The organism is Alkalilimnicola ehrlichii MLHE-1 (assembly GCF_000014785.1).
Taxonomy (GTDB): domain Bacteria; phylum Pseudomonadota; class Gammaproteobacteria; order Nitrococcales; family Halorhodospiraceae; genus Alkalilimnicola; species Alkalilimnicola ehrlichii.
Genome location: NC_008340.1, coordinates 3124709 through 3182379, shown reverse-complemented (window position 1 = coordinate 3182379; position 57671 = coordinate 3124709). Strand labels below are relative to the sequence as shown.

Annotated in this window: 47 protein-coding genes (1 of these 47 cut by a window edge); 17 read left to right on the top strand and 30 right to left on the bottom strand. The window is 67.9% G+C overall.

Going from position 1 to position 57671, the window contains the following annotated elements; genetic code table 11:
• Positions 1–564: the 3' portion of a hypothetical protein gene (locus tag MLG_RS14155; protein ID WP_011630532.1), read on the top strand. Its footprint begins 522 nt before the window's first position; the window shows 564 of its 1086 coding nt (coding positions 523–1086); its start codon lies beyond the left edge, outside the window; it ends in the stop codon at positions 562–564.
• A 2-nt stretch (positions 565–566) separates the two neighbouring features.
• Here the strand turns inward: MLG_RS14155 and MLG_RS14970 are convergent, their stop codons facing one another.
• The 9 genes from MLG_RS14970 to MLG_RS14110 form a co-directional block, all read right to left on the bottom strand.
• Positions 567–1739, bottom strand: a complete 1173-nt coding sequence (locus tag MLG_RS14970) for a glycosyltransferase (RefSeq protein ID WP_011630531.1) — start codon at positions 1737–1739, stop codon at positions 567–569.
• Positions 1740–1747: 8 nt separating this feature from the next.
• Positions 1748–2770 carry a glycosyltransferase family 9 protein gene (locus MLG_RS14145; RefSeq protein WP_232209265.1) on the bottom strand — a complete coding sequence of 341 codons (1023 nt, stop codon included), beginning with the start codon at positions 2768–2770 and terminating at the stop codon, positions 1748–1750.
• Positions 2771–2793: 23 nt separating this feature from the next.
• Complete coding sequence (locus MLG_RS15295) at positions 2794–3594, bottom strand: lipopolysaccharide kinase InaA family protein (protein WP_011630529.1); 801 nt, start codon at positions 3592–3594, stop codon at positions 2794–2796.
• A complete protein-coding gene (locus tag MLG_RS14135; protein ID WP_011630528.1) occupies positions 3591–4436 on the bottom strand; it encodes a lipopolysaccharide kinase InaA family protein in 846 nt (281 codons plus the stop codon). Before MLG_RS14135 ends, MLG_RS15295 begins: the two co-directional genes overlap by 4 nt.
• Positions 4433–5293 carry a lipopolysaccharide core heptose(I) kinase RfaP gene (gene rfaP, locus MLG_RS14130; protein ID WP_011630527.1) on the bottom strand — a complete coding sequence of 287 codons (861 nt, stop codon included), beginning with the start codon at positions 5291–5293 and terminating at the stop codon, positions 4433–4435. The genes MLG_RS14135 and rfaP overlap by 4 nt, the downstream gene beginning before the upstream one ends.
• Before the next feature lie 4 nt (positions 5294–5297).
• Positions 5298–6431 carry a glycosyltransferase family 4 protein gene (locus tag MLG_RS14125; protein ID WP_011630526.1) on the bottom strand — a complete coding sequence of 378 codons (1134 nt, stop codon included), beginning with the start codon at positions 6429–6431 and terminating at the stop codon, positions 5298–5300.
• Entirely contained in the window at positions 6431–7477 is a 1047-nt protein-coding gene (waaF, locus tag MLG_RS14120) for a lipopolysaccharide heptosyltransferase II (protein WP_041718720.1), read from the bottom strand. The genes MLG_RS14125 and waaF overlap by 1 nt, the downstream gene beginning before the upstream one ends.
• Positions 7478–7543: 66 nt before the next feature.
• Positions 7544–7804 (bottom strand): zinc-finger domain-containing protein, encoded by a 261-nt coding sequence (locus MLG_RS14115; protein WP_011630524.1) that lies wholly within the window; start codon positions 7802–7804, stop codon positions 7544–7546.
• A gap of 142 nt (positions 7805–7946) precedes the next feature.
• Positions 7947–9485 (bottom strand): malonate--CoA ligase, encoded by a 1539-nt coding sequence (locus tag MLG_RS14110; protein WP_011630523.1) that lies wholly within the window; start codon positions 9483–9485, stop codon positions 7947–7949.
• Positions 9486–9657: 172 nt separating this feature from the next.
• Between MLG_RS14110 and MLG_RS14105 the strand changes: the two genes are divergently transcribed.
• From MLG_RS14105 to MLG_RS14080, 6 genes are all read left to right on the top strand, one after another.
• Positions 9658–10317, top strand: a complete 660-nt coding sequence (locus MLG_RS14105) for a GntR family transcriptional regulator (protein ID WP_011630522.1) — start codon at positions 9658–9660, stop codon at positions 10315–10317.
• Between the two features lie 302 nt (positions 10318–10619).
• Positions 10620–11561, top strand: a complete 942-nt coding sequence (locus MLG_RS14100) for a TRAP transporter substrate-binding protein (RefSeq protein ID WP_198003234.1) — start codon at positions 10620–10622, stop codon at positions 11559–11561.
• Between the two features lie 110 nt (positions 11562–11671).
• Positions 11672–12292 (top strand): TRAP transporter small permease subunit, encoded by a 621-nt coding sequence (locus MLG_RS14095; RefSeq protein WP_011630520.1) that lies wholly within the window; start codon positions 11672–11674, stop codon positions 12290–12292.
• Positions 12285–13604 (top strand): TRAP transporter large permease, encoded by a 1320-nt coding sequence (locus tag MLG_RS14090; protein ID WP_011630519.1) that lies wholly within the window; start codon positions 12285–12287, stop codon positions 13602–13604. The genes MLG_RS14095 and MLG_RS14090 overlap by 8 nt, the downstream gene beginning before the upstream one ends.
• Entirely contained in the window at positions 13601–15028 is a 1428-nt protein-coding gene (locus tag MLG_RS14085) for a malonyl-CoA decarboxylase domain-containing protein (protein WP_011630518.1), read from the top strand. Before MLG_RS14090 ends, MLG_RS14085 begins: the two co-directional genes overlap by 4 nt.
• Before the next feature lie 146 nt (positions 15029–15174).
• A complete protein-coding gene (locus MLG_RS14080) occupies positions 15175–17553 on the top strand; it encodes a mechanosensitive ion channel domain-containing protein (protein WP_041718090.1) in 2379 nt (792 codons plus the stop codon).
• A 26-nt stretch (positions 17554–17579) separates the two neighbouring features.
• Here MLG_RS14080 and MLG_RS14075 read toward each other — a convergent pair whose 3' ends face one another.
• The 3 genes from MLG_RS14075 to MLG_RS14065 all read right to left on the bottom strand — a co-directional run bounded on the left by MLG_RS14075 (position 17580) and on the right by MLG_RS14065 (position 19964).
• The gene (locus MLG_RS14075; RefSeq protein ID WP_011630516.1) at positions 17580–18323 is read right to left on the bottom strand and encodes an LPS biosynthesis protein; all 744 of its coding nucleotides are present in this window, start codon (positions 18321–18323) and stop codon (positions 17580–17582) included.
• A gap of 6 nt (positions 18324–18329) precedes the next feature.
• A complete protein-coding gene (xth, locus tag MLG_RS14070; protein ID WP_011630515.1) occupies positions 18330–19106 on the bottom strand; it encodes an exodeoxyribonuclease III in 777 nt (258 codons plus the stop codon).
• 72 nt (positions 19107–19178) lie between these two features.
• The gene (locus MLG_RS14065; RefSeq protein ID WP_011630514.1) at positions 19179–19964 is read right to left on the bottom strand and encodes an alpha/beta fold hydrolase; all 786 of its coding nucleotides are present in this window, start codon (positions 19962–19964) and stop codon (positions 19179–19181) included.
• A gap of 72 nt (positions 19965–20036) precedes the next feature.
• Between MLG_RS14065 and MLG_RS14060 the strand changes: the two genes are divergently transcribed.
• Entirely contained in the window at positions 20037–21197 is a 1161-nt protein-coding gene (locus MLG_RS14060) for an alkaline phosphatase family protein (protein ID WP_011630513.1), read from the top strand.
• A gap of 33 nt (positions 21198–21230) precedes the next feature.
• Here MLG_RS14060 and MLG_RS14055 read toward each other — a convergent pair whose 3' ends face one another.
• The 3 genes from MLG_RS14055 to ruvB form a co-directional block, all read right to left on the bottom strand.
• On the bottom strand, positions 21231–26066 hold the full coding sequence (locus tag MLG_RS14055; protein ID WP_041718088.1) for an NAD-glutamate dehydrogenase: 4836 nt from the start codon (positions 26064–26066) through the stop codon (positions 21231–21233).
• 102 nt (positions 26067–26168) lie between these two features.
• The gene (locus MLG_RS14050) at positions 26169–26795 is read right to left on the bottom strand and encodes a class II aldolase/adducin family protein (protein ID WP_011630511.1); all 627 of its coding nucleotides are present in this window, start codon (positions 26793–26795) and stop codon (positions 26169–26171) included.
• Positions 26792–27847 (bottom strand): Holliday junction branch migration DNA helicase RuvB, encoded by a 1056-nt coding sequence (ruvB, locus tag MLG_RS14045; protein WP_011630510.1) that lies wholly within the window; start codon positions 27845–27847, stop codon positions 26792–26794. Before ruvB ends, MLG_RS14050 begins: the two co-directional genes overlap by 4 nt.
• Positions 27848–28170: 323 nt before the next feature.
• On the opposite strand from ruvB, the gene MLG_RS14040 reads away from it, so the two are divergent.
• On the top strand, positions 28171–28467 hold the full coding sequence (locus tag MLG_RS14040; protein WP_011630509.1) for a hypothetical protein: 297 nt from the start codon (positions 28171–28173) through the stop codon (positions 28465–28467).
• On the opposite strand, the gene dinB is transcribed toward MLG_RS14040, so the two are convergent.
• Positions 28459–29550 carry a DNA polymerase IV gene (gene dinB / locus MLG_RS14035; RefSeq protein WP_269490047.1) on the bottom strand — a complete coding sequence of 364 codons (1092 nt, stop codon included), beginning with the start codon at positions 29548–29550 and terminating at the stop codon, positions 28459–28461. The two genes, MLG_RS14040 and dinB, sit on opposite strands and share 9 nt — an antisense overlap.
• 122 nt (positions 29551–29672) lie before the next feature.
• Between dinB and argS the strand changes: the two genes are divergently transcribed.
• Together argS and MLG_RS14025 are read left to right on the top strand one after the other, a co-directional pair.
• On the top strand, positions 29673–31433 hold the full coding sequence (gene argS / locus MLG_RS14030) for an arginine--tRNA ligase (RefSeq protein WP_041718087.1): 1761 nt from the start codon (positions 29673–29675) through the stop codon (positions 31431–31433).
• Positions 31434–31435: 2 nt separating this feature from the next.
• Positions 31436–32104: an SPOR domain-containing protein gene (locus tag MLG_RS14025; protein WP_011630506.1), complete on the top strand. Its 669-nt coding sequence runs from the start codon at positions 31436–31438 to the stop codon at positions 32102–32104.
• Between the two features lie 7 nt (positions 32105–32111).
• On the opposite strand, the gene MLG_RS14020 is transcribed toward MLG_RS14025, so the two are convergent.
• Positions 32112–32666, bottom strand: coding sequence for an HNH endonuclease (locus MLG_RS14020; protein ID WP_049753694.1), 555 nt, complete (start codon positions 32664–32666; stop codon positions 32112–32114).
• Between the two features lie 485 nt (positions 32667–33151).
• Between MLG_RS14020 and MLG_RS14015 the strand changes: the two genes are divergently transcribed.
• The 4 genes from MLG_RS14015 to MLG_RS14000 all read left to right on the top strand — a co-directional run bounded on the left by MLG_RS14015 (position 33152) and on the right by MLG_RS14000 (position 36811).
• Positions 33152–34285, top strand: coding sequence for a Re/Si-specific NAD(P)(+) transhydrogenase subunit alpha (locus MLG_RS14015; protein WP_011630504.1), 1134 nt, complete (start codon positions 33152–33154; stop codon positions 34283–34285).
• Positions 34282–34596: an NAD(P) transhydrogenase subunit alpha gene (locus tag MLG_RS14010; RefSeq protein WP_011630503.1), complete on the top strand. Its 315-nt coding sequence runs from the start codon at positions 34282–34284 to the stop codon at positions 34594–34596. Before MLG_RS14015 ends, MLG_RS14010 begins: the two co-directional genes overlap by 4 nt.
• Positions 34597–36075, top strand: coding sequence for an NAD(P)(+) transhydrogenase (Re/Si-specific) subunit beta (locus tag MLG_RS14005; protein WP_011630502.1), 1479 nt, complete (start codon positions 34597–34599; stop codon positions 36073–36075).
• A gap of 166 nt (positions 36076–36241) precedes the next feature.
• On the top strand, positions 36242–36811 hold the full coding sequence (locus tag MLG_RS14000) for a TIGR02444 family protein (protein WP_011630501.1): 570 nt from the start codon (positions 36242–36244) through the stop codon (positions 36809–36811).
• A 4-nt stretch (positions 36812–36815) separates the two neighbouring features.
• Here the strand turns inward: MLG_RS14000 and MLG_RS13995 are convergent, their stop codons facing one another.
• From MLG_RS13995 to MLG_RS13935, 13 genes are all read right to left on the bottom strand, one after another.
• Positions 36816–37292: a tellurite resistance TerB family protein gene (locus tag MLG_RS13995; RefSeq protein WP_011630500.1), complete on the bottom strand. Its 477-nt coding sequence runs from the start codon at positions 37290–37292 to the stop codon at positions 36816–36818.
• Positions 37293–37348: 56 nt separating this feature from the next.
• Positions 37349–37855 (bottom strand): NUDIX domain-containing protein, encoded by a 507-nt coding sequence (locus MLG_RS13990; protein WP_049753612.1) that lies wholly within the window; start codon positions 37853–37855, stop codon positions 37349–37351.
• Positions 37815–38912 (bottom strand): uroporphyrinogen decarboxylase, encoded by a 1098-nt coding sequence (hemE, locus tag MLG_RS13985; RefSeq protein ID WP_011630498.1) that lies wholly within the window; start codon positions 38910–38912, stop codon positions 37815–37817. The genes MLG_RS13990 and hemE overlap by 41 nt, the downstream gene beginning before the upstream one ends.
• A gap of 436 nt (positions 38913–39348) precedes the next feature.
• Entirely contained in the window at positions 39349–40758 is a 1410-nt protein-coding gene (locus MLG_RS13980; RefSeq protein WP_011630497.1) for a glutamate synthase subunit beta, read from the bottom strand.
• A 58-nt stretch (positions 40759–40816) separates the two neighbouring features.
• Positions 40817–45292 carry a glutamate synthase large subunit gene (gene gltB, locus MLG_RS13975; protein WP_011630496.1) on the bottom strand — a complete coding sequence of 1492 codons (4476 nt, stop codon included), beginning with the start codon at positions 45290–45292 and terminating at the stop codon, positions 40817–40819.
• A gap of 309 nt (positions 45293–45601) precedes the next feature.
• Entirely contained in the window at positions 45602–46696 is a 1095-nt protein-coding gene (aroB, locus tag MLG_RS13970; protein WP_011630495.1) for a 3-dehydroquinate synthase, read from the bottom strand.
• On the bottom strand, positions 46693–47232 hold the full coding sequence (gene aroK, locus MLG_RS13965; RefSeq protein WP_011630494.1) for a shikimate kinase AroK: 540 nt from the start codon (positions 47230–47232) through the stop codon (positions 46693–46695). The genes aroB and aroK overlap by 4 nt, the downstream gene beginning before the upstream one ends.
• A gap of 161 nt (positions 47233–47393) precedes the next feature.
• Entirely contained in the window at positions 47394–49406 is a 2013-nt protein-coding gene (locus MLG_RS13960; protein ID WP_011630493.1) for an Ig-like domain-containing protein, read from the bottom strand.
• A gap of 67 nt (positions 49407–49473) precedes the next feature.
• Positions 49474–51558 carry a type IV pilus secretin family protein gene (gene pilQ, locus MLG_RS13955; RefSeq protein WP_011630492.1) on the bottom strand — a complete coding sequence of 695 codons (2085 nt, stop codon included), beginning with the start codon at positions 51556–51558 and terminating at the stop codon, positions 49474–49476.
• 34 nt (positions 51559–51592) lie between these two features.
• Positions 51593–52138, bottom strand: coding sequence for a pilus assembly protein PilP (locus MLG_RS13950; protein WP_011630491.1), 546 nt, complete (start codon positions 52136–52138; stop codon positions 51593–51595).
• A 2-nt stretch (positions 52139–52140) separates the two neighbouring features.
• Positions 52141–52725: a type IV pilus inner membrane component PilO gene (locus MLG_RS13945; protein ID WP_011630490.1), complete on the bottom strand. Its 585-nt coding sequence runs from the start codon at positions 52723–52725 to the stop codon at positions 52141–52143.
• A gap of 20 nt (positions 52726–52745) precedes the next feature.
• Positions 52746–53300 carry a PilN domain-containing protein gene (locus MLG_RS13940; protein WP_011630489.1) on the bottom strand — a complete coding sequence of 185 codons (555 nt, stop codon included), beginning with the start codon at positions 53298–53300 and terminating at the stop codon, positions 52746–52748.
• Positions 53297–54364 (bottom strand): pilus assembly protein PilM, encoded by a 1068-nt coding sequence (locus MLG_RS13935; RefSeq protein WP_011630488.1) that lies wholly within the window; start codon positions 54362–54364, stop codon positions 53297–53299. The genes MLG_RS13940 and MLG_RS13935 overlap by 4 nt, the downstream gene beginning before the upstream one ends.
• A gap of 182 nt (positions 54365–54546) precedes the next feature.
• Here MLG_RS13935 and MLG_RS13930 point away from each other — a divergent pair, with 182 nt between their 5' ends.
• Both MLG_RS13930 and MLG_RS13925 read left to right on the top strand, forming a co-directional pair.
• Positions 54547–56949 (top strand): penicillin-binding protein 1A, encoded by a 2403-nt coding sequence (locus MLG_RS13930; protein WP_011630487.1) that lies wholly within the window; start codon positions 54547–54549, stop codon positions 56947–56949.
• 29 nt (positions 56950–56978) lie between these two features.
• Positions 56979–57623, top strand: coding sequence for a hypothetical protein (locus MLG_RS13925; RefSeq protein ID WP_011630486.1), 645 nt, complete (start codon positions 56979–56981; stop codon positions 57621–57623).
• The last annotated feature ends 48 nt before the right edge of the window (positions 57624–57671 follow it).

Below are 57671 nucleotides of genomic sequence, written 5' to 3'. Positions count from 1 at the left end.
GCCGCGGATACCCTGCTCCGGCGCCTGGCGCCCGGGGCGGACGGGTATGTCTTTTTTTGTTCCGGCGGTGGCGGGACCTCCGTGGGCGGACGACCGTCCAGCGAGATCTTCCAGCGGGCGGCGCGTCTGTTCCACGCCCGGACCGGAGTGCCTGTCGTGTTTGTGGCCGGGCCCCTCAGTTCTCACCGCCTGAGTGATCAGCCGGGTCGGTTGGAATTGCGGTCGGTGCCCTCGGAGGTGTTCGTGGCCCTGGTGGCCCGTGCCCGGTTGGCGGTGAGTGGCGGGGGCAGCATGATTCAGCAGGTGTTGTCGGCCCGGGTGCCCTGTGTGGGGGTGGCCGCTGGCGGCAACGACCAGCCCCAGCGCATCGAAAACCTGGCGGCGCAAGGCCGGATCGTGCCGGCGGACGCGGACGACGAGGGCATCGCGAGTGCCGTGGAGGCACTGCATGCCGACCCCGACCGCCAAGCCCGGATCTTGGCCAATGGGGCGGAACGGGCTTACGCCAATGGCACGCCCGAGGCGGTGGACCGGCTCATCGCCCTGATACCGGAACGTCCCTGAATTCACCGATGAGCGCCAGGGTCTCGGGATTCCGCCAGTAATCCTTTTTTTTCCAGGGCCTTTTGCAAATGCCGGTCCAGAGCTTCCTGGCTGAAATGCCGCCTGGCGTACTCCTCCCCAATCTGTCCTGCGTTCAGTTGCTCCTCAGGCCCTTGCGCCATGAATTCGAGCATCCTGTCGGCGAGGTCTGCCGCATTCGTGGGCTGAAAGAGGAGCGCGGCGGGACCGGCCACCTCGGGAGCGGCAGCACCATCGGCCGCGATAATGGGGGTCTTGGCGGCGTGGGCCTCCAGGAACACCCGTCCGAAGGATTCGCAGGGGGAGGGCAGGATGAAGGCATCAAAGGCGGGCATATAGCGGTGCGCCGACTCCAGGCGCCCGGTCAGCCGGACGGTGCCGTCAAGGTCGGCTTCCGCGATGCGTTTTCTCAGCGCATCCTCCTGCTTACCGCCACCGATAATGACCAAGTGGAATTCCACGCCTCGTTCCCGCAATAGCCTGGTGGCCTCAACGAGGTCCATGACCCGCTTACTGGGGTGCAGGCGCGAAATGCAGCCGAATAGCACGGCCGACCCGGGCAGGCACAGTTGTCGGCGGGCCTCGTTCGCCGGCAACATGGCACCGGCCAGCCGGTCCAGGTCGAGGTGGACCGGGACGACGTGGATGCGATCCGGGGGGAACCAGGTCAGCAGGTTCCGGATTTGTTGCTGTTGCGCTGCGCTGAGCGTGATAAAAGCGCGGATGTGCCGCCCGAACAGCCGGTAGAACCGCCGCCGGCTGGGTGAGGACACCGCGTGATAGCCGCGAAGGAGAGCAACAATGGCGGGTGCCTCGGCGTGTGGGAAGAACGTGGCCAATGCTGCGGTGCTGATGGCCTTGTACTGATCGCAAACGAGGGTGTCGAGCGGCCGTTTCCTGAGCAGATGGCGCAGTCGTCGCGCTGCGCCGATACGATGGCCAGAGATCGCCTCCACGGGCAGATTCAGGCCCGTCAAGTCATCAGCGCTTGAGCCGTGGCCGGGGAACTCGGAGGGTGTCCCGGACAAAAAGCAGGCGGTGACATGGGCACCCAGCCGCCGGCAGGCCGCCATCTGTTCCTGGACGTCCGCGCCCACGGTCACGGGGTGCTCGAGAAGAAAACCGATACGGCGGCCTGCTAGTGGCAGGTCATTCATGGTTACGTTCACCGGCCTCCAGGTGCGAGCGTCAACTGTTCAACGACCGCGGAGCGTACTTGCTCGACAGTGATGCTGTCCATGCGCCGGCCATCGGCAAAGGATTTCTTGCCCTCGCCCGGGGGCACAGGCTCGGTGCCGCGGACAATCACCGCCCGCTCCGAGAGGGGCCCCCACCGGCGAGGGTCCGTGGGGCCGAAGAGGGCTACGATCGGGGCCCCGGCTGCGGCGGCCAGATGCATGGGGCCGCTGTCGTTGCCCACGAACAGCCCGCAACGCTGGAAGAGCGCAATCAGTGGGCCCAGTTCCAGCCGCGCAACCAGATCCAACGGTGGCCGGGTGCAGTGTGCCAGCATCCGGTCGGCCGCCGCGCGATCCGGCGCGGCCCCCACCAGCGCCGGGCTCAGCCCCTGGTCGCTCAGCCAGTCGCTGAGCGCGGCATAGCGCTCCACCGGCCAGTGTTTGTACGATTTGCCGCCGGCCACGTGGAGGCAGACGATCTGTGCGAGGTCGGGCAGGCGCAGTTGTTCGAACCGGTGCAGATCCTCCGCCGTGGCCACGACCTCCGGTCTGCCCCAGGGCCCCTCGAACCCGGCGGCCTCCGCCAACGCACCGTAGTAGGCGATGCGGTGGGCCTCGGGGGGTGGGAAATCGGCGAGCCGGTTGTAGAGCCATGCGCGCGGTGCGCGCTTACGGCAGATGCGCATCGGGGCGCCGGACAGGCCGCTGAGCAGGGCGCCGGAGTTACTGCCGCCGAAGTCGGCCAGCCACTCCGGCTGGTGGGCACGGATGGTGCGCAATGCCGACAGAAAGGCCGTGGCCCGTTGCCACCGGGGGGCCGCCCTTGAAGGAAAGCGGGCACAGGGCTCAGGAAACCCGGGAATGCGTCGGGCCAGTGCCTGGAACGAGTCGTTGATTACGGATCTAGTGGGATTGTGCCGGGCGATGTGGGCGAGGACAGGGCTGGCGACCAGAAAGTTACCCAGGTGGCGATCCAGCATGACCAGAATAGCGGGTTTTTGGTGCGTCACGATTTTCTTGGTGTTGGTTAGTCTTATGGTGCGGACCTGTGCGGTCGGGTCAGGGCGACAGGTGGCCGCTGGTAGCGCCGTTGGTGGGTGCGGCTGATATGACGGACCCGTCGTCTTACCGGACCGATCAGTTTAGTCGGTTTAAGGCGGCGCGCCGTGGTGTAACGGGCCAGGGTGTCGTGGGCCCAGGATTGGTCGAGGCCCTGCTCCAGGCCGCTGACGAGGAATCGCGCCAGATCCGGTGCGGCCGCTCTGGGGCCGACGGAGCGGACGCGCCGGGCACTGTCCAGATCCGAGATCATGACCCGGTCGCCAACCACCAGCAGATTGCCCCACTTCAGGTCGCCGTGCACGACGCCGGCATCGTGCATCCGGCTGACCTCCGCCACGGCCTGGTGGCAAAGGGCTGCCGAGGCACCCGCTGGGCCCGCCGTGGCAACGGCGTCCTGCAGTGTGGCGGCATTATCCAGCGCATCGGTGATGAACCAGGATGAATCGTCTGACCAGATGACCGCATGGGGGTGGGGGATGGCCACCCGCTGCGCCCTGAGCCAGAGGCTGATCCGCCAGTTGCTGGCCGCCCTGTCCTGCCCGCGCCACCGTTGCAGGCGCGCCCGCCACGCCCGGACGGGAAAGCGTTTGAAGAAAAGTTGCCCGGTCTCCCCGATGCGCAGAAAACCGCTGGAGACCTTGGTGTTCTGCTTGATGATGGTCAGCTGAGCAGGGTCCGGCGGCCACGCCCCGGCCTCCAGCATCCGGCGAAGGGGAGAGGTGGCCTGGCAGGCATAGCGGAGTCCGCTGTCGTGGCCCTGCACGATGCTCACCGGCGTTCCGCCTCCCGCTCCGGATGAAAGCGCGGCTTGGGTCCGCCGCGGGCCATACGGCGGGCCCAACGGCGTGCGCGGGCACTCTCCACAGTCCTGGCCAATTGCCGGAAGTCGCCACTATCGATACCCATGCCCTCAGCATAGCCCTTCAGCATGCGGACCTGATCCGTACGGCTTTGATGGTCCCGCCGGGTCATGGCCAGTTGGATGAGGTTGCGGTGGCGGTCCTGCGGTTTTGTGCTGCGGTGGCTCCCCTCATTGTCCAGGTACCAGAATTCCGCTGCCTCCGGCCCCTGTTGCAGATCGCACAGGACGTTGCCCAGGCGCAGGTCGCCATGTACCCATCCGGCCCGGTGCAGGCGGGCGATCTCCGCCCCGAATCGCCGGAGCAGGCACCGCCGGTCGGCCAGGTTAAGGCGTGCCGGTCCTGAGGTGCGGGTGACCAGCTCCACCATGGCGGGATAGGGGACAGCCTGGGTGAGGACAAACTCCAGGCGGGCCTCGACCCGGCCGTAGGCCAGTACCGGCGGGGTGGGGAAGCCGTCCCGGCTCATCTGGATGGAGCGGTCCACGGCGCGGGCGCCACGGCTCCCGCGGCCCAGGGCCTTCAGCTCCTCCAGGCGATGACGGGGCAGCAGTACCTTGAGAAAGACAGGGGCCCCTTGCCATTCGCCGCGGGCCACCCGCGCCTGCGCGGAACTGCCCAAGAGGGTCCAGCCGGCGGGCGGTTCACCCCGCGCCACGGCCAGCGAGCAACCCCGCAGGGCCGGGTGGTCGCCAGCGCTGGGGAGCAGTCGGGGGGCCAGGCCGAGCCATTGCAGGAGGCGATATCCCCTCATAGCGGGAGCCCCTCGGGCCCGTGCCCGTGCTCGCGACGGTACTGCCAGCGCGCGCGCTCGGCCACCTGCTGCCAGAAGGTGCGATCCGCCGCCAGTGTCCGGCGCAGGGTGGTGCCCCGGTAGGCGCGCATGAAGCGGAGGAGATCGCGTCGGGTCAGGCCGATATCCAGGGCCGAGAAATACAGCCCGCCGATATCCTTCACCCGGGCCCGCTCGGGCAGTGACTGATGGCGCTGAACCCGGTGCAGGTCCATCAGATAGAGCCGTGGCGAGTGCCTGCCCGCCAGCACTGCCGGCGGGTCGTCGTTGAGGTCCAGGCGGAAGTGGCAGAGGTAGAAGTCCCGGTGGTTCATGCCGTCAGCGTGGAGCGTGCGGGCGATGCGGGCCACCTCCCGGATCAGTTTCACCCGGAATGTATAGGCCGGTGGCGCCTCCGGCCAGCGCAGGCATTCCTGTTCCAGCGTGTGGGTGTGGCCCAGATCCCGGGTGATGACGAAGGAGCGCTCCCGCGCCGGGTTCAGACCCCGCCGCACGCCAAAGGCCACCGGCGGGGTGGTGGCCACGCCCAGCGCCTGCAGCCGGTGGATGGCCCGCCACTCCGGCTCGGCCCCGAGCACCGGGACCCGAAACTGTGAGAGCTTGCGCAGGATGCGGGGCCAGGGCATGCCGGTGTGCAGCTTGGCGAAATAGGCCCGGCCGGCCAGCTCGAAGCGGAAGGTGCGACGCCCGTCCACGGCGCGCACCACCTCGCCGTCCAGGGCCATCACCTGCTCGAAGGGGTCGCCGGGGCCGAAGGTCGCCCGCAGGTCGGCCTGGAAGCCCGGGTCGAGCACCAGTTCGTTTCGCCGCAGGCTCATGGACTCACCCATGCTCCCCGTAGCGGGGGCCTTCGATGACCCGCAGGGCGTGCTCGGCGCGGCTGCCCAGTTCGGTCCGGCGGGCGTAGGTCCGGGCGTATTCGCGCCAGCGGGGTTGCTCGGGGCTGTCGATCATCGAAGCCAGGGCCTCGTCCATGGCCGCCTGGGTGAAGGGCGGTGGCAGGACCCGGCCGCTGCCGGCGCGCTCAATGTGGAAGGCGTAGCCGCAATTCCCGGTCACCAGTGCGGGCAACCCGGCGGCGATGGCCTCGACAATGGCGGTGCCGGTGTTCTCCTGGTAGGCCGGGTGGAGCAGCAGGTCGGCGGCGAAGAGGAAGCGTGCCACGTCGTCCCGGCCCTGCAGGAAGTGCACCTGGTCCGCCACGCCGAGCCCCCGGGCCAGGGCTTCCTGGGTTGCCGCACGACCCTTGCCCAGCACATAGAGATGGGTGCGTCGCCGCGGCGATTCGGGCAGGGCGGCCAGTGCACGGATGCTGCGATCCACCCCCTTGCGACGGAAGTCGGAGCCCACCATCAGCAGCATGCGGTCCGCCTCGCCCAGGCCCAGCTCCCGGCGCAGGCCGGCGCCGATGTGCGGGGCCTCGGGGCCGGCGAAGCGGTCGGTGGAGACGTAGGGCGGCATCAGGTGGAAACGGTCGTCGGGGGTGGCGTACCAGCGCTGGAAGAGCGGCTTCTCCGCTTCGGATAGCAGCAGGATGTGGTTGCGGGCGTCGGCGCGGAAGACGGCCTGCTCAAAGGCGGCGTGCTGGCGGTAGCGCCCCGACCAGCGGTAGAGCGGGTGGCGCGCCTGCGCCCGCTCCACGAAGCAGGGGTCGGCGTTGTAGTAGACATCGAGCCCCGGCATCTTGTTGAAGCCCACCACCCGGTCGGGCGGGTTGTCCGCCAGGCGTTTCTGCACGTGGGTACCAAAGCGGCGGTAGCGGGTGTGGTTGCGCCAGCCGGGCACCTTCACCACCTCCACCGTCAGGTTCGGATGTTCCGGCGTCCAGCCACTCCAGGCCAGGGTGTAGACATCGACCCGATGGCCGCGCTCCAGCGCCAGCTCGGTGATGCGCCGGAAGTTGCGCTGCAGGCCGCCGTGGGGGAAGTACTTGAACAGGGCGAAGGCCAGGTGCATCAGCTCGCCTCCCGGTGCAGGGCGGTGATCGCCTCCAGCACCCGGGCCGGGTGCATCTGCCGCAGGCAGTTGAGATGCCCCAGCGGGCATTCGCGCTGGAAGCAGGGGCTACAGTCCAGGCCCAGGTAAAGAACGCGGGCGCGGGCGCTGAGCGGCGGGGTATATCCCGGGTCGGAGGAGCCGTACAGGGCCACCACCGGCCGGCCGGTGGCCGCGGCCACGTGCATCAGGCCGGAATCGTTGCTGACCACCACAGCCGCCGATGCGAGCAGGTCGATGGCCTGTGCCAACGTCGTGCGGCCGGCCAGGTCCGTGCACCCCGGCGCGGCCTTGGCGATCCCGCCGGTGATGGGTTGGTCCTTGTCCGAGCCGAACAGCCAGACCTGCCAGCCCGCTGCCAGCCGCTCCCGCGCCACCTCGGCGAAGTACTCCGGCGGCCAGCGTTTGGCCGGACCGTACTCGGCGCCGGGGCAGAGGGCCAGCACCGGGGCATCGTCGCTGGCCAGGCCCAGTTCCGAGCGCGCCTGCCGGCGCCCGTCAGCGGTGACGGCCAGGCGCGGTTCGGGGATCGGTGGTGGCAATGGCGCATCGGCCTCGTGGCCCAGCGCGACGAACCGGTCCACGGTCCGGTAGAGCGCCTTGCGGTCCAGCGGCCGGATGTCGTTCAACAGCCCGTAGCGGTGCTCGCCCTTGTAGCCGGTACGTCGGGGGACGCCGGCGGCCAGCACCGGGAGCGCCGCCTTGGCCGAGCGCGGCAGCACGATGGCCTGCTGGTAGCCGCGCTGGCGCAATGAGCGCCCCAGCCGCCAGCGCTTGCCCAGGGCCAGCTCGCCATGGGCCACCGGCAGCGGGATGGCGCGCCGCACCTCCGGCATGCGTTCCAGCAGCGGCAGGCTCCATGCCGGGGCGATGACATCGACCTCCGGGCCGGGCCGACGCTGGCGCAGGGTGATGAACAGGCTCTGAGCCATCACCATGTCGCCCACCCAGGCGGGGCCGACCACCAGCACCGCACCCTGCGGGGTGTCGTTGCCGGCGGCTACCACGGCGGGCAGGCGGCCGGGGCCGCCGCAGATGGATGCGGGCACTGAGGCAACATGATGGCGATGGGCTTACTTCTCGGACTGCCGCCGCCCTTTGCGGAGGGTGGTGAGGTCGCCGACCGGGTCCTTCAGCACATAGTGGGCGCCGCAGTAGGGGCAGATCTCCTCGCCCGTCTCATGGATCGGCAGGTAAACCTTGGGGTGGGAGTTCCACAGGTACATACCCGGCATGGGGCAGGAGAGCGGCAAGTCGTCCTGCGTGATCTCGTAGCGGTTGGCGGCGTTGGGCTCGATGAGATCGGTGCGGTCGTGGGTCTGAGGATCAGGCACGGTGCGTACTCCCTGGTGTGGGCTGGGCCCTTGGTCTTGCGCGCATCTTACCCAGCTCGGTGGCTTTTGCGCGCTATTGTACAACGGGAGCCGGCCGCAGGCGCACCCCGGGGTTGCCCCGGGCGCGCCCGATCGCCCGGCCTCAGCGGGTGTACTGCTCGCGCAGGACGTTCTTCTGTACCTTGCCCATGGCGTTGCGGGGCAACTCGTCCACGAAGAACACCGCCTTCGGGACCTTGTAGCCCGCCAGTTCGCCCTTGAGCTGGTGGATGACCGCCGCTTCGTCCAACTTGGGACCGGCCTTCTCGGGAACCACCACCGCCGCCACCTGTTCGCCGAAGTCCGGGTGGGGCAGGCCGATCACCGCGGACTCCCGCACTCCGTCCAGGCCGTCGATGAAGCCCTCCACCTCCTTGGGGTAGACGTTGTAGCCGCCGGTGATGACCAGGTCTTTGGCCCGGCCGACGATGGCGTAGTAGCCGTCCTCGCTGACGGTGGCCATGTCGCCGGTGATGAAATAGCCGTCGTCGGTGAACTCCTCGGCGGTCTTCTCGGGCAGGCGCCAGTAGCCGGAAAAGACGTTGGGGCCTTTCACCTGGAGTGAGCCTACCTCGCCGGGGGGCAACTCGTGGCCCTCGGTGTCGACGATGCGGACCTCTACACCGGGCAGGGGGAAGCCCACGGTGCCCGGGCGACGTTCACCCTCCAGCGGATTGGAGATGTTCATGCCGGTCTCGGTCATGCCGTAGCGCTCCAGGATGGGGTGCCCGGTGCGCTCGTACCACTGCTGGAAGGTCTCCTCCAGCAGTGGTGCGGAGCCGGAGATGAACAGACGCATGTTGCGGCACAGCTCCGGGTTCAGTTCCGGCTGCTGCAGCAAACGGGTGTAGAAGGTGGGCACACCCATCAGCACGGTTGCCCGCGGGAGCAGTTGCAGCACCTGATCGGCATCGAAGCGGGGCAGGAAATAGACCTTGGAGGCGCCCATCATGGCGCAGTGCATGGCCACGAACAGCCCGTGCACATGGAAGATGGGCAGGGCGTGAATCAGCACGTCATCCTGCCGCCAGCCCCAGGCCTCCTCTAGCGCCAGGGCGTTGGCCGCCAGGTTGCCGTGGGAGAGCATCGCGCCCTTGGGCCGGCCGGTGGTCCCCGAGGTGTAGAGGATGCAGGCCAGGTCATCGCGGCTGACCGGGTGGGGCGGGAGCGGCTCGGGGGCCTGTTCCGACAGGGTGCGCATCAGGCTGCCGCCGCCGTTGGCATCCAGGGTCTCCACCCGGGTGCCGCCCTTCGCCTCGGCCAGCTCCCGCAGGGTCTCCTCGCCGGCCGGCCGCACCACCGCCAGACTCGGCTCTGCATCGTGCAGAAAGTACTCCAGCTCCGTGCGCATGTAAGCGGTGTTCAACGGCAGGAACACAGCCCCCGCCCGCAGACAGGCCAGGTAGAGGCAGATGGCCTCGGGGCTCTTGTCCACCTGCACGGCCACCCGGTCCCCGGGCTGGACGCCCAGCTGGCGGAGCAGGCCGGCGAGCCGGGCGGCGTGTTGGTGGGCCTGGCCATAAGTCCAGTTCCGGCCGTTCGGTACCTCCAGGAACACCTGTTCGTCGCGGTCCTGACTGCGGCTCTGGAGCAGGCCGTAGAGGTTCTCCGGCGCCTGCTCATTGGGCTGTGGGGCGGTCATAGGGTTCCTCCATTAACGTGTCAATCGGGCGTCCCGCTTCTTCTGAGATGGGCCCTGCGGGCTTCGGGGACGGCGGTCTGTTGTTCTTGACGTCTTGCATTATGAATTATACATTCGTAATTACAAGCGACAAGCATCCTCCCCGGAAAAGGTCTGCAGGAGGGCAGCCGAGATGGTGGGAACACTCAAATCACCAGCGTTGTACAGCCAGGTCGCGGACCTGGTGCGGAAACGTATCTTCCAGCAGGAGCTGCGCCCGGGGGATCGCATCGATGAGGTGACCCTGGCCGAGGAACTGGGCGTGAGCCGCACGCCGGTCCGCGAGGCGTTGAAGATCCTGGATGCCGATGGGCTGGTCATCCTTGAGCCGCGTCGCGGCTGTCGGGTCCGGGTGCTGGAGCACAAGGACCTGGAGCAGTTGTTTCCGGTCATGGCGGTACTGGAGGGGCTGATTGCCGGCGAGGCGGTGAAGCGCACCGACGGGAAGGAGATGGCGAACCTGGAGCGTATCCACCAGAACCTGGAGGACGCCGCCGCGGAGGGCGACATCGACCGTTACTACGAGCACAACTACGAGTTTCACACCCGCCTTCAGGAGTTGTGTGGCAACCCCTACCTGCAGCGGGTGGCCGCCGACCTGCGGCGGATTCTGATTCTCGCCCGCCACCGCCAGCTCAAGGCCCCCGGCCGCCTACAGGACTCGCTGCAGGAGCACCGCGACCTAATGGCGGCCTTCCGTAAGGGCGATGCCGAAGCCGCCGATGCGCAGATGAAGCACCACCTGCTGGAGCAGGGCCGGACGCTGATGGAAAAGGAGGCCGCCCGCCACTGAAGACGCCCCCACCAGAGACGGCCGGCGAGCCGTTGATGAATTATTCGGACCTCCGTGCCGGCCCCGGGCGGGCACGGACAGAGAACGGCCCGCGAGAAGGCCGTGCGATAAGAAGCAGCGAAAAATGCAGCACCAAGCAACCGTTGCCGCGGGACACCTCATAACTATTCCGCCCACGGCCGGTTAAACGAGAGGAAGACCAGGAGGAAGTACTGATGTCGTCAAAAAAAACCTATCGCCCCCGTTGGGCATTTGCAGTTACCGTCACGATGTGTGCCCTGGCTGCGGCGCTCGTCTGGCCCATGAGTGCGCAAGCGCAGATGCGGCTGGACGCCTCCCACCAGTGGCCAGGCGGTCAGGGTGACGTCCGTGACGAGATGGTCCAGATCATCGCGAACCGAGCGGAGGAGGCCGATGTGGGCCTGCAGGTGCGCGTCTACCCCGGCGCTTCCCTGTACCAGCCCCGTGAGCAGTGGCCGGCACTGTCCCGTGGCCGGCTGGCCATCACTGCGTTGCCGCTGGCCTATGTCGGTGGCCGTGTGCCGGAGGTGAACCTGACCCTGATGCCGGGCCTGGTCCGCAATCACGATCACGCGCGGCGGATTAACGAGTCGCCCTTCATGGAGCGGCTGGAAGAGATCATGCTCGAGCACGGCGTGAAGGTGCTGGCACATACCTGGCTGGCCGGGGGTTTTGGCTCCACTAAGCAGTGCATCCTGCATCCGGACGACGTGGACGGCATCAACATCCGTGCCGCCGGCGCCGCCTTCGAGCAGATGCTGGCCGAGGCCGGGGCATCCATCGCCTCCATGCCCAGCTCCGATATCTATACCGGGCTGCAGACCGGGGTGCTGGACTCCGCCAACACCAGCTCCGCAAGCTTTGTCTCCTTCCGCCTCTACGAGCAGCTGGAGTGCGTGACCCCGCCGGGTGACTACGCCCTGTGGTTCATGTACCAGCCGATTTTGGTCTCCACCCGCATCTGGGATCGCCTCGACGAAGAGCAGCAGGCTGTGTTGCTGGAGGCGGGCCAGGAAGCCGAAGAGTTCGCCTATCATGCCGCCATTGAGGCCGATAAGCGCTTCGCCGAGGTCTACGAGGAGCACGGCCGGCAGGTGGTTTACATGACCGAGGACGACTTCAATGCCTGGCGTGAGATCGCCGAGCGCAGCTCTTACGCCAACTTCGTGCGCGATGTGGAGGGCGGCCAGGAACTGCTCGATATGGCCCTGGAAGTAGAATAACGCGATTCACTCCCCAACGGCCCGCGCCGGGCGGAATGCTCGGCGCGGGAGTCTAAAGGTAAGCAAGCCGGGTTGTTGCGCTCGCGTGGCACCCGCCATCGGGAGTGAGAATGATGCTTTGGTTTATTCGCGGGGTTACAGCTCTTTCCCGGATCGCGGCAGCGGTCGCCTCGCTGATGATCGTCGTGGGGGCCCTGGTGGTCTGCCAGATGGTGTTCATGCGTTATGTGCTGGGAGAGTCCACATACTGGCAGACCGAGTTCGTCACCTTCATGCTGATCGGTGCCACTCTGCTGGCTAGCCCCTACGTCCTGCACGAGCGCGGCCACGTCAATGTGGACCTGCTGCCCATGCTGCTCGGGCCCAAGGGCAGGATCGCGCTTGCCGTGATCGGCAACTTTATCGCCTTCGCCTTCATTGTCATCGTGGCCTACACCGGTTTCATGCTCTGGCTCGAGTATTACGAGACCGGCTGGCGCTCCTACAGCGTCTGGGCGCCGCGGCTGTGGATCCCGATGACCTTCCTCCCCCTGGGCATGATCCTGCTGGCCCTGCAGTACATTGCCCAGACGGCCGCCATTGTGATGGGGGTCGAGGAGCCGTTCAGCATGGAGGCAGAACAGCTGCTCAAGGAGCAGTCGGAGTCTCAATCGGAGCAGCCCGGTGGGTCAATGCCGGAGGCAAAACAGGCCCGGACGGCCCAGGCGCACGGGGGAGTCAACCATGAATGAGTTCATGCTCGCTTTGGTCATCCTGGCGGTGCTGATGGCCATTCTGCTGCTGGGCACCCCCGTGGCCTTTGCCTTGGGCGCCACAGCGGTCCTTTTTCTCTTTCTCTTCGAGGGAATCTTTGCCCTTGAGATGGTCGGGGAGATGCTTTATGCCTCGATGAATAAGTTCACCCTGCTGTCCATCCCCATGTTCATCCTCATGGGGGCGGCTATCGCCTCATCCCGGGCCGGGGCGGACCTCTATGAGGCCCTGCACCGTTGGTTGTACAAGCTGCCGGGGGGATTGCTGGTCTCCAACATCGGTGCCTGCGGTCTGTTCTCCGCGTTAAACGGCTCCTCGCCGGCCACCTGTGCCGGGATCGGCAAGATGGGTATTCCCGAACTACGCCGCCGCGGCTATCCGGAGGGGCTCACCTGCGGGGCCATTGGCGCCGGCTCGACATTGGGGATCCTGATCCCGCCCAGTGTGACGATGATCATCTACGGGGTGAGTACCGAGACCTCCATCGGCCGATTGTTCCTCGCCGGGGTGGGGCCGGGGATCCTGCTGATCCTGCTGTTCTCGGCCTGGGCCATCTTCTACGCCTGGCGCGACGGGGCCCTCTCACGGATGGACATAAACACCCACTTCAGCTGGGCCGAGCGGCTATCCATGGTGCCCAAGCTGCTGCCCTTTTTCGCCGTCATCGTCTTCATCATGTGGGCATTGTACGGCGGTGTGGCGACGCCTTCCGAGGCGGCCGGGGTAGGCGCGGTGTTCTGCGTGCTGCTGGTCATCGCCATTTACAAGGTGTGGCAGCCCCGGGCTCTGTGGCGCGTCCTGCGCACCACGACCAAGGAGTCGGTGATGATCATGATGATCATCGGGTGTGCCGGGCTGTTCGGGTTCATGCTCTCGCAGCTCTACATCACCCAGGCCGTGGCCGAGACCGTCGGCGGACTGGACGTGAACCCCTGGGTGATGATGGCGCTGATCAACGTCTTCCTGCTGCTGGCCGGGCTGTTTCTGCCGCCGGTGGCGGTGATCCCGATGACAGCGCCCATCCTGCTGCCGATCATCCTGGAGGCGGGATTCGATCCCATCTGGTTCGGCGTGATCATGACCATCAACCTCGAGATCGGTCTGATCACACCACCGGTGGGGCTCAATCTCTATGTGCTCAAGGGCATCGCGCCGGACGTGAAACTGTCCCGGATTCTCTGGGGCTCTCTGCCGTTCATGCTGCTGATGCTCCTGTCCATCGTCATCCTTTGCTTCTTCCCGTGGATCGCCACGGGCCTGCCCGACATGCTGATGGGACCAACACAATGAGAAACCGATGGTGGAATCGCCTGGTGGACCAGGTGGCGGACCGGGGGCTGGGCCTGTCCCGGCTGAACCAGAGCCCGGATATCATGGAACGGCTGGAGGAGAACTGCCGCGCGCTGCTGACCAGCCGCGGCGAGGCCTCCGGGGTGGCTTTGGCGCGTGAGGTGGTGCGGGCGGTGGACAGCCTGGATGAGGCGGGCAAGACCCGCTTCCTTAAGCTGCTGGCCCATCGCTTCGGCCCCGACCGGGAGGCGGTGTTGGCGGCGGCAGAACGCTTCCGTGAGAGCGACGAGCCGGCGGACCTGCAGGAGCTGTTGCGGGTGGTGGAGCCGCCGCGCCAGGAGGTCTTCCGGCGTCTGAACGGGGCCCCGGACGGCACCCGGGTCTTGGTCCGGCTGCGCGAGACCCTGCTCCGCCAGCTGAAAGACAACCCGGACCTGGGGCCGGTGAACACGGACTTCCAGCACCTGCTGAAGTCCTGGTTCAACCCCGGTTTTCTGCAGTTGCAGCGGATCAGCTGGGATCGCAGCCCCGCGCGCCTGATGGAAAAGCTGATCCAGTATGAGTCGGTGCACGCCATCCAGGGCTGGGATGACCTGCGCCGGCGCCTGGCGGCCGACCGCCGCTGCTTCGGCTTCTTTCACCCAGCGTTGCCGGATGAGCCCCTGATCTTCGTGGAGGTGGCCCTGGTACAGGGCCTGGCCACCCACACTGCGCCGCTGCTGGCGCCGGATGCCCCGGTGGTGGACACCCGTGAGGCGGACACCGCCATCTTCTTCTCCATCAGCAACTGTCAGGTGGGACTGAGGGGGGTCTCCTTCGGCAACTTCCTCCTCAAGCAGGTGATGGGCGAGCTCATCAGCGAGTTTCCCCATGTGGAGCGCTATGCCACGCTTTCCCCCATCCCCGGGTTCTCCCGGGCGCTGCGCATGGAGGGGGATTACGCCGACGGCTTTACCCGCGAGCGGATCGCCGCGCTGCTTCAGGAGGACGCCGAGGCGCTCACCGACGCGGCGGGGGTCTCCGATCCGGTGGCTGCCCTGTACCGGTTGCTGGAGGCGCCACTGGTCCATGCTGACGTGCTGGCCGCACCCATGCGCCGCCTGGTGCAGGCCTATCTCACCCGTGTGCGCCGCAACGATACCGTGGCCGATCCGGTGGCGCGCTTCCACCTCAGCAACGGCGCGCGGTTGGAGCAGGTCAACGCCTTTTCCGATCATTCAGCGACGCGGCTACAGGCCTCCTACGGCATGATGGTGAACTACCGCTATATCGCCGAGGCCGTGGAGGAGAACCACGAACGCTTCGTCAAGACCGGGGAGGTGGTGCTCTCCCGTGCGTTGCAGAAGCAGCAGAAGCGTATCAATGCCGCCTGGGACGGGGTGGCGGTGGGTTTGGAGGGCGCTAGGGCCCGACAGGCCGAATAGGGCCCGCGGGCGCGGCCATCGTTGCGGATTCACCGGAAAGCCCATAGCCTTCACGGAGTGGCTCCGGGCGGCGCGCTTCCGCGCCGCCCCGAATCTCCAACAACAATGCGGAGTGGCCCGTGACTCGAATCCCCCTGTGCCGCCATATGTTCTCTTGGCCGCTGCTCTTCGGCCTGCTGTTGTCTCTGCTATTGGTGGTCCATCCTGCGCCTGCCAGTGAGCCGGGGGAGTCACCGAGTGCGCGGCTGGCCGAGATCCTTGAGGATGACGAGGCGCGCGCCCGCCTTATTGAGGAACTGCGGGGCCTGGATACCGCCCGCGAGGAGGCCCCGGAGGCGGATGTGCCGGCGCCAATCTCCCTGGCCCGGCAGGTAGCCGAGCTGACCCAGGGCTTTGCCCAGAGCGCCGTGGCGGAGTTCCGCGGGGCCGGCCAGGCCTTTGCCGGGATCGCCGATGAGGGCCTGGGGCCGGCGCTGTCGCAACTGGGCGAGGGGCTGCTGGACCTGCTCCTGCTCATTGTCGCCACGGTGGCGGCGTTCCTGCTGATGCGCCGCCTGGCCCGGCCGTTGTTTGACTGGATCAGCGCCTGGGCCGCGAAACAAGAGGCGGAGCAATATCAGCGCCAGGCCGGGTCGCGCTTCGTCAGCCTGGTGGGCATGCTCTGGCGGGCCGTGGCCATCGTGGTGGCGGCGGCCATCGACCTGCTGGTGATCCTGGTGGCCTGGGTGGCGGGCTACAGCCTGTCGCTGTTCGTGTTCGGCGACGCCGGGGTTATGGACACCCGCCACTCCCTGTTCCTCAACGCTTTCCTGCTGGTGGAGGTGTTCAAGGCGCTGCTGCGGGTGGTGTTCGCGGCACGCAACGACGCCCTGCGCCTGCTGCCCATCGCCGCCGAGGACGCGGCCTACTGGAACGCCTGGCTGGCGCGCCTGGCCGGCTTCATCGGTTACGGCATGCTGGTGGTGGTGCCCATCGTCAATATCGCCGTCTCTCCGGGCATCGGCCGCGCCGTGGGGCTCCTGGTGATGTTCGCCGCCTTCATCAATGCCCTGGTGATCATCCTGCAGAACCGCAAGCAGGTGCATGATCGGGTGCAGGCCCAGGCCCGCCGGGCGGAGCTGGGTTTCACTAAGGTGCTGCTCTCCACCCTGGCCGAGCTCTGGCACCTGCTCGCCATCGCCTACTTCGCGGCGCTCGCCATCGTCACCATCACCCATCCGGAGGACGCGTTGCCTTTCATGGCCCAGGCGACGCTGCAGACCCTGCTGGTGGTCGGCGTGGGGGTGTTGATCTCGGTGGTGTTGACCCAACTGATCAGCCGCGGGGTGCGGGTGCCGGCCGAGACCCGGGAGCGTTTCCCGCTGCTGGAGTCGCGTCTCAATGCCTTCGTGCCGAGTTCGCTGAAGGTGGTGCGGGCCGCCATCCTCCTCGTGGTACTGGCGATGGTGTTGGACGCCTGGGCGGTGTTCAACTTCACCGCCTGGCTGGCGTCGGATACCGGCGGGGCGGTGGTGCTCAAGGCAGTGACCGTGGCGATCATCCTGGCGGCATCCGTGCTGCTGTGGATCGCCGTGGCCAGCTGGATCGAGCACCGGCTGAACCCGCAGACCGGGGTCGGCGAGCCGGGCGCGCGGGAGCGCACCCTGCTCACCATCTTCCGCAATGCCATCGCGGTGGCGCTGCTCACCATCACGCTGATGATCGTGCTGGCGGAGATCGGTATCAACATCGGCCCGTTGATCGCCGGCGCCGGTGTGCTGGGCCTGGCCATCGGCTTCGGCGCACAGAAGCTGGTGCAGGACATCATCACCGGGGTGTTCATCCAACTGGAGAATGCGATCAACACCGGTGACGTGGTTACCGCCGCCGGCATCACCGGCACGGCGGAGACGCTGACCATCCGTTCGGTGGGTATCCGGGACCTCTCCGGGACCTTCCACATCGTGCCCTTTTCCTCGGTGGACAGCGTCTCCAACTTCAACCGGGAGTACGCCTATCACGTGGGCGTCTACGGTGTGGCCTACCGCGAGGACATCGATGAGACTATCAGCCACCTGCGGGCGGCCTTCGCCGAACTGCTGGAGGATCCGGATCACGGCCCGAATATCCTGGAACCGGAGCTGGAGGTGCATGGGGTCACCGCACTGGCCGATAGCTCCATCAACATCCGCGTGCGCATCAAGACCGTGGGTGGGGCGCAATGGGCGGTGGGCCGTGCCTACAACCGGCTGGTGAAGCGCCATCTGGATGCCGCCGGCATCGAGATCCCCTTCCCCCATCTGACGCTCTATTTCGGCGAGGACAAGGAGGGTGCCGCGCCGCCGGTCAATGCCAACGTCAAGCTGCTGGGGGGGCTGGCGGCGGCCGGCGGGGTGCCGTCGGCCGCCGCCCAGGGTTCCGCCCGGCCGCAGGGCGAGGGGGCCGACAGGCCTCAGGACGAGGGGCCCGACAGGCCGGAGGTGGACCCGAGGGAGGCCCGGACCAACCCGAAGCAGTGGGAGGACTACGACGAGGAGGGTGATTGACCGGGGGCGGGCCCCGGCCCGCCGGCTCAGTGTTGCTGGCGGTTGGTCCGTTGCTGGGCCAGCACCACGCTGAGCAGGCCCAGCACCGCCGCCAGCGTGCCGGCCACCCGCCAGAGCTGCGCATAGTCCGGCTGGCTGGGCCGGCGCGGCGGCTCCGGCGCCCGTAGCAGGCCGGGGCCGGGTTGCTCCAGGCGGGCCAATTGCCCGGCCAGCGCCTCCCGCTCCGCTTGCAGTCGGCCCAGCCGTGCCTGACCGCTGTCCTCCACCAGGGCGCGGGTGGCCAGGTAGAGGTTGTCGGCCTCCTCCGGGCGTTCGGCGGAGAGCCGGCGCAGGCTGCTGCGCAGGTCGCTGATGCGGCGGTCCAGGCTCTCCAGGTCCTCCTCCAGCCGGGTGCGTTGCCCGTGGTGGTGGCCCCGGAACGCGCGCAGCAATCCCCTCGCCAGGTCCTCAGCGAGCACCGCCGCCTCGTCGGGTGCACCGGCCCGGACCCACAGCCGCACGCGCCCATCGCCGGCCTCCAGGCGGTGCAGGGCGGGGTCGTCCTCCAGGCCCTCGGCGATCAGGAAACGCTGGATCAGCGCGTCGGTTTCCTCGGCGTAATCATTCAGCTCGGGCGGCAGCCCGGTGTTGATGACCGCCTGGCTCTCGTAGACCGGTTGACTGATCAGGTGGTAGGCCCCGGTGCCCCCCAGCACCACGGCCACGGTCCCCAGCAGCCAGTACTTCTGCCACCAGAGGATGATCAGGCCTTTGAGCAGGGTACGCAGCATGGGGCGTCAGTCCAGGTTGAACTCGGCCACCGCCGGGGCATGGTCCGACGGCCGCTCCCAGGTGCGGGGCTCGCGATCCACATAGCTGGAGGTACAGGCCTGGTACAGGGCCGGGCTGGCGAGCACCAGGTCGATGCGCAGGCCCCGATTGCGCTTGAAGTTGTTCATCCGGTAGTCCCACCAGGACCAGACCTTCTCCGGCTGATCGAACAACCGGAAGGTGTCGGTCAGCCCGAGCTCGCCGGTGAGCCGGCGCAGGGCCTCACGCTCTGGGGTGGAGCAGAGGACCTTCTCGCGCCAGAGCTCCGGGTCGTGCACATCGCGGTCGTCGGGCGCGATGTTGAAGTCGCCGACCACCACCAGCTTGTCGTGGCGGCGGCGTTCCTCGGCCAGCCAGTCGGCCAGCCGGGCCAGCCAGTCGAGCTTGTAGGCGTACTTCTCCGAGCCCACCTCGGAACCGTTCGGGACATAGAGATTGATGAACCGCAGGTCACCCACGGTGACGCCCAGGACCCGGCGCTGCGGGTCATCCAGACCGGGGATGTCGCGGATCACGGCCTCCGGCGCCCGGCCGCGGGCGAGCACGGCCACCCCGTTGTAGGTCGGCTGGCCGGCGTAGGCCACCTGGTAGCCGGCCTCGTTCAGGGCCTCGGCGGGGAAGCGTTCATCGGTCAGTTTCGTCTCCTGCAGGCCGACCAGGTCGGGCTGGCGGCTCTCCAGCCAATCGAGAACCTGGGGCAGCCGGACTTTCAGTGAGTTGACGTTCCAGGATGCGAGTTTCATCGGTTTCGGGTGTTCCTGTCGGATCTCGGAGGGTGAGCGTCAGGTTGCGGAGTACGGACCGGCGCCCGCCGGTCAGCGTCGGCGCAGCCAGGCGTCCAGGGCCTCGGCGAAGCGCTCCGGTTGCTCCACGTGCAGCCAGTGGCCGGCCCCGGCCACGGCGGTGATCTCGGCGTGCGGGAAGAGACGGCGGATGGCGTCCGTCTGTGCCGCCTGCACGTAGCCCGAGCGCTCGCCGTGGATAAACAGCGCCGGTCCGGCGTACTGGCCGTCATAGTCGGGGAACCCCATCAGGGTGGGCAGCGCCTGGCGCAGGATCGCCACCGGGATGCGCCACTCCCAGCCCTGCTCGCCCCGCTGCAGGTTGGTGAGCAGGAACTGGCGCACCATGGGGCTGTCCACCGCTTCAGCCAGGGCGGTATCCACCTGCTCACGGTGGCTGATGCCGTCCAGGTCCACCCCGGCCATGGCGGCCAGTATACCGTCGTGGCCGTGGTCCTCGGTGCCGTAGTCGACCGGGGCGATATCGGCAACCACCAGCCCGGAGACGCGCTCCGGATGCTCCAGGGCCAGGGCCATGGCGGCCTTGCCGCCCATGCTGTGGCCCATCACCAGTGCCTGTGCGCAGCCGCAGTCGTCCAGCAGCTGGACCAGATCGGCGGCCATGGCCGGATAGTCCATCCGTGGGTGGTGGGGTGAGCGACCGTGGTTGCGCAGGTCCGGCAGAATGACCCGGTGGCGCTCGGCCAGCCAGCGGGCGTGCCGGGACCAGTTGGCGCTGGAGCCGTAGAGGCCGTGCAGGATCAGCAGCGGCGGGCCGTCACCGCGTTCCGTCTTGTTTAGTCTGAGTATTTCAGTCATAAATTCAGTGGATACCGGAATGTGTCACATACTGCCACTGTAGGCACCGTGGCGGCAGAAGGGGATGAAGGTATGATCTTGCCCGATTATCGCGGCGGCAGCATCGTCAATCTGATGGCCAGCATCAGCCGGGGCCTGGGGGCGCCGCGGATTGGCATCCCGGAGGCGCGACTGCTGCCGGCGCATCAGATCGGCCGGGCCCGCCACGTGGTTTTGCTGATGCTGGACGGGCTGGGCTATGAGTATCTGGCCGGGCATCGCGATGCCTTGCTGCGCCAACACCTGCTGGGCGAACTCACCTCGGTCTTCCCCTCCGCCACCGCCATCGCCGTGACCAGCTTTGCCACCGGCTTGACCCCGCGCCAGCACGGGGTCACCGGCTGGCACATGTACCTGGAGGAGCTGGGCCGGGTCTGCACCATACTGCCCTTCCGCGACCGGGTCACCCGTGAGTCCATCGCCGAGGTGGATCCGGACGCCGTGCGGGTGCTGGAGCAGCCGCCGCTGGCCAATCTGCTCGACGCTGAGACCCACCTGGTGATGCCGGCGGAGATCGCCGACTCCACCTACAACCTGGCCACCGGGGGGCTGGCCTGGCGGCACGGGGTGGCGGACCTGGCGGACTATGTCGACACGGTGGCGGGGCTGGTGCAGTCGGCGGGCGGGCGCCAGTACATCTATGCCTATTGGCCCCGCCTGGACAGCCTGGCCCACCAATACGGGATGGCCAGCACCGAGGTCCAGGCCCACTTCGCCGCCCTGGACGCCGCCTTCGACGAGCTGCGCCGGGAGCTGGCCGGCACCGACACCCTGTTGTTGGTCACCGCCGACCACGGGCTTATCGACATCACCCCGGACGGGGTGCTGGAGGTGGCCGACCATCCCGCGCTGGAGGAGACCCTGGCGCTGCCCATCTGCGGTGAGCCCCGGGCCGCCTATTGCTATGTCCGCCCGGGGCGGGAGGAGGACTTCCTCAACTACGTGCAGGGGCCGCTTGCGGGCTGGTGTGATGTCCACACCCCTGGGGAATTGCTGCAGGCGGGGTGGCTGGGGCCTGGCCCGGCCCACCCCCGGCTGTCGGGGCGGTTGGGCGACTATGTGCTGGTGATGCGTGACAACCGGGTGATCCACCAGCGGCTCAGCGGCGATGAGCCATTCTCCCAGATCGGGGTGCATGGCGGCACCAGCGGCGCGGAGATGCGAGTGCCGCTGATGGCCGCACACTGCGTTTGAGTGACCGGGGCGGGTGCCGGTGCACGGGGCGCATCAAGGCCCGGAGGCCGCCCCGGCCTGGGCCAGGTTCTTCAGCTCCTGGGTGGTCACCGCCAGCATCGGCAGCTCCACGTGGCCCACCGAGCGCAGCTCCGAGAGCAGCTGCTCGACCCGGTCCACCGCCGGGCCGAAGTCGCTGAGGAACTGCGACAGACACTCCTCTGGTGCGGCCGCCGGGTCGCTGTCGCGCACCAGGTCGCGGGTCAGCTCGCGCAGATGCTGGTAGTAGTCCTCTTCCAGGCCCAGGCGTAGCCGCTCCTGCCAGGCGTCGGCCGGGACGAAGCTGGTGATGGCACGGCGTAGCCAATCCAGCCCCAGCTGCTGGGCCAGGCCGAAGTAGAGTGCGGCCACCCGCTCCAGGTCGCAGTCCGTCTCCTGGGCCACCTTGACCAGGTCCAGCGCGGGGTAGAGCGCCTCCAGGGTGCCCGCCTGGCGCGCTAGTTCCGCGGGGACGTCCCCGGACGCCAGGGTCCCGGCACGGCCCTCCAGCTCCTCGCGGTCCTGTATTGGTAGCAGGGCCAGCAGCCGGGGCTGCAGGTTGGCCACCTGGGGTTGCATGCGCTGGACGGTCTCGCCGATGTCCAGTCGCGTGCCCAGGTTGCGCAGCAGCCAGAGCGTGGCCCGCTCATGCAGTGCCTGCACGGTGCTGAGCATCGTCCGCTGGTGGCTGGCCGCCACCCGGGTGTCCAGGGCGCAGACCGCCCGCCACAGACCGTCCAGGGCGAAGACCTCCATCGCCGCGTAGGCCGCCCGGGTCACGGCGTCGGCGGGGGCGCTGGCCTTCTCCCCCATGCGGAAGAAAAAGGTGGGCCCCAGGCGGTTGATCAACAGGTTGGCCACCTGGGTGGCGATGATCTCCCGGCGCAGCCGGTGGCTGGCGATCCGGTCACCCCAGCGTTCACGGATCGGGGCGGGGAAGTAGGCGTGCAACACGTCCTGCAGCCAGGCCTCCTCCGGCAGATCGGAGTGGGCCAGGGCCTCCTGGGCGACGATCTTGCCGTAGGCCAGCAGCACCGCTGTCTCCGGCCGGGTAAGGCCCTGTGCGGCGGCGGCCCGCTCGGCCAGCTCTTCCTCGTCGGGTAGTGCCTCCAGTCGGCGGTTCAGCCGACCGTCCCGCTCCAGCCGGCGGATGAAGCGGACCTGCTCGTTGAGCAACTCCGGGGCGGCGGCTTCCGCCAGTGACAGGGCGCCGGTCTGGGCGTAGTTGTCCGCCAGCACCAACTCGGCCACCGATTCGGTCATGTCCTCGAGCAACTGGTTGCGGTGCTTGACGGTGAGGTCGCCGTCGTCCACCACCTCCTTGAGCAGGATCTTGATGTTGACCTCGTGGTCGGAGCAGTCGACACCACCGGAGTTGTCGATGGCGTCGGTGTTGATATGCCCGCCGCGGCGCGCGAACTCGATGCGGCCGCGCTGGGTGATCCCCAGGTTGCCGCCTTCGCCGAAGACCTTGACCCGCAGCTCGCTGGCATCGATGCGGGTGTCCTCGGTGCTGCGGTCGCCCACATCGGTGTGGCTCTCGGCGCTGGCCTTCACATAGGTGCCGATGCCGCCGTTCCAGAGCAGGTCCAGGGGGGCGGCGAGAATGGCGCGGATCAGCTCCGCTGGGGTGAGCTGCTGGGCATCGATCTGCAGCACCTGGCGGACCTGCGGAGTCAGGGGGATGGATTTGGCGCTGCGCGGCCATACCCCGCCACCCTCGGAGATGAGGGCCTTGTCGTAGTCCGCCCAGGAGGAGCGGGGCAGGCGGAACAGGCGCTCCCGTTCCGCGTAGCCGGTTTCGGCATCGGGGTCGGGGTCGATGAAGATGTGGCGGTGGTCGAAGGCCGCCACCAGGCGGATGTGGCGGGAGAGGAGCATGCCGTTGCCGAACACATCGCCCGACATGTCGCCGATGCCGGCGACCGTGAAGGGCTCGTTCTGGATATCCCGGCCCAGTTCGCGGAAGTGGCGCTTGACCGCCTCCCAGGCACCGCGGGCGGTGATGCCCATCTTTTTGTGATCGTAGCCGTGGGCACCACCGGAGGCGAAGGCATCGCCCAGCCAGAAGTCGTACTCAGCGGCGATGGCATTGGCCAGGTCGGAGAAGGTGGCCGTCCCCTTGTCCGCCGCCACCACCAGGTAGGGGTCGTCGGCGTCATGGCGCACCACCTCCGGCGGTGGTTGCAGCTCGCCGGCCACCCGGTTGTCGGTGACATCGAGCAGGGCGCGGATGAAGCCCTGGTAGCAGCGGCGTACCTCGTCGGCCATGGCCTCGCGGTCCTGAAGATGGCGTTTGACTACGAACCCGCCCTTGGCGCCCACCGGTACGATCACCGCGTTCTTCACCGTCTGCGCCTTCATCAGGCCCAGGATCTCACTGCGGAAATCCTCACGCCGGTCCGACCAGCGCAGCCCGCCCCGGGCCACTGGCCCGCCCCGCAGGTGCACCCCCTCCACCCGCGGTGAGTAGACGTAGATCTCCGCCCAGGGGTGGGGCCTCGGCACGCCGGGGATGGTCTCGGGGCTGAGTTTGAAGGCGATGTGCTCTACCGGTTCGCCCGCCGCCACGCCGCGGTAGTAGCTGGTCCGGCGGGTGGCCTGGATGGCGGCCAGGTAGCGGCGCAGGATGCGGTCCTCGTCGAGGCTCGCCACGTCGCGCAGCGCGGTGTCGATCTCGGTGGCCAGGCGGGCCTCGCGTCGGGCGTCCTGATACCGCGGGTGGAAGCGGGCGCGGAACATCCGCACCAGCAGCCGGGCGATCTCGGCGTTACGGCTGAGGGTGTCCTCGATATAGCTTTGGCTGAAGGGGGTGCCGGCCTGGCGCAGGTATTTGCAGTAGGCGCGGAGGATCACTACCTCGCGGGGCTTGAGCCGGGCGGCCAGGATCAGGCGATTGAAGCCGTCGTCCTCGAGTTCCCCGTGCCAGACGCGGATAAAGGCCTCCTGGAAGGGCTCACGCACGGTATCGAGGTTGAGGTCCTCGGCGCCCGGGTAGCGAAGACCGAAGTCGTGCATCCAGCCGGTGGGCCGATCCGCCGGACGGACCTCGTAGGGTCGCTCGTCCAGCACCTCGACGCCCATGTTCTCCAGCACCGGCAGGGCGTCGGAAAGCACGATCGGGTCGCCCAGCTTGAGCAGCTTGAGCCGCAGCTCGTCCGGCGGTGCCTCCAGCGCCCGGTAGAGGCTCATGGCCAGATCGCCCGCCTCCAGGCGCTCCATGCGCGAAACGTCCAGCACGGCGGTGCGCGGCGAGACGTCCTCGCGGTAGGCGGCGCTGAAGGCGCGCCCGTAGCGGGTGTGCAGGGCGTTGCCGACCTCCTCGCCGAAGTGTTCCACCAGCGCATCGTGCAGGTCGTCGCGCCAGGAACGCATGGTGGCGGCCAGGTGCCGCTCCAACGCCGCGGTGTCGTACTCGGGGATGCCCGGGCGGTCCAGGCGGATGATGAAGTGGATGCGCGCCAGCACCGACTCGGACAACTGCACGGTGAACTCACTGCGGGTGCCGCCCAGCTCCTCCTGCAGGATGGCCTGCATCTGCTCGCGCACCTCGGTGTTGTAGCGCTCGCGCGGGGCGTACACCAGGCAGGAGACAAACCGTTGGTAGTCGTCGTGGCGCGCGAACAGCCGCACCCGCTGGCGTTCCTGCAGGTGGAGGATACCCAGCACCGTACGGTAGAGCGTGTCGGTGCTGATCTGGAACAACTCGTCGCGGGGGTAGGTCTCCATGATGTTGACCAGCGCCTTGCCCGCGTGGCTGCGCGGGTGCAGCCCGGAGCGGTCGATCACCCGCTGGATGCGCTGGCGTAACAGCGGGATGGCGCGCGGGTTACGGTTGTAGGCGGCGGAGGTGTACAGCCCCAGGAATCGGTGTTCGCCGATGACCTTACCGTTGCGGTCGTAGCGCTTGATGCCGATGTAGTCCATGTAGCCCGGCCGGTGGACCAGGGAGCGGGAGTTGGACTTGGTGATCACCAACGGGCAGGGCTCCAGCGCCTTGCGCCGGACCGCTGCCGGCAGGGTGGAGAAACTGGTGGAGCGGCCACCCTCGCGGTCGCGCAAAATGCCCAGGCCGGTCTCCCGCTGGGGACGCAGCTGCAGTTCGCCGCGCTCCTCGCGCAGGTCGTACTTGCGGTAGCCCAGGTAGGTGAAGTGGTTGTCCGACAGCCAGTCCAGGAAGTCGCAGACCTCGCTCAGGTCGTCGTCGTTCTCGGGCGGCGGATTGCGTTTGAGATTGGTGATGCAACGGCGCATGCGCTCACGCATGGGTTGCCAGTCCTCCACGGCGTGGCGAACCGCTCGCAGGACCTTTTCCAGTTCTTCGCGCAGGGCGTTCAACGCCTCGTCGCCGGACTGGCGGTCCACCTCGAAGTGCATGAAGGCCTCGGCGCCTTGAACGGCCTGGGCGTCCGGGTCCAGTGCCCGGACGGCCTGGAGCCGGCCGTTGCCGTCGCGGGTGGCCTCCATGACCGGGTGGATCACCAGGTGCAGGGTGAGGCCCAGGCGGTTCATCGCCAGGGACAGGGAGTCCACCAGGAAAGGCATGTCATCGGTGACCACCTGGGCGATGGTGTGGGTCGACTCCCAGCCGTGGCGTTCCGGTGACGGGTTATAGACCTGGATGAGGGGGATGCCCGGGCGGCGTTTCTGTGCCAGCTGCCAATGGAAGATGGCGGCGCCGTAGAGGTCGGCAGGATTGCGCTGGGTCAGGTCCTCGGGGGAGGCGTCCTCATAGTACAGGCGCAGGAAGGCGGCTACATCGTCTGCCCGCTCCCGGGGCCAGCGCTGTTCCACTTGGTCGACGACTACCTGGATGAGTTCCTCGTGCTCCCGGTCGACGGCGTAGACCATTCCGCTTCCTCCCAACGTGCTGGTTTTTTTGTGATGTGGTCTGGTTGGGCCACTCTGTCTCTCAGAGTAGCCCAGTGCGGCACGGTGTGGGCGGGTTGGCGGTCAGTGCCGGCGGTAGTCCTGGAATCGCACCTGCACGCGGTCCATCTCCTCGCGATCGAGCAGCCGTGGGCGGCCGGTCTGCAGGGTCTGGTGGTAGAGCCGGCAGAGGTATTCCACCTCCCGCGCCAGGTCCAGCGCGGCGGGCAGGTCCGCGCCCAGCGCGATCATGCCGTGATTGGCCAGCAGGCAGGCCCGGCGCCCCTCCAATGCCCGAAGGGTGGCCTCGGACAGGGCCTGGGTGCCGAAGGTGGCGTAATCGCTGCAGCGGATGTCGTGGCCGCCTGCCAGCGCCACCATGTAGTGGAACGCCGGTACCGGCCGGCGCTGGCAGGCGAGGGTGGTGGCGTAGGGGGCGTGGCTGTGGACCACCGCCCCGACCTCGGGGCGGGCGGCCAGGATGTCCCGATGGAAGCGCCACTCCGAGGAGGGCCGGTGTCGTCCTTGCGACCGGCCGTCGAGCCCCAGGTAGACCATGTCCTCCGGGGCCAGGCCCTCCAAGGGCAGGGCTGAGGGGGTGATCCAGAGGCCGTCGCCGCTGCGCACACTGAGATTGCCGGCGGTGCCCTGGTTCAGACCCAGGGCCTCGAGTTGGCGGGCAGCGGCCAGGAGCTCGGCGGCGGTGCTCATCGTTCTCTGCCGACAGGCGGCGCGTCCTGGAAAAGGTCGGGGCTGGTGTCCGGCTGTCGTGGCGGGTTGAGGCCGAAGTGCAGCCAGGCGTTGCGGGTGGCCATGCGCCCCCGCGGGGTGCGCATGAGGTAGCCCTGCTGGATCAAATAGGGCTCGACCACGTCCTCGATGGTGCCGCGCTCCTCGCCGATGGCGGCGGCGATGCTGTCCAGGCCCACCGGTCCGCCATCGAACTTCTCCATGATGGCCAGGAGCAGGCGGCGGTCCTGCTCGTCGAAGCCGTTGCGGTCCACGTTCAGCAGTTCCATGGCGGCGTGGGCCACCTCGCCGCTGATGTGGCCGTCCGCGCGGACCTCGGCATAGTCGCGCACCCGGCGAAGCAGGCGGTTGGCGATGCGGGGGGTGCCGCGGGCGCGGCCGGCGATCTCCTGGCAGCCGGTCTCGTCAATGGAGAGGTTGAGCAGGTGCGCCGAGCGTTTCACGATGCCGGACAGGTCGGCGACGTTGTAGTACTCCAGCCGCTGGACGATGCCGAAGCGGTCGCGCAGGGGCGAGGTGAGCAGGCCGGCGCGGGTGGTGGCGCCCACCAGGGTGAAGGGGGGGAGGTCGAGTTTGATTGAGCGGGCCGCCGGGCCCTCGCCGATCATGATGTCGATCTGGAAGTCCTCCATCGCGGGGTAGAGGACCTCCTCCACCACGGCGGACAGGCGGTGGATCTCGTCCACGAAGAGGACGTCGTGGGGCTCCAGGTTGGTGAGCAGGGCGGCGAGGTCGCCCGGCTTGTCCAGCACCGGGCCGGAGGTCTGGCGCATGCTCACCCCCATCTCGTTGGCGATGATGTGCGCCAGGGTGGTCTTGCCCAGGCCAGGGGGGCCGAAGATGAGGGTGTGGTCCAGGGCCTCGCCGCGGCCACGGGCGGCGTGCACGAAGATCTCCATCTGTTCGCGCACCACCGGCTGGCCGATGTAGTCGGTGAGCCGGCGCGGCCGGATGGCGCGGTCGATGGCCTCGTCCTCGCCGGAGGCGTCCGGGGTGATCAGGCGGTCGTTCATAGCTGCCCTGAGCCTGTGGTGTCCTCGTGGGGTGGCAGGTGCCGGGCGCGGAGCCGGGGCGGCGAGTGCCGTCAGGCCTCCGATTGCGCACCCCTTCGGGGTGCCCTGCGCTACTCGGGAAAAATCGGCGCGCGTGAACTCGCTTCGCTCGAACAGGCACGCGCTTCATCCGATTTTTCCCTGCGTTGCTCGGTGCGCAAAAGTCGGCCTGACGGCACTCGCCGCCCCGGCTCCGCGCCCGGCACCTGCCACGGATTGTAAAGGGCCCGTCCCCGCTGTGCTAATCTGGCCTCAGATAGTGGTTCATCGGCGCGAGGTGGGCGATGGCGGACGAACAGCAGCCGGGCGGTGAGGCCGGTTCCAGCAGCGAGGAGATCAAGGGCGCCCTGCTCTACGGCCTGGGCATGGTGGCCGCGGCGCTGGGGCTGTTGCTGGTGCGCTGGCTGCTGGTGGCGGCCGGTCTCATGACCGGTGAGCATTTCTGGGAGGGCGTCGGTATCACCGCGGCCTTCGTATTCGTGGTTATGGTGGTGGGGGGCACGGTGTACGGCCTGCTGGCGGACCTGGGCGGTTGGCTGCGCGGGCGCGATGCCTCCGTCGGGCGGCCGGCCTCAGAATAGGGCCAGCTGACGGGCCTGGTCCGGGGTAACGGTGACCAGGCCCGAGACCGTCACCCCCAGCAGCCGCACCGGCCGGTCGCCGGCCTCGGTGTCCTGCAACAGGGCCGGGAGCCGGGCCCGGATCTCATCGGCGGACTGCACCGGGCGCCCGCTCAGGCTGCGGGTGATCTGGCGGAAGTCGTGATACTTCACCTTCAGCGTGACCGTGCGCCCGGCCAGCCCCCGGCGGTGCAGGCTGGCGGCCACCTTGTCGGCGAGCGGGGCCATGCGTTCCAGCATCTCCGCCGGGTTGTTGAGGTCCTCGCCGAAGGTGGTTTCGGCGCCCACCGACTTGCGTTCCCGGCGGGGGCGTACCGGCCGCTCATCCCGTCCCCGAGCCAGCTCGTAATAGAAGCGTGCCCGGCTGCCGAAGGCGCGCTGCAGCTCCAGCAGGGTCAAGCGCCGCAGGTCGGCACCGGTGCGGACCCCCATCCGCTCCATCCTCTGCCGGGTCGCTTGGCCGACGCCGTGGATCTTCCCCACCGGCAACGCCGCCACGAAGGCCTCGGCCTGCTCCGGGGGGATGACGTGGAGGCCGTCCGGTTTGTCCAGATCGGAGGCGATCTTGGCCAGGAACTTGTTGCAGGAGACCCCGGCGGAGGCGGTCAGGCCCGTCTGCTCGTGGATGCGGGCGCGGATCTCCCGGGCGATCAGGGTGGCCGAGCCGCCCCGCCGCGGGCAGTCGCTGACATCCAGATAGGCCTCATCCAGCGACAGCGGCTCCACCAGCGGGGTGTATTCCCGGAACAGGGCCTGGATCTGCGCCGAGATCGAGCGGTAGACATCGAACCGTGGGCGCAGGAAGACCGCGTCCGGGCAGAGGCGGGCGGCACGCCAGGCGGGCATGGCCGAGTGGATGCCGTGGCGGCGGGCCTCGTAGCTGGCGGCGGCCACCACGCCGCGGCCGTTGGGGTCGCCGCCCACCACCACCGGGCGGCCGCGCAACCCGGGCCGGTCGCGCTGCTCCACCGAGGCGTAGAAGGCATCCATGTCCACGTGGATGATCTTGCGTTGGCTCATGGCGGGGTGTCTGGTGCGGCGCAACGCGGCGCCGGCTGGTATAGTAGGGCGCTTCCACGACGGGGTGCTTCATGGCCGGGCAACGGCCGGTTAGACTGCGCCCGCCAATCCTTTTCGATTCAACTGCCCAGCAACGGACTCGCCGCATGAAAAAGCACATCGCCCATTGCCTGCAACAGGCCGTGAGCCGCCTGTGTGAACAGGGGTTCCTGCCCCCGGATACCGAGGTGGACATCCAGGTGGAACGGGCCCGCGACCGGGCCCACGGCGACTATGCGGCCAACACGGCGATGATGCTGGCGCGCGCGGCGCGGCGCAAGCCCCGGGAGATTGCCCAGGCGCTGGTGGGCGCGCTGCCCGGCTCCGAGTACATCGACCGGGCCGAGATCGCCGGCCCCGGCTTTATCAACTTCATCCTAACGCCCCAGGCTGCCTGGGCGCCGGTGCGTCAGGCCCTGAGCCAGGCGGGGGACTACGGCCGCAGCGACCTGGGCGCGGGGCGCAGGGTCATGGTGGAGTTTGTCTCCGCCAACCCCACCGGCCCGCTGCACGTGGGGCACGGTCGTGGCGCCGCCTTCGGCGCGGCGCTGGCCGACCTGCTGGCGGCGGCCGGTTACGACGTCTATCGGGAATATTACGTCAACGACGCGGGGCGGCAGATGGACATCCTGGCCGCCTCGGTATGGTTGCGTTACCTGGAGGCGTGCGGTGAGCCGGTGCGGTTCCCCGACAACGGCTACCGGGGCGATTACGTGCGGGAGATCGCCACCGGCCTGGCGGAGCAGGTCGGCGATGCCCTGCGCCACCCGGCCGACCGGGTGATGGCCGACCTGCCGCCGGATGCGGCGCAGGGCGGGGACAGGGAGCAGCACATCGACGCCCTGGTGCGCCGTGCCCGGGCGTTGCTGGGTGAGGCCGGCTACCGTCAGGTCTTCGAGCAGGGCCTGAACGGTATCCTGGCTGATATCCGCGATGACCTCGAGGGCTTCGGCGTTACCTACCAGAATTGGTACTCGGAGCGCTCGCTGACCGAGTCGGGGCAGGTGGAGCGGGCCCTGGCCCGGCTCACCGAGGCGGGGCACACCTATCAGCAGGACGGCGCCCTGTGGTTCCGCTCCAGTGCCTTCGGCGATGACAAGGACCGGGTGCTGCGCCGGGAGAATGGCCAGACCACCTATTTCGCCTCTGACGTGGCCTACCACCTGGACAAGCTGCAGCGCGGCTTTGACCAGCTGGTGGATGTCTGGGGCGCCGATCACCACGGCTACGTGCCGCGGGTGCGGGCCGCGCTGGCGGCCTTTGGTGAGGACGAGCAGCGCCTGTCCGTGCGGCTGGTGCAGTTCGCCATCCTCTATCGGGGCCAGGAGCGGTTGCAGATGTCCACCCGCTCCGGTGAGTTTGTCACCCTGCGCCAATTGCGCGCCGAGGTGGGGGACGATGCCGCCCGGTTCTTCTATGTGATGCGCAAGCCCGAGCAACACATGGATTTCGACCTGGAGCTGGCCAAGTCCGAGTCCTCGGACAATCCCGTCTACTATCTGCAGTATGCCCATGCGCGCATCTGCAGCGTCTTCCGTCAGTTGGATGAGAAGGGCCTGGTCTGGGATCGGGCACGGGGGCTGGACGCCCTCGACCGGCTGGGCGAGGATCACGAGCAGGCGTTGGTCACCGAGCTGGGGCGCTACCCCGAGGTCATCGAGTCCGCCGCTCAGGCCCATGAGCCGCACCAGGTGGCCGCCTACCTGCGTGACCTGGCCAATGCCCTGCACACCTACTACAACGCCCATCAGTTTATCGTCGAGGACGCGGCCCTGCGGGACGCCCGCCTTTGCCTAGTGGCCGCGACCCGCCAGGTGCTGCGGAACGGGCTGGAGTTGTTGGGCGTGAGGGCCCCGGAGCGTATGTGACCATGGCACAGCGGCCGCGCAAGAAGTCGACTCGTGGGGCCACGCCGCAGGCGCCGCGACGCCGTAGCAAGGCCACCGGATCGGCTGGCGGTGGTGGCGCCCCCGGTTGGGCGTTGCTGCTGGTGGGGGTGGTGCTGGGTGCCGGGCTGGTGCTGGCCTGGGAGGCGCATCAGGACGGCCGGCTGAATATCAGCATCGGTGAGCCTGATAACACCGGCGCGGTCGGTGAACCCCGGGGCCCGGTGGCTGAGCCGGAACCAGAGCCGGCGCAGCAGCGGCCCCGCTTTGAGTTCTACACCCTGCTGCCGGAGGAGGAGGTGGCCGTCCCGGAGGCGGACCACCCGGATGCGGGCCGGGCCGAGGCCGATCGTGCCCGCGAGGTGCCGGGTGAGGCCCCGGAGGTCAGCCGTCGGCCCACGGAGGTGGAGCCGGGTTACCGTTACCTGCTGCAGGCGGGGTCCTTCCGGCGGGCGTCGGATGCCGAGCGGATGCGCGCCAACCTGGCGCTGCTGGGGGTGGAGGCCCGGATCCAGCGGGTGGAACTTGACGGCGGCCAGGTGCGTCACCGGGTCCAGGTCGGGCCCTTCGACGACGGCGAGCGGCTGGATCGTATCCGCGCCCGCCTGGAGGACAACGGCTACGAGACGCTGCGCATGCGGGCGAGCGGCTGAGAACGGCTCAGGTGTAGCGGCTCCAGCGCTCGCGCAACGGGCTGGAGCGGGGAAAATGGGCCCGCAGGAACTCCATCTGGTCGGCTAGGATGCGCCGGCCCTGCAGATAGACATACTCGGCGTGGGTGGGTGTGAACGGCACCGCCAACAGCTCCATCCCGGCCTCTTCCGGCGTCCGGGCCCCCTTGTGGTTGTTGCAGCGTTTGCAGGCCGTCACCAGGTTGTTCCAGTGGTCCGCGCCGCCCTGGGCCACCGGGGTGACGTGATCGCGCGAGAGCAGGCTGTCGGGGAAGCGGTCGCCGCAGTAGAGGCAGAAGTGGTCGTCGCGGCGGAAGAGGGTCTGGTTGTTGAGGGGGGGGATGTAGCCGGGGCGTCCTTTGAAGTGAGCCTGCCGAGTGCCTTCCGTGGCGACAATACTGTGCAGGTCCAGGTGGCTCCTCAGCCCGCTTCGGGCATTGAAACCGCCCCAGATCCGATACAGCCTGCGCCCGACCGAATACACCACCTGTTCCAGGTAGTAAAGCCTCGCGGCCTCCTGGTAGTCGATCCACTCCAGCGGCATGCCGGATACATCGGTGCGCAGTATGCGGTGCGCCAGTAAGTTCACGCCAGCCCCCTCGGGTTACAGGCTTGAGCGTCGCATCCTGGCCCCTTTATTGCAGAAATCACGATCGGGTTCAAGATTTTCGCCCCCGGACGACGCCTGCCGGGATTCTGCCGGCTCGGTGTTTCAGGCCGATGAATCCGGATGGGGCGGGATCGGCAGGGGGTTGCCAGCGGGGCTCACCCGGGTCACCGGCTATGCTGGGTATGGGCCCGCGGATCGCCCAGGTTGTGACGATGTGTCGCGGACGGCGACAGCGGCCAAGGTTCACATGGCGTTGCCTTTCCGCTAGCATTCGTCGGTTCCGCATGCCACATTGCAGTGGCAGGCATCGCTGGCAAGAGTTGAAATCTCCGGTTCTGTCCGACAAAGATTGTTGGGGAAACCAAACTCTTAGAACCAGAACACCGCGCAGTGGCGCGGAACCAATGGGAGCATAAACCATGGCAGTAAAAGTAGCCGTGCCAAGGGAGACCCGCCCGGGTGAGCGGCGCGTGGCACTCGCCCCGGCGGCACTACGGCAGTTCGAGAAACTTGGGGTAGAGCTCCTCATGCAGAAGGGAGCTGGTCTCGAGAGCGGCTTTGACGATGCGGACTACAAAGGCGTCACCCTGGTGGACTCCGAGGAGGAGCTGCTGGGCCAGGCCGATGTGGTCCTGAAGGTGCAGCCGCCCACCGAGAAGGAGGTGGGCATGATGCGCGAGGGCACCGTCGTGATGGGCTACATGACGCCGCACGAGGGCGACAGCCGCATCAAGGAGCTGTGCAAGCGCAAGATTACCAGCCTGTCCATGGAGCTGGTGCCCCGCATCTCCCGCGCTCAGTCCATCGACGCGCTCTCCTCGCAGGGGGCCATCTCCGGCTACAAGGCGGTGCTGATCGCGGCTGAGCGCAGCCCGCGCTTCTTCCCCATGCTGACCACGGCGGCGGGCACCATCCGCCCCTCCAAGGTGCTGGTGATCGGCGCCGGGGTGGCGGGGCTGCAGGCCATCGCCACCGCCCGCCGGCTCGGGGCCCAGGTCAACGCCTACGATGTGCGCTCGGCCACCGCTGAGCAGGTGGAATCGCTGGGCGCTAAGTTTGTCGACACCGGCGTCAAGGCCGAGGGTGAGGGCGGTTACGCCCGTGAACTCACCGCCGAGGAAAAGAAAAAGCAGGCCGAGGTGCTCGCCGACTATATCGCGGCGTCCCACGCGGTGATTACCACCGCGGCCATTCCGGGCCGTCCGGCGCCCAAGATCATCGACAAGGCCACGGTGGAGCGTATGGGGCGCGGTGCGGTCATCGTCGACCTGGCGGCCGAGACCGGGGGCAATTGCGAACTCACCCAGGCCGGCAAGGACGTGGACCACAACGGGGTGCTCATCGTTGGCCCCAAGAACGTGCCCAGCTCGGTGGCCATCCACGCCAGCGAGATGTACTCGCGCAACCTCTACAACCTGCTGACCCTGCTGATCAAGGACGGGGAGCTGCACCTGAACTGGGACGACCAGGTCATTGCCGACAGCTGCCTGACCCACGGCGGTGAGGTCAAGCACGGCCCCACCCGTGAGCGTCTGGAAGGAGAGAAGTCATGATCGAAGGTATGACGGGCGTCATCGCCATCTACGTCTTCATGCTCTCGGCGGTGGCCGGTTACGAGGTCATCAGCCGGGTGCCGGTCATCCTCCACACCCCGTTGATGTCGGGTTCGAACTTCGTGCACGGCATCGTTGTGGTGGGTGCCATGGCGGCCCTGGGTATGGCCCAGACGCCGCTGGAGCAGGCCCTGGGCTTTCTGGCCGTCCTACTGGGCGCCGGTAACGCCGTCGGCGGTTACGTGGTGACCGAACGCATGCTGGAGATGTTCAAAACCAGCGACAAGGACAAGAAGCAGGGAGCCAAGTAAATGACTCTCGTGATCCAGTTCAGTTATTTTGCAGCGGCGTTGCTCTTCATCCTTGGCCTGAAGGCCATGGCCTCGCCGCTGACCGCCCGCAAGGGCATCATTTGGGCCGGCGTGGGCATGGTGATCGCCACCGTGGCCACCTTCTTCGAGCCGGTCATCGTGGGCACCACCAACTACGTGCTCATCCTGTTGGCTATCGCCATCGGCGGCGCCTTCGCCTACGTCACCGCCAAGAAGGTGGCGATGACGGACATGCCGCAGATGGTGGCCATCTACAACGGTTTGGGCGGCGGCTCCGCCGGCCTGATCGCGGCGGTCTCCCTGGCCAAGGCCCAGCGGGAGCTGCACACCGTGGCGCAGGATGAGGCCGCGGCAGTCGCGGCCAGCCACAATCTGCCCATGGACGCGGCGCTGCGGCTGGTGGACGCCGGCAGCATCGGTGCCTGGATGGGCATTGATGTGGCCATCCTGGCGCTGTTGGGTGCGGTCATCGGTACCGTGGCCTTCTCCGGCTCGGTGATTGCTTGGGCCAAGCTCGATGGCCGCATGAAGCGTAACAAGCTGGTCAGCGGCCACCAGTGGGTCAATATCGCCCTGGCCATCGCCACCGTACTACTGGGCATCTGGGTGTTCTTCGCCGGCACCGGCTGGCCGATCTTCCTGTTCTTCGTGGCCGCCTTCCTGGTGGGCATATTCGTCACCACGCCCATCGGTGGTGCCGACATGCCCGTGGTCATCTCCCTGCTCAACGCCCTCACCGGTCTCGCGGTCGGCTTCAAGGGCTATGTGCTGGGCAACCCGGCCCTGATCATCGCCGGTATCGTGGTGGGGGCCGCCGGTATGTTGCTGACCCACCTGATGGCCAAGGCCATGAACCGCCCGATCACTAACGTGCTGTTCAGCGGCTTCGGTGCGTCGCCGGATGCCGGCGGTGAAGGCCCCGAGGGCGAGATGAAGGAGGTGGGTCCGGACGACGCCGCCTACATGATGGGCTTCGCCGAGAAGGTCATCATCGTGCCTGGCTACGGCATGGCGGTGGCCCAGGCCCAGCACAAGGTCTGGGAGATGGTCGAGTTGCTGGAAGAGCAGGGCGTGGAGGTGAAGTTCGCCATCCACCCGGTGGCCGGCCGTATGCCGGGCCACATGAACGTCCTGCTGGCCGAGGCCGGGGTGCCCTACGACAAGATCTTCGACATGGAGGAGATCAACGCCGAGTTCGCCAGCACCGATGTGGTGCTGATCATCGGCGCCAACGACGTGGTCAACCCCGCCGCCAAGACCGACGAGAGCAGCCCGATCTACGGCATGCCGATCCTGGACGTGGACGAGGCCGACAACGTCCTGGTGGTCAAGCGTGGCCGTGGTGCCGGCTTCTCCGGCGTCGAGAACCATCTGTTCTTCGACGAGAAGACCCGGATGGTCTTCGGCGACGCGCAGAAGGTGGTCAACGGCATGATCCAGACCGTCAAGACCATGTAAGCATTACGCCCTTACCATGGGCGTACACGCAAGGGTCGTCTCCTTCGGGGGCGGCCCTTTTCTTATGGGCGCAAGCCCGGGACAATAGCGCTCGATGCCGGCGTCGACCGCGCAGGCCGCCTGCCAATGCCCCTAACCCGTTATGGCCTCAGCCAAGGGAGCCGCGATGAGCCAAGCTGATGATCTTTGGGATTTCTCCGTGCGCTTCTACCGCCTGCCCGGGGTGGAGCCGGCCTGCCTGCGCCTGCAGGCCCGCTACGGGCTCTCGGTCAGCCTGCTGCTGGCGGCGCTGTGGTTCGGCCGCGAGGGCTGGGGGCGGCTCGGCGCCACCGAGATGGAGGCCGCCATCCGCCGGGCCCAGGAGTGGGACCGGGAGGTGATTGAGCCGCTGCGGGCCCTGCGGCGGCACCTGAAAAAGCATCCACCCCGCGGGCTGGAGGAGTCCGCCGAGGCGTTGCGGCGGGACCTGCTGGGGCGGGAGTTGGAGGCGGAGCGCATCGAGCAGCGGTTGTTCCTGGCGGACTTCCCGCAGGGGATGCCGGTGGCTGAGCAGCGCTGGCGTGATGCGGTGGTCAACGCCTGTCTGGTGGTGCGGCGCAAATGCCCGAAGCTGGACGAGCCTGCCCGGCGGACGCTGTGTGAGATCTTTGCCGAGGCCTTTCCGGAGGTGGCGGAGGCGGAGATCGTCCGCCAGATGCGCCTGGTCTGGCCGGATAACGGGGTACTGGAGCGCTGAGGGCTCAGGGCCCGCCCGGGGTGGCGTCCTGCTGGCGTTCAGCGCGCAGCCGGGCGTTGATGAAGTCGGCGTGGCGGACGTAGATCAACTCGGCGATCCTCCGGACCAGGTACTCCTCGTGATGGTGCAGCCGCTCGTCGGCGAGCGCCACCGTCCAGAGGTATTCAATCAGCCGCGCCCGCTGGCCGTAGTCAAAGTGGTCTTTGATCAGTGAGGTGAACTGGAAGTAGTCCATGGCGTCGTTCAGCTCCGCCTCGGCCAGGCGCATCAGCTCCTGGGTCTCCTGGTCACTGAGGCCCAGCTTCTCGCGCACGGCCGCCTCTGCGGCCTGCCGTTGGCCGCTGTGCAGGCTCCCATCCATGCGTGCCATCTCCAGTAACAGCGCCGCGGCCGCCAGGTGCACGGCGTGCTCGTCTGGGCTCTCGGCCTCGGCGGCCTGGGCGATGTGGCCGCTGAAATAGCGTTTGATGGCGTCCAGCATGCAACCTCCTCGCTGCCCGGGTGGAATCCGATGGTGCCGGAGCGTTGGACCGGGGATCACCGCCGGCGTTCGGCGTCGGTGTCCTCCACCGGGGGGGTGTGGCCGTGCTCCAGGACCTTTTCCGCCCAATCGAGGACCCGGCAGACACGGGGAGCGGCCAGGGCGCGGGCCTTGTTCAAGGGTAGCCAGCGGAACTCATGGTGCTCCGGTCGGCCGAGATCGGGGTTGATGCCCAGCTTCACCTGGCGGGTCTCGGTCCGCGCGATGTAATAGCGGGCCACCTTGCCGCGGGCGTAGGGGCCGGTCTCGGTGAAGCCCAGGCCCCAGGCGAACTCGAGGGAGGTGATTCCGGTCTCTTCCTCCACCTCGCGCAGGGCGCCCTCGAAGGGGGTCTCGCCGGGCTCCACCTTGCCCTTGGGGAAGTCCCAGTACTGCCACGCGCGCAGCATGAGCACCCGCCAGCCGTCGTGCTGGCGGCGAAGCACGATCACGCCGGCGGAGAGGGTGCGTATCCGGGGTTTCCTAGCCCTGGGTGAGGCTGCTCGCCTCCGCCTGCTGCTCATGGTATCGCGGACTGAGTTGGTGGACGGCGTCGATCATGGCGCCGGCATGCTCGGGCGGGATGGCCGGATGAATGCCGTGGCCAAGGTTGAAGACATGGCCCGGACCCGGGCCGTAGTCGGCCAACACCCGCGCCACCTCGTTGCGGATGGTCTCGGGTGAGGCGTAGAGCACGCAGGGGTCCAGGTTGCCTTGCAGGGCGACACGATCACCGACACGGTCTCGGGCCTGGCCCAGGTTCGTGGTCCAGTCCAGGCCGAGGCCGTCGCAGCCGGTGGCGGCCATGGCCTCCAGCCACTGGCCACCACCCTTGGTGAACAGCACCACCGGCACGTGGCGGCCGTCCGCCTCCCGGGTGAGGTTGCGTACGATGCGCTCCATATAGGCCAGTGAGAACAGTCGGTAGGCATCGTGGGCCAGCGCTCCGCCCCAGGAGTCGAAGATCATGATGGCCTGGGCGCCGGCGGCGATCTGGGCGTTGAGATAGGCCGTGGTGGCCTGGGCCACCTTGTCCAGCAACCGATGCAGCAGTTCCGGCTCGTCGTAGAGCATGGCCTTGCAGCGGCGGTAGTCCTTGGAGCTGCCGCCCTCGATCATGTAGGTGGCCAGCGTCCAGGGGCTGCCGGCAAAGCCGATCAGCGGGACCTCGCCGTCCAGCTCCCGGCGGATCAGGCGCACGGCGTCCGTCACGTAGCGCAGTTCATCCTCCGGGTCGGGGACCGGCAGGTGTTCGATGTCGGCGGCACTGCGTACCGGGTGATCAAACACCGGCCCTTCGCCCGGCAGGAAGCGCAACCCCAGGCCCATGGCATCGGGGATGGTGAGGATGTCCGAGAACAGGATGGCCGCATCCAGCGGAAAACGGCGCAGTGGCTGCAAGGTGACCTCGCAGGCCAGCTCCGGGGTGCCGGCCAGTTTCATGAAGCTGCCGGCCTGGGCGCGCAGCTCGCGGTATTCGGGCAGATAGCGACCGGCCTGGCGCATCATCCAGACGGGCGTGCGGTCCACCGGCTGGCGCTGCAGGGCGCGTAGCAGTCTGTCGTTCTTGAGTACGGACACCTGGAAACTCCCGTTGGGGATCTGGGGAGAGGATACCATCTCGAGCCAGGGCGTGTGGACGCGCAGCGGCCCCGAACCCCGTCATCGCGAGCCCGACCCCCCGCTGCGCGGGCGCGAATCAGCGAGGAACGGGGCACCCCCGTCATCGCGAGGGCCGAAGGCTTTCCCCTCGTCATCGCGAGGGCCGAAGGCCCGTGGCGATCCAGGGCGGTAGACTGCCACGTCGCTTCGCTCCTCGCAGTGACGGTGGGGCGGGTTCACGCCCGCAGTGACGGTGGGGCGGGTTCACGCCCGCGGTGACGGTGGGGCGGGTTCGCGCCCGCAGTGACGTAGCGGCGGGCCCGCGCTCGTGGTGGCGGTGGGGGTGGGCCGGCCCCCCAGTGACGGCGGAGGGTGGCCCAGTCCCCCAGTGACGGTGCATGTGCCCCCCGGGAGGTCAGACCTGCAGGTAGTCGAGGATCCCCTCGGCGGCCTGGCGGCCCTCGAAAACGGCGGTGACCACCAGGTCGGAGCCCCGCACCATGTCGCCGCCGGAAAAGACCTTCTCGTTGCTGGTCTGGCCCCAGGGCGTTTGGCCGCCCTTGGCGATGGTTACCCGGTCGCGCTCGTCCGTGCTGATGCCGAACTGTTCGAACCAGGGGGCGGGGCTGGGGCGGAAGCCGAAGGCGATCAGCACCCGATCGGCCGGGATCACTTCCTCGGAACCCGGGACCGGCTCGGGCCGCCGGCGGCCACGCTCGTCCGGGGCGCCGAGCTGGGTGCGCACCACCTTGACCCCCTCCACCTTCTCGTCGCCGACGATCTCCACCGGCTGACGGTTCCAGAGGAACTCCACGCCCTCCTCCTTGGCGTTGGCCACCTCGCGGCGGGAACCGGGCATGTTGGCCTCATCCCGGCGGTAGGCGCAGGTCACCGACCGGGCGCCCTGGCGGATGGAGGTGCGGTTGCAGTCCATGGCGGTGTCCCCGCCGCCCAAGACCACCACGCGCTTGCCCTTCATGTCGATGTAGTCGCCGTTGTCCTGCTGGAAACCCATCAGGCGGTTGATGTTGGAGACCAGGAAGGGCAGCGCCTCGTACACCCCGGGCAGGTCCTCACCCGGGAAGCCGCCGCGCATATAGGTGTACGTGCCCATACCCAGGAAGACGGCGTCGTAGTCGTCCACCAGTTGCTGAAATTCGATGTCCTTTCCGATCTCGGTATTGAGGCGGAACTCCACCCCCATGCCCTCCATGATCTCGCGCCGGGTGCGGATGACCTCCTTCTCCAGCTTGAAGGGCGGGATGCCGAAGGTAAGCAGGCCGCCGATCTCGGGGTATTTGTCGAACACCACCGGGCGGACCCCATTGCGCGCGAGGATGTCGGCACAGCCGAGCCCGGCAGGGCCGGCGCCGACGATGGCCACCTTCTTGCCGGTGGCCACCACGCCGGACAGGTCTGGGCGCCAGCCCTGTTTCACCGCCTCGTCGGTGATGTATTTCTCCACCGAGCCGATGGTCACCGCGCCGAAGCCATCGTTGAGGGTGCAGGCGCCCTCGCAGAGCCGGTCCTGGGGGCAGACCCGTCCGCAGACCTCGGGCAGGGAGTTGGTCTTGTGCGACAACTCCGCCGCCTCAAACAGGTTGCCCTCGGCGACCAGCCGCAGCCAGTGCGGGATGTAGTTGTGCACCGGGCACTTCCACTCGCACCAGGGGTTGCCGCAGTCAAGGCAGCGGGCGGCCTGAGCCGAGGCGACCTCCGGGTCGAACTGGCGGTAGATCTCCTTGAACTGCCGGGCCCGGACTTCGGCGCGCTCCTTGTCCGGATCCTGACGCGGTACCTCGAGAAACTGAAAGACGTTGGACATAGCTCGTGATCCGTGTTCGCGGCCCCCGGGCGGTGTCCGCCCGGGGGCGTGGACGCAATCAGGCGGCCTGGCGCAGGGTGTCCAGGACGGTGTTGATGTCGGCGGCCTTGGGCTTCACCAGCCAGAACCGATTCACGTAGTCGCGGAAGTTGTCCAGCACCTCGTGGCCCCAGGCGCTATCGGTGGCTTCCACGTACTCGCTGAGCAGGCGGCGAAGGTACTCGCGGTGGGCCTGTCGGTTCTCGGACACCAGCCGGTTGATGTCGATTAGCTCGTGGTTGTAGCGGTCGACGAAGCGGTTGTCCTGGTCGAGCACGAAGGCGATGCCCCCGGTCATGCCGGCCCCGAAATTGAGCCCGGTGCCGCCGAGCACGCAGACCACGCCGCCGGTCATGTATTCGCAGCCGTGGTCGCCGACGCCCTCCACCACCGCGGTGGCGCCGGAGTTACGGACCGCGAACCGTTCGCCGGCCAGGCCGGCGGCGAACAGCTTACCGCCGGTGGCCCCGTACAGGCAGGTATTGCCCATGATGGGGGTCTCGCGGGTGTCGAAGCGGCTGCCCCGGGGCGGGCGCAGGGTTAGCCGCCCGCCGGCCATGCCCTTACCCACGTAGTCGTTGGCGTCACCCTCCAGGTCCAGGTTCAGGCCGCCGGCGTTCCAGACGCCGAAGCTCTGGCCCACCGAGCCGCTCAGCTGCACCGTGATGGGCTTGTCCGCCATGCCCTGGTTGCCGTGGCGGCGGGCGATCTCGCCTGAGAGCCGTGCCCCTATGGAGCGGTTGTTGTTCTTGACCGCGTACTCAAAGGTGCCTCCGGCCTTGGATTCGATGGCCGGCAGGGCGTCGCGGACCATCTGCTCGGCCAGCTCGCCCTTGTCGTAGGGGACGTTGCGCTCGCTGAGGCAGAACTGCGGCTTGTCCTCGGCCAGGCCCCAGTCGGAGAGGATGGGGCGCAGGTCCAGGCGCTGCTGGCGCGGGGTGTCACCGGGCAGGATCTCCAGCAGGTCGGTGCGGCCGATGAGGTCCTCCAGCCGGCGTACGCCCAGCCGGGCCATCCACTCGCGGGTCTCCCGGGCGACGAACCGGAAGAAGTTCATCACCTTGTCCGGGGTGCCGATGAAGTGCTTCAGGCGCAGCACCTTCTGCTGCGTGGCCACACCGGTGGCACAGTTGTTCAGGTGGCAGATGCGCAGGTACTTGCAGCCCATGGCCACCATCGGCGCGGTACCAAAGCCAAAGCTCTCGGCGCCCAGGATCGCGCCCTTGATCACGTCCAGGCCGCTCTTCAGCCCGCCGTCGGTCTGCAGGCGCACCTTGTCGCGCAGGTTGTTCTGGCGCAGGGTCTGGTGGGTCTCACTCAGGCCCAGCTCCCACGGGCCGCCGGCGTACTTCACCGAGGTGAGGGGGCTGGCGCCGGTGCCGCCGTCGTAGCCGGCGATGGTGATGAGATCCGCGTAGGCCTTGGCCACCCCGGCGGCCACCGTGCCCACGCCGGCCTCGGCCACCAGCTTCACCGAGACCAGCGCCTCCGGGTTGACCTGCTTGAGGTCGAAGATGAGCTGCGCCAGGTCCTCGATGGAGTAGATATCGTGGTGGGGCGGCGGCGAGATCAGCGCCACGCCCGGCTTGGAGTAGCGCAGGCGGGCGATCATCTCGTTGACCTTGTGGCCGGGCAGCTGGCCGCCCTCGCCGGGCTTGGCGCCCTGGGCCACCTTGATCTGCAGCACCTCGGCGTTGACCAGGTAGTGGGGGGTGACGCCAAAGCGCCCGGAGGCGATCTGCTTGATCTTGGAGACCCGGTCGGTGCCGTAGCGCTCCTCGTCCTCGCCCCCCTCGCCGGAGTTGGAGCGGCCGCCGAGGCGGTTCATGGCCATGGCCAGGGACTCGTGGGCCTCCGGGGAGAGGGCCCCCAGGGACATGCCGGCGGAATCGAAGCGCGGCAGGATGGCCTCTTCCGGCTCCACTTCCTCCAGGGGCAGGGCCTGCGGCGCCTCCTTGACCTTGAACAGATCGCGCAGCACCGCCGCCGGCCGCTCGTTCACCAGCTTGGCGTAGTGCTGGTAGTCCTCGTAGCGACCCGACTCCACCGAGCGTTGCAGCCAGGCGACGATATCGGGGTTGTAGGCGTGGTACTCGCCGCCGTGCACGAACTTGAGCAGGCCACCCTGCTCGATGGGCTGGGAGGGCCGCCAGGCCTTGGCCGCCAGCGCCTTCTGGTCCGCCTCCAGGTCCTCGAAGTGGGTCCCCTGGATGCGGCAGGTGGTGCCGGTGAAGCAGAGATCGACCACCTCTTGGTGCAGGCCCACGGCCTCGAAAAGCTGCGCGCCGCGGTAGGAGGCGATGGTCGAGATGCCCATCTTGGAGCAGATCTTGTACAGCCCCTTGTTGATGCCCTTGCGGAAGTTGCGCAGGAGCTCGGCGATGTTCTGGTTATCGATCCGGCCGCTGCGCGCCATCTGGGCCACGCAGTCGTAGGCGAGATAGGGGTAGACCAGGGTCGCGCCGTAGCCCACCAGCACCGCGAAATGGTGCGGGTCGCGGGCGGTGCCGGTCTCCACGACGATGTTGGCGTCACAGCGCAGGCCGCGGGCCACCAGGCGGTGGTGGACCGCGCCCGTCGCCAGGGCGGCATGGATCGGCAGCTGGTCCCGGGTGATCGTCCGGTCGGACAACACCACCAGCACGGTGCCGTCCCGCACGGCCTGTTCGGCCTGGTCGCAGACCGCCTCGATGGCGCTCTTCAGGTCTTGGTCGGGGTCATAGTTGAGATCGATCCGCACGTGGCGGTAATCCGGATCCCGATCGCCCAGGGCCAGCAGCGCGGTGAACTTGTCGTCCGACAGCACGGGCGAGTCCACGGTCAGCCGCTTGGCGTATTCTTCCTTTTCCTGGAACAGGTTGCGCTCGCGGCCGATGCAGGTCTCCAGCGACATGACGATGCGCTCGCGCAGCGGGTCGATGGCCGGATTGGTGACCTGCGCGAACTGCTGGCGGAAGTAGTCGAACGGCGAGCGGATCTTGCGCGAGAGCACCGGCAGCGGGGTGTCGTCCCCCATGGAGCCCACGGTCTCCTGGCCGCTCTCGGCCAGCACCTTGATGATGTGGTCGCGCTCCTCGAAGTTGACGTTGAAGAGCTTCTGGTAGGTGTCCAGTTCACGGTCATTGAGGCTCGCGCGCCGGGGCGAAGTGCCGTTGGGCAGACTGGAGCCCAGCTCCCGCATGTGCCTTTTCAGCCACTGCTTGTAGGGCTGAGCGCTTTTTACCCGCTGGTCGATGTCGGCCGGCTGCAGTAGATCGCCGGTGTGGGTGTCCGCGGCCAGCATCTCGCCCGGCTTGAGTCGGCCCTTGGCGACCACCTGTTCCGGCGCGTAGTCCCAGACGCCTACCTCCGAGGCCAGGGTGATGTGGCGGTCGTCGGTGATCACCCAGCGGGCCGGGCGCAGGCCGTTGCGGTCCAGCACGCAGGCGGCGTGGCGGCCGTCAGTGAGCACGATGCCGGCTGGCCCGTCCCAGGGCTCGAAGTGCATGGAGTTGTATTCGTAGAAGGCCCGTAGGTCCGGGTCCATGCTGTCCACGTTCTGCCAGGCCGGCGGCACCAGCAGGCGCATGGCGCGGAAGATGTCCATGCCGCCGTTGAGCATCACATCCAGCATGTTGTCGAGGCTGGAGGAGTCCGAGCCATCGGTGTTCACCAGCGGGCGCACCTCGGCCATGTCCAGCAGCTCGGTCTCGAAGACGTGCGAGCGGGCGTTGGCCCAGTTGCGGTTGCCCTGGATGGTGTTGATCTCGCCGTTATGGGCCAGATAGCGGAAGGGCTGGGCCAGCCGCCACTGCGGCAGGGTGTTGGTGGAGAAGCGCTGGTGGAACACCGCCATGGAGCTGGCCAGGCGCTCGTCCTGCAGGTCGCGGTAGAACACGGGCAGGTTCTCGGGCAGCACGAGGCCCTTGTAGGAGAGGACCCGGGCCGAGAGGCTGGGTACGTAGAACGCCGGGTCATCGCTCAGGGCCTTCTCGGCCTGGCGGCGGGCGATGAAAAGCCGCCGCTCCAGTGCCTGCTCGTCCATCTCCGCACCGGCGTTGACGAACAGCTGCTCGATACGCGGCAGGGTGGCCAGCGCCTCTTCGCCACAGGCCTCGGTGTCCACCGGCACCTCGCGCCAGCCGGCCGGCTCCAGCCCTTGCTCGGCCAGGGTGTCTTCCAGGGTCTGGCGGGCACGGGCAGCGGAGGCGTCGTCGCGGCTGAGAAAGACAGAGCCCACCGCGTACCGCTCGCCCAGCCGGATACCGGCCTCCTGGGCCACGGCGCGCAAGAAACGGTCGGGTTTGGTGATCAGCAGGCCGCAGCCATCGCCGCTCTTGCCGTCGGCGGCGATGGCGCCACGGTGGGTCAGGCGGGCCAGGGCCTTGATGGCGGTGTCCACCAGCCAGTGGCTGGGCTCGCCGTCCATATGGGCAATGAGGCCGAAGCCGCAGTTGTCTTTCTCGAATTCCGGACGGTACAGGGTTGTCGGTGCGCTCAGGTTCTCGTTGTCCACGGGAGACCTCTGGTGCGGTTTCTGGGGGCTTGGGTGTGCCAGTGACACTGCCGTCTAAGCAGTATAGAGGCGGGTGCGCCAGCGTCTCGGCGCGGCCTCGGGGAGGTGCTCTATTAGAAGTAGGGCTCGTTGCTGCAGTGCATCATCGGCAACCTATCTAAAAGCGGCCGGACAATATATCGTGAGTCGGTGTATTTGCCAAGGTCTTATGCTCGATAGTTGCCTACATGCGACACAAAATGTCGCATCTGCCGGGCAGGTGGGGGAGGGGGTGGTGCGTGCCGGGCAGAGCGCCCGGCATTGGCGTTGCTATTCGGGGCTGGCGCAGTAGTGGTCCAGGGTGGCCTCCAGCGCGGCGGGGTCGAAGGCATCGGTGACCACGGCGTCGCCCAGCGCCCGCAACAGCACCAGCCGCAGCCGGCCGTCCTGCACCTTCTTGTCCACGGCCATCAATTCGCGGAAGCGCTCACTCTCCATCGCCGGCGGGGCCACGGGCAGGCCGGCGGTGGAGAGGATGGCCTCCAGGCGGTGGAAATCGGCCTCGCTCAGCCAGCCCTGGCGCATGGACATCCAGCCGGCCATCACCATCCCGGCGGCCACCGCCTCACCGTGCAGCCAGGCCCCATAGCCGGTATGGGTCTCGATGGCGTGGCCGAAGGTATGGCCCAGGTTGAGCAGGGCCCGCTGCCCCGCCTCCAGCTCGTCCTCGGCCACCACCGCGGCCTTGTGCCGGCAGGAGCGCTCCACCGCCTCGGCCAGCGCCGCCTTGTCGCGAGCCAGCAGGGCCGGCATGTTCGCCTCCAGCCAGGTCAGAAAGTCGGCGTCGCGGATCAGCCCGTACTTGATCACCTCGGCCAGCCCGGCGCGCAGCTCCCGGTCGGGGAGGGTGTCCAGGGTGTCCATGTCGGCGATCACGCAGCGGGGCTGGTGAAAGGCGCCGATCATGTTCTTGCCGCCCGGGTGGTTGACCGCGGTCTTGCCGCCCACTGAGGAGTCCACCTGCGCCAACAGGGTGGTGGGCACCTGGAGGTAGCGCACCCCCCGCTGCCAGGTGGCGGCCACGAAGCCGGCGAGATCGCCGATCACGCCGCCGCCCAGGGCGACGATGGCGGAGCCGCGGTCGAAGCGGTGCTCGATCAGCGCGTCATAGACGCGCATGGCGGTCTCCAGGCTCTTGAAGCGCTCGCCGTCGGGGAGCACCACGCTGTGGGCCTCGCGGCCATCGAGGCTGGCCAACACCCGGTCGAGGTAATGGGGGGCGACGGTTTCGTTGGTCACCACCATCACCCGCCGGGCGGGCAGGTGGTCGGTGATCAGCCGGGGCTGGTCGAGCAGGCCGGTGCCGATGTGGATCGGGTAGCTGCGGCTGCCCAGATCCACCTGCAGGGTGGTGGTCTCGGTCATGGTTGGGTCTCCTGGCCGGCGGGCTCCTCCAGCGCCTTGAGCACCCGCCGCGCCACCGATTTCACCGTGCCGCCGCGGGTATCGATGATGATGTCGGCGATCGCCCGGTAGAGCGGGTCGCGCTCGACCATCAGTGCCTCCAGGCGGGCCCGCGGGTCCTCGGTCTGCAGCAGCGGGCGGTTGCGGTCCTTGCCGGTGCGCGCCAGTTGGGTCTCCACCGGGGTGTAAAGGTAGACCACGATGCCGCGGGCACCCAGCAGGTCGCGGTTGGCGGGGGTGGTCACCACACCGCCACCGGTGGCGAGGACCAGTTCCTCCCGCTCGGTGAGGGTGCGGATGGCGTCGTGCTCACGCTTGCGAAAGCCCGCCTCGCCCTCGATGTCGAAGATCGTGGGGATGTCCACGCCGGTCCGCTCGACGATGTAGCGGTCGCTGTCCTCGAAGGGCAGGCCCAGTGCGTCCGCCAGCCGGCGGCCCACCGTGCTCTTGCCGGCGCCCATGGGGCCGATGAGGTAGATGCGGGGTGGATGGTTCATGGTACGCATGCGCTCCGTGGGTATCGGGGACACGATACCAGAAACGGGCGCATCAGAGGCGCGGGGCTATGGCTGGGGCCGAACCAAACAGGGGCGCCGGAATCGATCCGGCGCCCCTGTCCAATCCGCCAGCCTGGCCGGCGGGCGGGTTGCGGTTACCGTTACAGGAACTCGTCCCGGAAGCTCTCCTGCCAGTCGTAGTCCTCCGGGAAGGCGGTGCAGCGGTCGGCCTCCCCGGGCCGGCCGGTGCCGAAGGGGCTGTTGTAGCCAGGCGGCAGGGTATCCAGTTCGTTGACGTCATCGTCGGCCACCGGCAGCCAGAAACTGCGGAGGCGCTCGCCCTCCGTGCCGGCGACTTCACCACCCACCGTAGCCCGCAACTCCACCCGCACCCATTGGGCGTGGTCCTTCGGGTAGCGAACTTCGAAGTCGGCGAAGCCGCTCTCATCCGTGGTGATGGAGAGTTCGGTGCCGTCGGCCGGCGCCAGTGTGGCGACGTTGCCCGGGAGCAGGGTGCCGGTCTCCGAGACGTCATTCTCCAGGTTGATGTTGCCGCCCCGGGTCTGATCCTCGGAGGCGCATTGCACGGCACTGTCGTGAATCACCCAGCGCTGGGCGTCATCGCTCCAGACCAGGAAACCACGGCGGTAATCGGTGGACCAGACCGACAGACTGACCTCGGTGTTGGCCACCGGTTGGCCGGAGGCGTCGGTGATGACCGCGGTGTAGGGTTTGGCGTAGGTGGTCTCGTTGATGTCGAGGATCTCGTTGCCCGTGCCCAGGGTGATGTAAAGGGCCTGGGCGGATGCCGTCAGTTTTACCTGGTTGCTGAGATCGGTGTCCTCCGTCAGGAAACCGGTCACAGTGATTCCCTGATCCCCGGAGCCGACTCGGCCCGCGACATATTCCACAACGGCGCGTCCGAAGAGGTCGGTGGTCGCGGTGTTGGATCGCAACTCACCGCCTGAGGTGTCGCTGAGATTGAACCCGACTTCAGCACCCTGTACCGGTTGACCGGCATCATCGGTCACCTTGGCCACAATACGGCTGACGCTGTCGTCTCCGGCATCGCTGGCGTTTTCAGTATCCCGCGGCCGGACGATGGCGGGTACTGCCTGCAGATCGATGAACTCGGCGGCGTCGGTGACGAACTGCGCGGTGGTTGAGGTCTCAACGCCCACATCGAGGGCCTTCGCAGTGATACGGGTCGGGCCCACGTCATCGGAACGGATGATCACCGTGGCCTTGCCGTCATCATCGGTGGTCGTGGTGACCTGTGGGGGGTCGGATCCGTCCAGGCTGCCGCGGGAGGCGTTGAAGCGGATCTCTTCTCCCTCCATTGGGGTGTTCCCCTCCATGAGCTGCACCGTCACGTCGATGTCGGTGCCCACCGGCCACAGCCCTCCGCTCTCGTCGGGTTCGATGAACTCGATGCCGAACTGGTCGACGGAGAAGCTGTGCTGGTACTGCGCCCCCGAACTGCTGACCAGAACGTGAAAGTCACCGACGTCATTCGCCTGGTAATCCACGCTGAAGGTTCCGGAGAGGTCCGTTTCGCCCTCGGTCGGGTCGACGATTACGGCGTCGCCGCTGCCTTCAGCGTTGACAGGGCGTTGCCCGAGTGTGCCGCCGGTGCTGTCCCGGAGGGCCAATTGCAGGGTCTCGAAGGCATTGATGGTGGCGGTGCTGGTGGCTTGGATGGGGGACCATGCCGTACCCGTGACCTGGACTGGGAAGGGCGGAGACGTCTCGCCATCGGCACGGACTGTCAGGCTCGAGGTGCGATTCTCCGGGTTTGCGGGGGTGCGGACGTAGAGCCGGACGCGGCCCGATTCGTCGGTTTGCCAGCCGCTGGTCCCAGCCGCTTCGAAAAACAGATCGCGATCATCGGTCTGGGGGAAGACTTCCACCCCTTCCTTGACCCGGTTGGCATCATCCAGGACGAGCACCTCAAGCTGCAGGCGGGTGTCGTTGCCGGTCGGCAGGGTGTTGGACCCGGTCACCACCACCCGGCCGATGTCCGCGCCGGTGACCCCGTCACCGTTGTCACCGTTTCCGTCGCCGTTATCCGGATCGCCGGTGAAACCGCCGGTGCTGCTGCTGTTACAGCCCGCCAACGCGAGCATGGCGGCGACGAAAAGGAGTGCTGCCGCGCGTGTGATCCATGTGCTCACTGGTCCTTCTCCCCTTCTGCTCAGGCTTCCACGTGTGGTTAGATGGGCGTCCCTGCCCTCGGGCCGTTTATTGCCCCGCGTTACGCGCATTCAGCGATTCGTCCAGGATGCGCGGGGTGACGAAGACGAGCAGCTCGGACTGTTCGTCGAAGGTCAGGCGGTTGCGGAACAGCCAGCCCACCCCCGGCAGGCTCCCGAAGAAGGGCACGCGCCGGGTTTGCTCGCCGCTGGCCCGCTCGTAGACCCCGCCCAGCACCACGGTCTCGCCGTTGTCCACCAGGACCTGGGTGGTGACCGACTGGGTGTCGATGCTGGGCACCCCGGCGAAGACCTCGCCCACGGTGTCGTTGGAGACCTCCAGGTTCATAATGACCCGGTCATCCGGTGTGATCTGCGGGGTGACCGTGAGGCCCAGCACCGCCTCCTTGAACTCCACGTTGGTGGCGCCGCTGGCGGTCTCCTCCTGGTAGGGGATCTCCACGCCCTGGCGGATGTTGGCCTCCCGCTGGTTGGCGGTGATGACCCGCGGGCTGGAGATGACCTCGCCGCGCCCCTCGGTCTCCATGGCCGACAGCTCCAACTGGAGCAGGCGGTCACCGATGCGCCCGATGGCCAGGCCGAGTCGCGGGGCCTCTGCCGGGGCAGGCAGATCCACCATCAGGTCATCGGTGCCGTCAATGCCGGGCGTGGGGGTGGGGCGGGCGCCGATGGCGGTGCCCTCGCTGCCCAGGCTGCCGGTGGCGGTGTAGCCGAAGCGGACGCCCAGGTCGCGCGAGAAGTCGTCGTCGGCGATGACGATGCGCGACTCGATCAGCACCTGCTGCACCGGGATGTCCAGCCGGTTCACCAGATTGCGGATGTCGTCGATGTTGCGCTCCATATCCTGCACGATGAGCAGGTTGGTGCGCTCGTCGATCGCCACCTGGCCGCGTTCGGAGAGCAGGCTGGTCTCGTCGCCCTTCAGCAGGTTGGCGATGTCCTCGGCGCGGGCGTAGTTGACCTGGATGAAGGCCGAGCTGAGCGGGGCGACCTCGTCCACCGTGCGGCGGGCCTCCTCACGGGCCCGGTCGCGGGCGGCCAGCTCCTCGGTGGGGGCGAAGGTGAGTACGTTGCCGCGCTCACGGACGTCCAGGCCCTGGGCCTCGAGGATGATCTCCAGGGCGTGGTCCCAGGGGACCTCCACCAGGCGCAGTGTCAGGCGGCCGTCCACACTGTCGCTGATCACCGCATTCATGTCGTTGAAGTCGGCGAGGATCTGCAGCACCCGCCGCACCTCGACGTCCTGGAAATCGAGGGTGATGGGGTCGCCGGTGTAGGTGGGTTCGTCCACCTCCTCGTCATCGATGCGCGGGTCGATCTCCAGGGTGAAGCTGTCGGCGGTCTGATAGCCGGCGGTGCGGAAGGGGCCGCGGGCAGTCACTGTCATTCGCACCCGGTCGTCCTGTTGCCGGGTCTCGATCATCTGCACCGGGGTGGCGAAGTCGGTGACATCCAGCCGGCGCCGCAGCTCCTCGGGCACGCGGCTGCCCGGGAACTCCAGCACCACCCGGTCGGAGCGCTCGTCCATGCGCACCGGTGCGCGGCCGTCACTGAGGGCGATGATGATGCGCCCGCCCTCGTCCGGGGTACGCCGGAAGTCGATGTCCTCGATCTGGCTGCGGGTGGTACGCTCGCGCGGTTCGTGGTCGCGCCCGATGCGTGCGGCGGCGCCGGTGCCCCCGTCCAGCGTGATGAAGATCTGGTTGCCCTCCACCCGGATGGCGTGATCCACCAAGCGACTGAGCTGGATCGCCAACCGGGTGCGGTCGCCGGATTCGGTGGTGGTGACCCGGCGCACGTTGCCGGTGTCGATCTCCAGCGCCCGTTCGGCCAGCCGGTTGCGGGTGTCGCGCAGGTCCACCACCAGGCGCGCCGGGTTGCTGATGGTGAAGCTGCCCGGCTCCGGCGGTTCGCCGTCCAGCGTTAGGATCAGCTCCACCCGGTTGCCCGGGGCGGTGGTGTACTCCATGTCGGTGAGGTTGACGGTGGCGGCTCCGGCCTGCACAGGGGTGAGCCCGCAGGCGAGCGCCGTGAGGGCCAGTAGCCCGATGAACAGCCCCTGGAGGCGGTCCGGTGCGGCGCCGCTTCGTCCTGAGATGGCTTTGGCAAACATTGTTCTTACTCCCTCCAAGATCCCGGGCTGCCGTTCATTGTGCCGGCTGCAGGTTGAGTGCCGCAGGGCGCTCCACCACCTGACCGTGACGATCCCTGACCTTTTCCGTCAGCACAATGCGCTCGGGCGAGATCTCCTCGATACGCCCGGAGGCGCGCCCCAGATAGTTGCCGACGGTGACCAGGTGGATCCGCTGCTCCGGATCCTGAATCATTGCGTGGCGCACGTCCCCGCGCCCCAGGGTGCCGACGAACCGCAGGCTGTCGCGCTGGAAGTGCTCCAGGGGCTCCCGCGGCCGGTCCGGGTCGATCACCGCGGCGGTGAGCACCTCCTCCTCGCGTTCGGGCCCGAAACCCAGCGGCCGAAAGGGGTCGCGGGGCAGCGTGGCGGGGAAGCGTACCGCTGCCGCCTCCTCGAAACTGGGGATGGGGTCGATCTCGCTCTCCGGTGCCGGCTCGGAAATCTTCCGCTCCAGGTCCGACATGTCCTCGCTGCAACCCGCCAGCAGCAGTGCCGCGAGGGCCATCAAGAACAGCCCGCGGCGGAGCGTAAAGGGGAGATGCCCGTTCCTTCCCTGCATGCCTAGTCCTCCGGATCCAGGTACCAGTAGGTCCTGGCGGTCATATTCATGCCCAGTCGATCACTGCCATCCCGCGGCTCGATGGTGAGATTGTGCAGCGTTACGATGCGGTCCATGTTGGCGACGCCGCTGACAAATTGGCCCAGCTGCTCGTAGGTGCCGATGACGCGCATGTCCACGGGCAGTTCGGCGTAGAACTCCCGTTGGGTCGGGCTGCGGGTGTTGTAGGAGGCGATCTCCAGGCCCGCCCCGGAGGCCTGCAGCGAGATGTCCTCCACCAGGCTGGGTTGCGCCACGTCGCCGGGCAGCCGGCCGAGCATCTCGACCAGTTCGGTCTCGATCTGCTCCTTCTGTCGGCGATAGGCGTCCAGGTTCGCCGCCCGATGCTTCTTCTGGTCGAGTTCGCGGAGCAGGTCGGGCTCGCGCGCCTCGGCACGCTCGAGCTGGGAGAGCTTATCGGACCAGCCGAAGTACCAGCCGCCGAGCACCGCAAGAATGAACACCAGGGCGATGGCCGCCGCACGGACCCAGCCGGGCCATGCCCCGGGGTTGTTCGGGTCCAGGTCGCGCAGGTCGTCGAGTTTCATTGGACGTCCTCCCTGAGCGCTCAGCGGTTACTCTGCTGGGTGGTGCGGGCGGCAAAGTTGTAGTAGCGCGGCTGACCTTCGCCATCAGCGCCGCCGGCCTCGAAGGAGTCGAGGTCGGGGTCCCCCAGCAGGGTGGAGTTGTCGATGTTCTGCAGGAACACCGAGACCTCCTGGGGCGAGCGCGAGCGACCCTGGATGGAGATCTGGCTGTTGCGCTGCCGGATACTGGTGAAGTAAATGCCGTCGTGGAGGATGTTGACCATCTCCTCCAGCAGTTGCACCACGGCGGTCCGCCCGTCCTGAAGGTCCTGGATTACCTCGGCGCGGCTGATCAGCCGCTCCAGTTCGCGCTCCAGGTCCTCGATCTCGGCGATTTGGCTGTCCAGATCCCGCAGGGCCTGCTGGATGCGATCGTTGCGGGCCTGCTGGCGGTCGATCAGCGAGTCCATGTACCAAGTGGCGCCGTACCAGACCAGACCGGCGGCCAGCACCGCGGCACCGAGTTGGGCGAAGAAGGCCTTTTTGCGGCGTTCGCGTTCGGCTTCCCGCCAGGGGAGGAGGTTGATGCGCGTCATCGGTCGAAGCTCCTCATGGCCAGCCCGCTGGCGATCATCAGCGCCGGTGCATCGGCGGCCAGCACCCTTGGATTGATGCGGCGGTTGACCGTCATACCGGTGAAGGGGTTGGCGATCACGGTGGGGGTGCCGGTGTGCTCGGCCACCACCTGCGCGGCCCCGGGGATGGTGGCGCAGCCGCCGGCGAAGAGCACGTAGTCCACCGTGCTGGTCTGTCCCGAGCCGAAGAAGAACTGCAGCGCTCGGGAGACCTGCTGCGCCATGGCCTCCTTGAAGGGCTCCAGCACCTCCGTCTCGTAGCTGTCCGGCAGCCCGCCCAGTCGTTTGGCCTTTCCGGCCTGCTCGAAGGTCATGTCGTAGCGGCGCATGATCTCCTCGGTGAGCTGGCGCCCGCCGAAGAGCTGTTCGCGGGTGTAGACGATTCGTTCGTTGGAGATCACAGTCAGTGCGGTCATGGTCGCGCCGATATCCACCACCGCCACCGTCTTGCCTTCGGCGTTGTCCGGCAGGGCGCGCGACATCAGCCGGAAGGCGTTCTCGACGGCGTAACTCTCCACGTCGACCACCTCGGCCGTGAGCCCGGCTGCGTCCAGGGTGTCCACCCGCGCCTCGATGTTATCGCTGCGGCAGGCCACCAGCAGGACCTGCACCTCGTCCGGCCGCCCCGGGGCCGGCCCCAGGCGCTGAAAGTCGAGGTTGACCTCGTCCAGTGGGTAGGGGACGTATTGATCCGCCTGGGCGCGGATCTGCGCCTCCATCTCCTCTTCGTTGAGATCGGCGGCCAAGTTGATGACCTTGCTGATGGCGGCCGAGGCGGGCACCGCCAGGGCGACACCCCTGGCGCGGCTGCCGGATTTCTCGTAGGCGGCCTTGATGCTGTCGGAGACGGCATCCACCTCGACGATGTTCTTCTCGATCACGGCATTGGCCGGTAACGGCTCCACCGCGTAGCTCTCCACCTGCAGGCCCCCGCCCCGCTGCTCGTGGAATTCGAGCAGTTTCACAGCCGTGGTGCTGATGTCGATCCCCAGCAGCGGCGGCCGTTTCTTCCTGAAGATCTGCACAGCCCCGTCCCTATCGTCGCCCCAAGAGTACAAAGGTTCCAGTCCTAGTGTTAATACTCCCTGTAACTATCGAGGATTGCAAGGAACTCTTTGCCACTTTATACGGAACCCGGGGGACTGGACGCTGTCCTGATATACTCTAGTTCTGGTGCCCCACTCCAAGCGCGCTCTTACGATTTCATATGCGGCTATTCTCTCGACTCCTCCTCTGGCTGTTCGCCAGCCTGCTGTCCCTCGGTCTGGTGGGTCTGATCGCGGCGGCGGTGGCCTTTGCCATCCTCTCTCCGGGCCTGCCCTCGGTGGATACCCTGCGCGACGTGCGTCTGCAGGTGCCGTTGCGGGTGGTGACCCGGGAGGGCGCGCTGATCGCCGAGTATGGTGAGCAGCGCCGGATCCCGCTGGAGGCGGACGCCTTGCCACCGCAGCTGGTGCAGGCCTTCCTGGCCGCGGAGGATGACCGTTTCTTCGACCACCCCGGGGTCGACTACCAGGGGATCGCCCGCGCCGTTCGCCACCTCCTGCTCACCGGGGAAAAGGGGCCGGGTGGCAGCACCATTACCATGCAATTGGCGCGGAACTTTTTCCTTACCCGGGACCAGACCTTCCACCGCAAGGCGCAGGAGATCCTGCTGGCGCTGCAGATCGAGCGTGCGCTCAGTAAACAGGAGATCCTGGAGCTGTACCTCAACAAGATTTACCTGGGCCAGCGTGCCTACGGGGTGGGCGCAGCCGCCCAGATCTACTACGGCAAGGGGGTGGACGACCTGGACCTGGCCCAGATCGCCATGATCGCGGGGCTCCCCAAGGCGCCGTCGGCGTACAACCCGATCGCCAACCCCCGCCGGGCCGAGATCCGTCGGGCGTACGTGCTCGGCCGCATGCTGGCCGAGGGCTACATCACCGCCGAGCAGCATGCCGAGGCGGTGGATGCGCCACTCACGGCGCAGGTCCACGCCTCGTCGGTCGAGGTCTCGGCGCCCTACGTGGCCGAGATGGTGCGCCAGACCATGGTGGCCCAGTATGGCGAGGACGAGGCCTACAGCGGTGGCTACGTGGTGCGGACCACCATCGATGGCCGCATGCAGCGGGCGGCGGATCAGGCCCTGCGCGATGGCCTGCGGGCCTACGACCACCGGCGCGGCTATCGCGGCCCCGAGGCCCAGGTGGCCTTGACCGGGGATGAGGCGTCCGAGGACTGGGAGGCGCTGCTGGCGGATTACCCCCGTTTCGGGGGGCTCGAGGCGGCCCTGGTGCTGGCCGTGGACGATGACGCCCAACGCGCCCGGGTCTGGGTGCGTCGCCACGGTGAGATGGAACTGCCGTTCGAGGCGATGGCGTGGGCCCGCCCCTACCTCCGGCGCACCGCTCGCGGGCCGGCGCCGGAGAAGGTCTCCGACGTGCTCTCCGTGGGCGATATCATCCGCGTCGATCGAGCCGCCGAGGTGCCGCAACTGGCCGCGGTGCCGGCGGTGGAGGGGGCGCTGGTGGCCATGGACCCGGAGAATGGCGCCCTGCTGGCGCTCTCTGGCGGGTTTGACTACTTCCGCAGCTCCTTCAACCGGGCGGTGCAATCCCGGCGCCAGCCAGGCTCGGCCTTCAAGCCCTTCATCTACTCCGCAGCGCTGGCCAAGGGGTATTCGCCGGCTAGCATGTTGAGCGACACCCCGATCGTCATGCACGACGAATCCTTGGAGACCAGTTGGCGGCCGAGTAATTACAGCGGGCGTGTCTACGGTCCGACGCGCCTGCGCGAGGCCCTGGTGCACTCGCGCAATCTGGCCTCCATTCGGCTGCTGCGCAATCTGGGCATCGAGGACACCCTGGGGTACCTGGACGCGTTGGGCTTCGACACCCGTCGGATGCCCAGTGGTCTGTCGCTGGCGTTGGGCAGTGCCGAGATGACGCCCCTGGATCTGACCGCCGGTTACGCCCTGTTTGCCAATGGTGGCTTCCGGGTCATGCCCCATTTCATCGATCGGGTGGAGAGCGCCGAAGGCGAGGTGTTGTTTCAGGCGCGGCCGCCGGTGGCCTGTGTGGAGTGCAGTCAGTTGCAGGTGCAGACCGACCTGCAGGAGGAGACCGGTGGGGTGAACCTGCGGCCGGTGGCCGAGTCGGTGATGCCGGCCACGGACGCCTTTCTCATGACCAACATCATGCAGGATGTCATCCAGCGCGGAACGGGACGGGCGGCGGCCCGGCTGGGGCGCAGTGACCTGGCCGGGAAGACGGGAACCACCAACGATGGCCGCGATGCCTGGTTCGTGGGCTATAACAGCCGGATTGTCGCCGGTGCCTGGGTCGGCTTCGATAATAACGATCAGCTGGGACCGCGGGAGACCGGCGGTTCCACCGCGCTGCCCATCTGGACCGACTTTATGGAGCAGGCCCTCAACGGTGTTCCCGAGGCGCCGCCGCGCCAGCCCGAGGGCCTGGTTACCGTACGCATCGACCCCGAGGACGGCCGCCGGGTGCGTGCCGGCGAGGGTCGGAGCATGTTCGAGCTGTTCCGCGAGGACAACCTGCCGGACGTTACGCCTCGGGGTGGCGGCAGCGGGGCCGGGAGTCGGGAGCAGGATATCTTCTAGGCAGGGGCGTCAGCCCCCGGGAGGTGGCCATGGCCAAGCGATCCAGCACCAAGGACCTGCGCATGCGCGAGCGCCTGATCCAGGAGGCGGCCCGCATCATGGCCGATGAGGGTGTGCGGGACCACTACCAGGCCAAGCGCAAGGCCGCCGAGCGCCTGGGGGCCCGGGACACGCGCAACCTGCCCAGCAATCGGGAGGTGCAGGCGGCGCTGGTGGAATACCAGCGGCTGTTTCTGGGGGCCGAGCAGGGGGCTTACCTGCGGCTGTTGCGCGAGGCCGCCGTGCAGGCCATGGCCTTCTTCGAGCCCTTCCGGCCCCGGTTGGTGGGGCCGGTGCTCAGCGGTACGGCGGATCAGGCCTGCGACGTGCACCTGCATGTCTTCGCCGAGACGCCGGAGGAGATCACCCTGTTTCTGATGGAGCGCGGGATCCCACACGAGACCAGCGAGCGGCGCCTGCGCTTCGGGCGGGAGCACTGGGAGATGCGTCCCGTGATCCGCTTCGTGGCGGGAGAGCATGTGGTGGATTTGACCGTATTCAGCCCCAAGGGATTGCGTGAGGCGCCCCGCAGCCAGGTTGACGGCCGCCCCATGCAGCGGGCGGCGCTGGCGGAGGTGGAGGCGCTGCTGGCCAACGAGGATGAGGACCGGGCTGCCGAGCCCTTCCTACCCTGAGCGGGCAAAAAAAACCGGAAGGCCCGTGGGGGCCTTCCGGGGTGAGGG

Coding starts and splice junctions, on each gene's coding strand:
- MLG_RS13990 (WP_049753612.1), bottom strand. CDS start 37,855: ATGAGCAGCAGGCGGAGGCGAGCAGCCTCACCCAGGGCTAGGAAACCC.
- MLG_RS14055 (WP_041718088.1), bottom strand. CDS start 26,066: ATGGTCTACGCCGTCGACCGGGAGCACGAGGAACTCATCCAGGTAGTC.
- argS (WP_041718087.1), top strand. CDS start 29,673: ATGAAAAAGCACATCGCCCATTGCCTGCAACAGGCCGTGAGCCGCCTG.
- MLG_RS14970 (WP_011630531.1), bottom strand. CDS start 1,739: ATGAATGACCTGCCACTAGCAGGCCGCCGTATCGGTTTTCTTCTCGAG.
- aroK (WP_011630494.1), bottom strand. CDS start 47,232: ATGAACCATCCACCCCGCATCTACCTCATCGGCCCCATGGGCGCCGGC.
- MLG_RS14020 (WP_049753694.1), bottom strand. CDS start 32,666: ATGCCGCTGGAGTGGATCGACTACCAGGAGGCCGCGAGGCTTTACTAC.
- MLG_RS14125 (WP_011630526.1), bottom strand. CDS start 6,431: ATGCACCTGGCCTTCGCCCTGTTCAAGTACTTCCCCCACGGCGGCCTG.
- MLG_RS14040 (WP_011630509.1), top strand. CDS start 28,171: ATGGCGGACGAACAGCAGCCGGGCGGTGAGGCCGGTTCCAGCAGCGAG.
- MLG_RS13925 (WP_011630486.1), top strand. CDS start 56,979: ATGGCCAAGCGATCCAGCACCAAGGACCTGCGCATGCGCGAGCGCCTG.
- MLG_RS13950 (WP_011630491.1), bottom strand. CDS start 52,138: ATGCAGGGAAGGAACGGGCATCTCCCCTTTACGCTCCGCCGCGGGCTG.
- xth (WP_011630515.1), bottom strand. CDS start 19,106: ATGAAACTCGCATCCTGGAACGTCAACTCACTGAAAGTCCGGCTGCCC.
- MLG_RS14010 (WP_011630503.1), top strand. CDS start 34,282: ATGATCGAAGGTATGACGGGCGTCATCGCCATCTACGTCTTCATGCTC.
- MLG_RS14105 (WP_011630522.1), top strand. CDS start 9,658: ATGGTGGGAACACTCAAATCACCAGCGTTGTACAGCCAGGTCGCGGAC.
- MLG_RS14135 (WP_011630528.1), bottom strand. CDS start 4,436: ATGAGGGGATATCGCCTCCTGCAATGGCTCGGCCTGGCCCCCCGACTG.
- MLG_RS14050 (WP_011630511.1), bottom strand. CDS start 26,795: ATGAGCACCGCCGCCGAGCTCCTGGCCGCTGCCCGCCAACTCGAGGCC.
- MLG_RS14000 (WP_011630501.1), top strand. CDS start 36,242: ATGAGCCAAGCTGATGATCTTTGGGATTTCTCCGTGCGCTTCTACCGC.
- MLG_RS13930 (WP_011630487.1), top strand. CDS start 54,547: ATGCGGCTATTCTCTCGACTCCTCCTCTGGCTGTTCGCCAGCCTGCTG.
- ruvB (WP_011630510.1), bottom strand. CDS start 27,847: ATGAACGACCGCCTGATCACCCCGGACGCCTCCGGCGAGGACGAGGCC.
- MLG_RS14090 (WP_011630519.1), top strand. CDS start 12,285: ATGAATGAGTTCATGCTCGCTTTGGTCATCCTGGCGGTGCTGATGGCC.
- MLG_RS14080 (WP_041718090.1), top strand. CDS start 15,175: ATGTTCTCTTGGCCGCTGCTCTTCGGCCTGCTGTTGTCTCTGCTATTG.
- aroB (WP_011630495.1), bottom strand. CDS start 46,696: ATGACCGAGACCACCACCCTGCAGGTGGATCTGGGCAGCCGCAGCTAC.
- MLG_RS14095 (WP_011630520.1), top strand. CDS start 11,672: ATGATGCTTTGGTTTATTCGCGGGGTTACAGCTCTTTCCCGGATCGCG.
- MLG_RS14075 (WP_011630516.1), bottom strand. CDS start 18,323: ATGCTGCGTACCCTGCTCAAAGGCCTGATCATCCTCTGGTGGCAGAAG.
- MLG_RS13940 (WP_011630489.1), bottom strand. CDS start 53,300: ATGACGCGCATCAACCTCCTCCCCTGGCGGGAAGCCGAACGCGAACGC.
- MLG_RS14025 (WP_011630506.1), top strand. CDS start 31,436: ATGGCACAGCGGCCGCGCAAGAAGTCGACTCGTGGGGCCACGCCGCAG.
- rfaP (WP_011630527.1), bottom strand. CDS start 5,293: ATGAGCCTGCGGCGAAACGAACTGGTGCTCGACCCGGGCTTCCAGGCC.
- MLG_RS14085 (WP_011630518.1), top strand. CDS start 13,601: ATGAGAAACCGATGGTGGAATCGCCTGGTGGACCAGGTGGCGGACCGG.
- MLG_RS14060 (WP_011630513.1), top strand. CDS start 20,037: ATGATCTTGCCCGATTATCGCGGCGGCAGCATCGTCAATCTGATGGCC.
- MLG_RS14005 (WP_011630502.1), top strand. CDS start 34,597: ATGACTCTCGTGATCCAGTTCAGTTATTTTGCAGCGGCGTTGCTCTTC.
- MLG_RS13945 (WP_011630490.1), bottom strand. CDS start 52,725: ATGAAACTCGACGACCTGCGCGACCTGGACCCGAACAACCCCGGGGCA.
- MLG_RS14110 (WP_011630523.1), bottom strand. CDS start 9,485: ATGACCGCCCCACAGCCCAATGAGCAGGCGCCGGAGAACCTCTACGGC.
- MLG_RS13980 (WP_011630497.1), bottom strand. CDS start 40,758: ATGTCCAACGTCTTTCAGTTTCTCGAGGTACCGCGTCAGGATCCGGAC.
- MLG_RS14100 (WP_198003234.1), top strand. CDS start 10,620: ATGAGTGCGCAAGCGCAGATGCGGCTGGACGCCTCCCACCAGTGGCCA.
- MLG_RS14065 (WP_011630514.1), bottom strand. CDS start 19,964: ATGACTGAAATACTCAGACTAAACAAGACGGAACGCGGTGACGGCCCG.
- pilQ (WP_011630492.1), bottom strand. CDS start 51,558: ATGTTTGCCAAAGCCATCTCAGGACGAAGCGGCGCCGCACCGGACCGC.
- MLG_RS13995 (WP_011630500.1), bottom strand. CDS start 37,292: ATGCTGGACGCCATCAAACGCTATTTCAGCGGCCACATCGCCCAGGCC.
- MLG_RS14015 (WP_011630504.1), top strand. CDS start 33,152: ATGGCAGTAAAAGTAGCCGTGCCAAGGGAGACCCGCCCGGGTGAGCGG.